A 57,671-nucleotide genomic window follows, 5' to 3' on the forward strand; every position below is an offset into this window, starting at 1 on the left:
GCCGCCGTCGAAGCTGTGATTGCCCGTGCCAAAGCACGTAAGCTGGAACAGCAACAGGCTAATGCCGAACCAGACGAAACGGTCGATCCGCGCAAAGCCGCCGTCGAAGCCGCTATTGCCCGCGTCAAAGCACGCAAGCTGGAACAGCAACAGGCTAATGCGGAACCAGAACAACAGGTCGATCCGCGCAAAGCTGCCGTCGAAGCCGCTATTGCCCGTGCCAAAGCGCGCAAACTGGAACAGCAACAGGCTAATGCGGAGCCAGAAGAACAGGTTGATCCGCGCAAAGCTGCCGTCGAAGCGGCTATTGCCCGCGCCAAAGCGCGCAAGCGGGAACAGCAGCAGGCTAATGCGGAGGCAGAAGAACCTGTCGATCCGCGCAAAGCGGCAGTTGCCGCGGCTATTGCCCGCGTTCAGGCCAAAAAAGCCGCCCAGCAAAAGGTTGTAAACGAGGACTAAATGGTATTCAGAATAGCTAGCTCCCCTTATACCCATAACCAGCGCCAAACATCGCGCATTATGCTGTTGGTGTTGCTCGCAGCCGTGCCAGGAATCGCAGCGCAACTGTGGTTTTTTGGTTGGGGTACTCTCGTTCAGATCCTGTTGGCGTCGGTCAGTGCTCTGTTAGCCGAAGCTCTCGTACTCAAACTACGCAAGCAATCAGTAGCCGCAACGTTGAAAGACAACTCAGCAATGCTGACAGGCTTATTGCTGGCGGTAAGTATTCCCCCCCTCGCGCCGTGGTGGATGGTCGTGCTGGGTACGGTGTTTGCGGTGATCATCGCTAAACAGTTGTATGGCGGTCTGGGGCAAAACCCGTTTAATCCGGCAATGATTGGTTATGTGGTCTTACTGATCTCCTTCCCGGTGCAGATGACCAGCTGGTTACCGCCGCATGAAATTGCGGTCAACATCCCTGGTTTTATCGACGCCATACAGGTTATTTTCAGCGGACATACCGCCAGTGGTGGTGATATGAACACGCTACGCTTAGGTATTGATGGCATTAGTCAGGCGACACCGCTGGATACATTTAAAACCTCTGTCCATGCCGGTCATTCGGTTGAACAGATTATGCAATATCCGATCTACAGCGGTATGCTGGCGGGCGTTGGTTGGCAATGGGTAAATCTCGCCTGGCTGGCTGGCGGCGTGTGGTTGCTATGGCAGAAAGCGATTCGCTGGCATATTCCCCTCAGCTTCTTAGTAACGCTGGCGTTATGCGCAACGTTGGGCTGGTTGTTCTCACCAGAAACACTGGCATCACCGCAAATTCATCTGTTGTCTGGTGCGACTATGCTCGGCGCATTCTTTATTTTGACTGACCCGGTTACTGCTTCTACGACCAATCGTGGTCGTCTTATTTTCGGCGCGCTGGCGGGTTTATTAGTCTGGTTGATCCGCAGTTTCGGCGGCTATCCTGACGGCGTGGCTTTTGCCGTCCTGCTGGCGAACATCACGGTTCCTCTGATCGATTACTACACGCGTCCGCGCGTCTACGGCCATCGCAAAGGGTAAACCATGCTGAAAACTATCCGAAAACACGGCATTACGTTGGCGCTATTTGCAGCGGGTTCAACAGGGTTAACTGCGGCCATCAACCAGATGACCAAAACGACGATTGCTGAACAGGCCAGTCTGCAACAAAAGGCGTTATTTGATCAGGTGCTGCCAGCCGAACGCTATAACAATGCGTTGGCACAGAGTTGCTATCTGGTAACTGCGCCAGAGTTAGGTAAAGGTGAGCATCGGGTTTACATCGCCAAACAGGATGACAAACCGGTAGCCGCCGTTCTGGAAACAACCGCGCCAGATGGCTATTCCGGTGCGATTCAGCTGCTGGTGGGAGCCGATTTTAACGGCACGGTACTTGGCACGCGCGTGACAGAGCACCACGAAACGCCAGGGCTTGGCGATAAAATCGAACTGCGCCTTTCTGACTGGATCACCCATTTTGCGGGTAAAAAAATCAGTGGTGCGGATGATGCGCACTGGGCGGTGAAGAAAGATGGTGGTGATTTCGACCAGTTCACCGGCGCGACGATTACTCCCCGCGCGGTGGTTAATGCGGTAAAACGCGCCGGATTGTACGCTCAGACGTTACCGTCACAACTTTCTCAACTTCCTGCCTGTGGAGAATAAAGCGTGAGCGAAATTAAAGACGTTATTGTTCAGGGGTTGTGGAAAAACAACTCTGCGCTGGTCCAGTTGCTCGGCCTTTGTCCGCTGCTGGCGGTCACGTCCACTGCCACTAACGCCCTGGGGTTAGGACTTGCGACAACGCTGGTGCTGACGCTGACCAATCTGACCATTTCGACGCTGCGCCACTGGACCCCAGCCGAGATCCGCATTCCCATTTACGTGATGATCATCGCCTCGGTGGTCAGCGCTGTACAGATGCTGATCAACGCCTACGCCTTTGGTCTGTATCAATCGTTAGGGATTTTTATTCCGCTGATTGTCACTAACTGTATTGTTGTGGGGCGCGCTGAAGCCTTCGCTGCTAAAAAAGGTCCGGCACTTTCGGCACTGGATGGTTTTTCGATTGGTATGGGCGCAACCTGTGCCATGTTCGTGCTGGGTTCACTACGCGAAATTATCGGCAATGGCACATTGTTTGACGGTGCAGATGCGCTGTTAGGTAGCTGGGCAAAAGTATTACGCGTGGAGATATTCCACACCGACTCCCCTTTCCTGCTGGCGATGCTGCCACCAGGTGCATTTATTGGCCTGGGACTGATGCTGGCAGGGAAATACCTGATTGATGAAAGAATGAAAAAGCGCCGTGCTGAAGCAGCTGCCGAACGTGCATTGCCAAACGGTGAAACAGGGAATGTCTGATGAACAAAGCAAAACGCCTGGAGATCCTCGCTCGCCTGCGTGAGAACAATCCTCATCCCACCACCGAGCTTAATTTCAGTTCGCCTTTTGAATTGCTGATTGCCGTGCTGCTTTCCGCTCAGGCGACCGATGTCAGTGTTAATAAGGCGACGGCGAAACTCTACCCGGTGGCTAATACGCCTGCAGCGATGCTTGAGCTGGGCGTCGAAGGGGTGAAAAGCTATATTAAAACTATTGGCCTTTATAACAGCAAAGCAGAAAATATCATCAAAACCTGCCGTATCTTACTGGAACAGCATAATGGCGAGGTGCCTGAAGATCGTGCTGCGCTTGAAGCCCTGCCTGGTGTAGGTCGTAAAACAGCCAACGTCGTATTAAACACCGCATTCGGCTGGCCGACTATTGCTGTCGACACGCACATTTTCCGCGTTTGTAATCGTACTCAATTTGCGCCGGGGAAAAACGTCGAACAGGTAGAAGAAAAGCTACTGAAAGTGGTTCCGGCAGAGTTTAAAGTCGACTGCCACCATTGGTTGATCCTGCACGGGCGTTATACCTGTATTGCCCGCAAGCCTCGCTGTGGCTCTTGTATTATTGAAGATCTTTGTGAATACAAAGAGAAAGTTGACATCTGAAGAAAAGGGGTAACACCGATTACCCCATTGATAACCTTTCTTTATCCTCTTTTAAAACATCTTTTTAACGTCAATGATGCCATTGCTTAGCGTTATCATCAGGTAATCCGTTTGCGGATAACCAAAAATGCAGGTTAATTGTTTTTTTAATAGCGAAATTTTCTATTCATTCGTGATCAAGATCACGATGCTATGGCAATGTAAAAACATTGCAAGAACTAGGTTAAAATCATTTAAATTTACACACGCAACAAATATTGACCTACAAAACATTACACTGGCTATTTTTCAGAAACTGGACTATCTCACTAGGAAAAACGCTAAATAGCAGAACATATCGCCGTTAAGCCATCATCCCCCTCTCAGGGTAGTGAAAAAATCTGCCGTTACGTTTTTTGAAAAATTTAACGCTGGATAACATTTCCCGGAATGGTTGAATTCCCCGCCTTAGTTATATGTAACAGATTATTACAAAGGACTTGTCTGAAAGTGCAAGATAGTGAACATTACCTGCCGTTTCCCCTCCCACTATAACAATTGCGCGTATGTTTTTTAGGCATAACGCGAGAAAGCACCCCCGTTAATATGGGATGTAAAAAAAGAGGTAAAAGTGTCCACTGCAAACCAAAAACCAACTGAAAGCGTCAGTTTGAACGCTTTCAAACAACCGAAGGCGTTCTATCTCATCTTCTCGATTGAGTTATGGGAACGTTTTGGTTATTACGGCCTACAAGGAATTATGGCTGTTTACCTGGTTAAACAACTGGGTATGTCTGAAGCGGATTCAATCACCCTTTTCTCTTCCTTTAGTGCCCTAGTTTATGGTCTGGTCGCTATCGGCGGCTGGTTAGGTGACAAAGTACTGGGTACTAAACGCGTAATTATGCTTGGCGCTATTGTGCTGGCGATTGGTTATGCTCTGGTTGCCTGGTCTGGTCACGACGCCGGTATCGTTTATATGGGTATGGCGGCTATTGCGGTCGGTAACGGCCTGTTTAAAGCTAACCCGTCTTCTCTGCTTTCTACATGCTATGAGAAAAACGACCCGCGTCTGGACGGTGCATTCACCATGTACTACATGTCCGTCAACATCGGCTCTTTCTTCTCTATGATCGCCACCCCGTGGCTGGCCGCGAAATACGGCTGGAGTGTTGCGTTTGCGTTGAGCGTAGTCGGTCTGCTGATCACTATCGTTAACTTCGCCTTCTGCCAACGCTGGGTTAAACAGTACGGTTCAAAACCAGACTTCGAGCCTATCAACTACCGTAACCTGCTGCTGACCATTATTGGTGTTGTGGCGCTGATCGCTATCGCCACCTGGCTGCTGCACAATCAGGAAGTTGCGCGTATGGCGCTGGGCGTTGTTGCCTTTGGTATCGTGGTTATCTTCGGTAAAGAAGCCTTCGCGATGAAAGGTGCTGCGCGTCGTAAAATGATCGTTGCCTTCATCCTGATGCTCGAAGCCATTATCTTCTTCGTGCTGTACAGCCAGATGCCAACGTCACTGAACTTCTTTGCGATTCGTAACGTTGAACACACCATTCTGGGCCTGGCCGTAGAACCTGAGCAGTATCAGGCACTGAACCCGTTCTGGATCATCATTGGTAGCCCGATTCTGGCCGCTATCTATAACAAGATGGGCGATACCCTGCCGATGCCAACTAAGTTTGCAATCGGTATGGTGATGTGTTCTGGTGCGTTCCTGATTCTGCCGCTGGGTGCGAAATTCGCGTCTGACGCAGGTATCGTGTCTGTAAGCTGGCTGGTCGCAAGCTATGGCCTGCAGAGTATCGGGGAACTTATGATCTCTGGTCTGGGTCTGGCAATGGTTGCACAACTCGTTCCGCAGCGTCTGATGGGCTTCATTATGGGTAGCTGGTTCCTGACCACTGCCGGTGCAAACCTGATTGGTGGTTATGTTGCGGGTATGATGGCTGTGCCGGATAACGTTACCGATCCGCTGATGTCACTGGAAGTCTATGGTCGCGTATTCTTGCAGATTGGTGTCGCTACTGCCGTTATTGCAGTACTGATGCTGCTGACTGCGCCGAAACTGCACCGCATGACGCAGGATGACGCTGCAGACAAAGCGGCGAAAGCTGCTGTAGCGTAAAATTCAGGGAAACTCTTTTACAAGCCGCTAACTTTTCGTTAGCGGCTTTTTTTTTGTTCAGCAACGCACTACCATACTTTAAACCACAGACAAAAGGAGTTACCGATGAAATTGTTCTACAAACCGGGCGCCTGCTCTCTCGCTTCCCATATCACCCTGCGTGAGAGCGGAAAGGATTTTACGCTCGTCAGTGTGGATTTAATGAAAAAACGTCTCGAAAACGGTGACGATTACTTTGCCGTTAACCCTAAGGGACAGGTGCCTGCATTGCTGCTGGACGATGGTACTTTGCTGACGGAAGGCGTAGCAATTATGCAGTATCTTGCCGACAGCGTCCCCGACCGCCAGTTGCTGGCACCGGTAAACAGTATTTCCCGCTATAAAACCATCGAATGGCTGAATTACATCGCCACCGAGCTGCATAAAGGCTTCACACCTCTGTTTCGCCCTGATACACCGGAAGAGTACAAACCGACAGTTCGCGCGCAGCTGGAGAAGAAGCTGCAATATGTGAACGATGCACTGAAGGATGAGCACTGGATCTGCGGGCAACGATTTACAATTGCTGATGCCTATCTGTTTACGGTTCTGCGCTGGGCATACGCGGTGAAACTGAATCTGGAAGGGTTAGAGCACATCGCGGCATTTATGCAACGTATGGCTGAACGTCCGGAAGTACAAGACGCGCTGTCAGCGGAAGGCTTAAAGTAATAGCCATCGGCCCACAGGTTGTTGTGGGCCGAAATGAGATATTTCAGAGCTTTGTTGCGCTGAAATAATGTTCTGGTTTGGCAATACGATCCTGAGCAGCAACCACTTGCAGCTCATATTCCTGCATTGCTTTGGTGGTCACCATGATTTCGTATACTGCAGCGGTCACATGTTCCAGGGCCTCCTGCAGCGTTGCCCCCTGAAGCAGTTTCACCAGCAGTAAACCGCTCGTCACATCACCGACACCTACCGGTTGGCGCATACCAAAATCCACCAGCGGACGGCTGATATGCCAGGCTTCATCGGCGGTAACCAGCAGCATTTCAAAACGGTCACGGCTGTAGCCAGCCCGCGCCAGGTGTTTAACCAACACAATTTGTGGCCCTTGCGCAATGAGTTCACGCGCTGCCAGAACCGCTTCTTCGACGTTATTTACCGGATGCTCACAGAGTATCTCCAGCTCAACCAGATTCGGCGCAATGATATCGCTGGCAGGCAAACCGTGACGCACATGAAACTCTGCGACACCCGGTGCAACGATACAGCCTTTTTCCGGATGACCCATTACCGGATCGCAAAAATATTTCGCCTGCGGATTCGCTGCTTTCACCTGACGAACGATACCGAGGATATGTTCACCCTGCTCCGCCGAACCCAGATAGCCACTTAATACGGCATCACAGGTGTGTAATTTATCAATGGCGGCAATGCCTTGCACAATTTCGGTTAAATGGCTGGGCGGCATCACGCAGCCAGTCCATTTGCCGTATTGGGTGTGATTAGAAAATTGAACGGTGTTCAGCGGCCAGACGTTCGCGCCCAGGCGGCGCATCGGAAACTCTGCCGCACTGTTACCCGCATGACCATAAACAACGTGAGACTGGATAGCGAGAATATTTTTCATCATGTTCCCTGTATAAAAACCAGGGGGAGTGATTTCTCACTCCCCCTTTCCACTTAATGCATTATTTCCAGCAAATCAGACAGTAATTCTTTTTGCCGCGACGCAGTAAGGTAAAACGACCAAACAGACGATCTTCTTCTTTAAAGAAGTATTCAGGATCGGACTGTTTTTCACCGTTAATGGTGATGGCATTGGAGGCGATAGTTTTACGCGCCTGACCACGGGAAGGTTGCAGTTCGGAATCGACCAGCGCCTGCATCAGGTCTGCACCTTTTTCCATCTCAACCATCGGTACGCCGTCCTGCGCCAGCTGTTCGAAGTCCGCTTCACTCAGCGCACTCAAGGAACCACTGAACAGACATTCGGTAATACGTTTTGCTGCCTGCAAACCTTCTTCACCGTGCACCAAACGTGTCACCTGCTCCGCCAGAACATACTGAGCGCGCGGAGCTTTACCGCTGTTTTTATCTTCTTCTTCGAGGGCATTGATCTCTTCAATGCTCATGAAGGTGAAGAACTTCAGGAAGCGGTAAACGTCGGCATCCGCAGTGTTGATCCAGAACTGGTAGAATTTGTACGGGCTGGTTTTCTTCGGATCTAACCAGACTGCGCCGCCTTCAGTTTTACCAAATTTGGTGCCGTCTGCTTTGGTGATCAGCGGAACGGTCAGGCCAAACACCTGATTCTGATGCAGACGACGGGTCAGGTCGATACCAGAAGTGATGTTACCCCACTGGTCAGAACCACCAATTTGCAGCACCACACCGTACTGTTTGTTCAGACAGGCGAAGTCATAACCCTGCAACAGGTTGTAGGAAAACTCAGTGAACGAAATCCCCTGATCTTCACGGTTGAGACGCTGCTTAACCGCTTCTTTGTTGATCATCTGGTTAACGGAGAAGTGTTTGCCAATATCGCGCAGGAAGGTCAGCACATTCATATTGCCGAACCAGTCATAGTTGTTCGCCGCGATAGCAGAGTTTTCTCCACAGTCGAAATCGAGGAACGGGGCAACCTGCTTGCGGATTTTGTCCACCCATTCCTGAACAGTTTCTTCAGTGTTCAGCTTACGCTCGGCAGCTTTGAAGCTCGGGTCGCCAATCAGACCCGTCGCGCCGCCTACCAGCGCAACCGGCTTGTGGCCCGCCTGCTGGAAGCGTTTCAGGCATAACAATGGAACAAGATGCCCCAAATGCAAGCTGTCAGCGGTAGGATCGAAGCCGCAATAGAGCGCGATCGGGCCTTGCGCCAGTCGCTCTGCTAACGCTTCCTCGTCCGTCACCTGGGCTACCAGCCCCCGCTCTTGCAATTGTTTAATCAAGTTACTGCTTGCCATCAAAATCTCCATGTATATAACGACTGCACCTTTGCCGGTACACGACTTTTCGCCAGATGCGAAAGAGACATAGAATAAAGTGCCAGAATCAGGAGTACCAGCGATTAAAGCAAGATTTTTGCATCTTTTCAGGGGGCAAGACGATCAATCTTCCACGCATCATTTTCACGCTGGTACAAAAAGCGGTCATGCAGGCGATGCTCACCGCCCTGCCAGAACTCAATCTGTTCAAGGCTGACGCGAAAACCGCCCCAAAAACTCGGCAATGGCACTTCGCCCTGTTGAAACTTCTGCTTCAGCTCCAGGAATTTACTTTCAAGGATACCGCGGGCAGAAATGCGACTGGACTGCTTCGAAACCCATGCACCAATCTGGCTATCACGTGGGCGACTATGAAAATATTTCATCACTTCGAGAGTCGAAAGTCGTTCCGCTTTACCGATCACCATCACCTGGCGCTCAAGGGTATGCCACGGGAACAGCAGGCTAACGCGCGGATTATTTTCGATTTGATGTGCTTTACGGCTGCCGAGGTTGGTGTAAAACACCATGCCTTTTTCGTCGTAATGTTTGAGTAAAACGATGCGCTGATAAGGCTGACCATGTTCATCCACGGTAGCGACCACCATCGCGGTAGGGTCCGCCAGTTTGGCTTCACACGCCTGAGAGAGCCAGCATTCAAAAAGGGTTAATGGATCGGCGGGAAGATCGCGGCGGCGTAATCCGCCTTTGGTGTATTCACGGCGCAGATGCGCGATTTGCTGCAATTCGTCGTTATCAGACATGGTTTTCTTTACGGATTGTCAGTGGGTGACGCTATTGTGCGCCGCCCCTGGAAAAATCTCAACGCTGTGGATTTTGTAACTGACAGTTATTCAAGACGATGCGGTCGCGTTTATAGACAGTCGCTTCCTCGCCTTTCGACCAGAAAACATAGATCCCGTCGGTGTAACGTGCACCAGACGCAGAAATGCCCTGTTTGAGATGCAGTAGTTGATTATCGTAAACAAAACTGACTTCCTGGCGCGGATTATTCAGTTTGACCGTCAACGGTTTTTCATCACACTGGTATTCCAGCGTATCGGTTTGCATGCGCTCAACCAGTTGATTGAACGCGCTACAGCCGGTGAGAAGGACCGGCAAACAGATCAGTAACAGTTTTTTCATAGACATATCCCGAAGACTTTCCTGGTCTGGAGGGCAATACGCCCTCCCTAACGTTCCAAGTGTAACGGCAGACGCGGTAAGAAAAATTCAGTTAACTCTGATATCACAGGTTAGCGGGGAAAATAGCCCCCAGTACCGTCTCCTGGCTTGCGCCAGTGACGGAAGGCAGATTTCCTGGTAATCCCGCCAGCGTCCGCCAGGCAAGCCAGGCGAAAGCCAATGCTTCCATGTCATCGCCACTAATACCAACGGCATCGGTGGTGGTGACTTCTATGCCTGGCAGTAATGCCGCCAGACGCGCCATGAGTAGCGGATTACGACTTCCTCCACCACATACCATCAATCGTTCGCAGCCACCGCTCAACAAAACTTGTTCAGAAATGGTCACGGCGGTGAGTTCTGCCAGTGTCGCCTGTACATCACGGGGATCAACACCCGGAAAATGGCGCAAATGGCGCTCCAGCCAGCCGTAGTTAAAGTATTCGCGTCCGGTGCTTTTCGGTGCAGGTTGCGAGAAATACGGGTCGCTGAGCATATTTTGCAGCAGTGGGAGAATGACTTTACCCGCCCGTGCCCACTCGGCATCTTTATCGTAAGGTTTACCTGCCTGACGCCAGATCCAGGCATCCATCAGCATGTTACCAGGGCCGGTATCGTAGCCCCCTACCGGCTGCCCAGGAATGAGCAGTGACAGATTGGCGATGCCACCAATATTGAGCACCATTCGTCGCTCGGTTGGGTGAGCCAGCAGCGCATGATGGAACGCAGGTACCAGCGGTGCGCCTTGTCCTCCCAAGGCAATATCGCGACGGCGAAAATCACCGACAACCGTAATTCCGGTGCGTGCCACAATTTGATTGTTATCGCCAATCTGTAAAGTGTGTGGTGCCACGCCCGTCGGTTCATGCCAGACGGTTTGGCCGTGACAGCCGATCGCAACGATATCTTTCGCCTGCAGGTTTTGTTCCTTAAGCAAGGCATTGACCGCATCAGCAAAAAGTCGCCCGAGTTGAGTATCAAGCTGTCCAAACTGCGAAAGTGTAAGCTGCTGGCCCTGGCAAATATCCAGTACAGCCTGTTTCAGAGACACCGGGATCGGCCAGCTCAAACTTGCCAGCTGTGCGACCCGGTGTTCATCAATTGTCGCCAACACAACATCAACACCATCAAGGCTGGTGCCTGACATAACGCCAATAAAGCGGCCCGATTTCATAGTTCATCCTTTTTCAATCTGACGTTTGCGCACCACTCAAACATAAACTTTTCGTGAATACTATGCGGAATGACCGATTTTTACCGTTGGTAGTAAAACATTATCTTCAAATCAATAATCATCATGAATGTTTTGTTTATAATTGGTTGATCCTACTTTCATTATGATTTGCTCATATTTGGTAGAACATGTAACCATGGATTCACATATGCCATATACTTTGACCATGAGGGATGCTTGCGTGGCGTTTCATGGTGAACAGGAGATTTTTCAATGATTAAACGCGTATTGGTTGTTTCAATGGTAGGTCTGTCTCTTGTCGGTTGTGTTAATAACGACACCCTGTCAGGGGATGTTTATACCGCTTCTGAAGCGAAACAAGTACAGAATGTCAGCTATGGCACCATCGTTAACGTACGTCCGGTACAGATTCAGGGCGGTGATGATTCCAACGTTATCGGCGCAATTGGCGGTGCTGTTCTTGGTGGTTTCCTGGGGAATACTGTTGGTGGCGGAACCGGGCGTTCTCTGGCTACTGCTGCAGGCGCTGTTGCAGGTGGCGTAGCCGGTCAGGGCGTACAGAGTGCAATGAACAAAACGCAGGGTGTCGAGCTGGAAATTCGTAAAGACGATGGTAATACCATCATGGTGGTACAGAAACAAGGCAACACTCGTTTCTCTCCGGGCCAACGTGTCGTACTGGCCAGCAATGGCAGTCAGGTGACCGTTTCCCCGCGCTAAATAAGTTTGCGTGTGGTCAGGTTACTGACCACACGCCCCCTTTATTTCACCCTTTGGCCTGTAACTCAATGATATTATGCTCAAGTTTTGCGATGAGCTTAATCAGTTGTTCCAGTTCCTCTGCGGAGATGCCATGTAAAATTTCCGCGCGGGTTTTGTTAATAACAGCTTCCATTTCGCTGATCAGCGGCTCTGCCTTTTCCGTCAGTTTAATACGTTTAGCCCGACGATCGCTGGCACAAGTTTGACGCGAAATTAACCCTTTTTCTTCCAGTTGGTCCAGAGTACGGACCAGTGATGGCTGCTCGATGCCAATCGCTTTTGCCAGTTGAATTTGCGACTGGTCTGGAGGTAACTGATGGATATTGTGTAACGTAACCCAATGGGTTTGTGTTAACTCCAGCGGTTTCAGGCGATGGTCTATCAGAGCACGCCATATGCGCACCAACCGTGCCAGATCAGAACCTAGTGGCGATTCCAATTTCATCTCCTTATAATTAGCTTGCTAAGATATTATGCGGCTTTTAGAATAGTGTGCAGCAATTGTATTGCTAAAACAAATGTATTGCTGCATTTGGTTACCGTCAGACATATTTTTCAGAAATTGCGCGTAAATTTTTCGCACTTAAAGAATATTTATTAATCTAACGCAATATATTCGGTCGTAAAGGAATCTACTTTGTGAAGTTTATGCTCAATGCAACAGGATTGCCCTTACAAGATCTGGTGTTCGGTGCGTCCGTCTACTTTCCTCCGTTTTTCAAAGCCTTCGCGTTTGGATTCGTCATCTGGCTTGTCGTACACCGCCTGCTTCGTGGCTGGATCTACGCCGGTGACATCTGGCATCCCTTGTTAATGGATTTATCGCTGTTTGCGATTTGCGTTTGCCTTGCCCTGGCAATACTGATTGCGTGGTAACTATGTCAATTAAAACAATTAAGTATTTCTCAACAATCATTGTAGCGGTAGTTGCGGTTCTTGCCGGATGGTGGCTGTGGAATTATTACATGCAATCTCCGTGGACACGCGACGGGAAAATACGCGCAGAACAGGTTTCTATCACCCCTCAGGTGTCGGGACGTATTGTTGAGCTGAATATAAAAGACAACCAACTGGTTAACGCGGGGGATCTTCTGCTCACGATCGATAAAACGCCCTTTCAGATCGCCGAGCTGAACGCACAGGCTCAGCTGGCGAAAGCGCAATCTGACCTCGCAAAAGCCAATAACGAAGCGAATCGTCGTCGTCATCTCTCACAAAATTTTATTTCTGCCGAAGAACTCGATACCGCTAACCTCAATGTTAAAGCGATGCAGGCCAGTGTTGATGCCGCACAGGCGACGTTGAAACAGGCACAATGGCAACTGGCGCAAACGGAAATTCGCGCCCCGGTGAGCGGATGGGTGACTAATCTTACTACCCGCATCGGCGATTACGCTGACACCGGGAAACCACTGTTTGCTCTTGTCGATAGCCACTCGTTTTACGTCATTGGTTATTTTGAAGAAACCAAGTTGCGCCATATCCGCGAAGGTGCACCAGCACAAATTACCCTCTATAGTGATAACAAAACGTTACAGGGTCACGTTTCCAGTATCGGTCGGGCGATTTATGATCAGAGCGTTGAAAGTGACTCAAGCCTTATTCCGGATGTGAAACCTAACGTCCCCTGGGTTCGCCTCGCCCAACGTGTTCCGGTCCGCTTTGCGCTGGATAAAGTCCCAGGCGATGTCACGCTGGTGTCGGGCACCACCTGTAGCATTGCCGTAGGTCAATAATGAGTGCATCGTCATGGTCCTTGCGCAATTTGCCCTGGTTCAGGGCCACGCTGGCGCAATGGCGTTATGCGTTACGCAATACCATTGCCATGTGTCTGGCGCTGACGATTGCCTATTATTTAAATCTCGATGAGCCCTATTGGGCGATGACCTCGGCTGCCGTGGTTAGCTTTCCCACCGTTGGCGGTGTCATCAGCAAAAGCCTCGGACGCATCGCTGGCAGTTTGCTGGGAGCCATTGCAGCACTGATTCTTGCCGGACATACGCTCAACGAACCTTGGTTTTTTCTATTGAGTATGTCGGCGTGGCTTGGCTTTTGTACCTGGGCCTGTGCGCACTTCACGAATAACGTCGCCTATGCATTTCAACTGGCGGGCTATACGGCTGCCATCATCGCCTTTCCGATGGTTAATATTACTGAGGCCAGCCAGCTGTGGGATATCGCTCAGGCGCGCGTTTGCGAGGTGATAGTCGGTATTTTGTGCGGCGGCATGATGATGATGATCCTGCCGAGCAGTTCCGATGCTACGGCCCTTTTAACCGCATTGAAAAACATGCATGCCCGATTACTGGAACATGCCAGTTTGCTCTGGCAACCTGAAACAACCGATGCCATTCGTGCAGCACATGAGGGGGTGATTGGGCAGATACTGACCATGAATTTGCTGCGTATCCAGGCTTTCTGGAGCCACTATCGTTTTCGCCAGCAAAACGCACGCCTTAATGCGCTGCTCCACCAGCAATTACGTATGACCAGTGTCATCTCCAGCCTGCGACGTATGTTGCTCAACTGGCCCTCACCGCCAGGTGCCACACGAGAAATTCTCGACCAGTTGCTGACCGCGCTCGCCAGTTCGCAAACAGATTTTTACACCGTCGCACGTATTATTGCCCCGCTACGCCCGACCAACGTCGCCGACTACCGGCACGTCGCCTTCTGGCAGCGACTACGCTATTTTTGCCATCTTTATCTGCAAAGCAGTCAGGAATTACATCGTCTGCAAAGCGGCGTAGATGATCATGCCAGACTCCCACGGACATCCGGCCTGGCACGTCATACCGATAACGCCGAAGCTATGTGGAGCGGACTACGAACATTTTGTACATTGATGATAATTGGCGCATGGAGTATCGCTTCACAATGGGATGCCGGTGCCAATGCATTAACGCTGGCCGCAATTAGCTGCGTACTCTACTCCGCCGTCGCGGCACCGTTTAAGTCCTTGTCACTGCTAATGCGCACGCTAGTGTTACTTTCGCTATTTAGCTTTGTGGTCAAATTTGGCCTGATGGTGCAGATTAGCGATCTGTGGCAATTTTTACTGTTTCTCTTTCCACTGCTGGCGACGATGCAGCTTCTTAAATTGCAGATGCCCAAATTTGCCGCACTGTGGGGGCAACTGATTGTATTTATGGGGTCGTTTATCGCTGTCACTAATCCTCCAGTGTATGATTTTGCTGATTTTCTTAACGATAATTTGGCAAAAATCGTTGGCGTAGCGCTGGCGTGGCTAGCGTTCGCCATTCTGCGACCTGGGTCTGACGCTCGTAAAAGCCGTCGTCATATTCGCGCACTGCGCCGGGATTTTGTCGACCAACTAAGCCGCCATCCAACACTGAGTGAAAGCGATTTTGAATCACTCACTTATCATCACGTCAGTCAGTTAAGTAACAGCCAGGATGCGCTGGCTCGCCGTTGGTTATTACGCTGGGGTGTAGTGCTGCTGAACTGTTCTCATGTTGTCTGGCAATTGCGCGACTGGGAATCGCGTTCCGATCCGTTATCGCGAGTACGAGATAACTGTATTTCACTGTTGCGCGGAGTGATGAGTGAGCGTGGCGTTCAGCAAAAATCACTGGCGGCCACACTTGCAGAATTACAGCGAATTTGCGACAGCCTTGCCCGTCATCATCAACCTGCCGCCCGTGAGCTGGCGGCAATTGTCTGGCGGCTGTACTGCTCGCTTTCGCAACTTGAGCAAGCACCGCCGCAAGGTACGCTGGCCTCTTAATTACTTAATTACACCGCAGGCATAGCGTTCACCGCCACCGCCCATCGGTTTAGGTTGATCGGACATATTATCGCCACCAACGTGGATCATCAGCGCTTTATCTTTGACTTGATCCAGTGATTTCAGACGAGGCGCGATGACGGCATCGGTTGCTTTGCCGTCATTATTGACAACCAGCGCATGCAGATCGCCTAAATGCCCGGCACCTTCTGGCCCTTCATGTTTACCGGTATTTTGTGGATCAAGATGCCCGCCTGCGGATTCTGCCGCTGTGGCTTTGCCATCTTTGGTGGCTGGCTGGCAGCTTCCTTTGGCATGAATATGGAAGCCATGTTCACCGGGGGGTAATGCTTTCAGATCGGGCGAAAACTCCAGACCTTTATCGGTTTCAGTAATGGTGACGCTACCAATTGACTGCCCAACCCCTTGCGACGTGACGAGGTTCATCTCGACTTTTTCACTGGCAGCTTGCGCGCCGGTAGCAACAACCAGCGCCAGAATAGCCAGACTAAAACGTTTCATAGGACCTCCGTTCATTGTGCATTCCTGAATAAGTGTAAACCAGTGACACATTTTTGAACGGCGGCTATTCCTAAAAGTGCTTACGGTACGTCGTAACCCAGTGCCGCTTTACGGATACGGAACCATTGTTGGCGAGTCATTTTCAGGGTTTCTGCTTCAACAGCTGCTCGCACGCGCTCAATTTTACCGGAGCCGATTATCGGCAGCGGCTGCGACGGTAAACGTAAAACCCAGGCGTAAACCACCTGTTCAATAGAGCCCGCGTTTAACTCCTCCGCCACCACAGCCAGTTCATCACGCAGAGGCTGGAAATAATCATCATTAAACAGACGACCACCACCAAGGCAAGACCACGCCATCGGACGAACACGCAGTTGTTGCAGTTGGTCGAGCGTGCCATCCAGCAGTAACGGCTGATGCACCGGGGATATTTCCACCTGATTAGTGGCAAGGGTAAACGGCAGGCGTGATTGCAACAGCGCAAATTGCGCAGGCGTAAAGTTCGATACGCCAAAATGGCGCACTTTGCCGCTCTGATGCAGATGTTTAAAGGCGTCCGCCACTTCATCGGCATCCATTAACGGGTCTGGTCGGTGGATTAACAGTAGATCCAGATAATCGGTCGCAAGATTAATTAGCGACTGTTCGGCGCTCTTAATGATGTGATCGCGGTCAGTAATGTAATGACCAATGACGTTTTCTTCACGCGCGGTCGTCGCGATACCGCATTTGCTGACAATTTCCATCCGTTCACGCAGATGAGGTGCCAGTTTCAGCGCCTCGCCAAACGCTGCTTCGCACTGATAGCCACCATAAATATCAGCATGGTCCACGGTGGTCACGCCGAGATCCAGATGCTCTTCAATAAAACTGACCAGCTGGCGGGCGGACATATTCCAGTCCATCAATCGCCAGTAGCCCATCACAAAACGGGAAAACTCCGGGCCTTGCGGCGCAATAGTAATACGCTGAACCATAATCGCTTCCTCTTATCAGATATGAGAGGAGTATACGCAAGATTAGGCTCAAAAGAGTGATGGTTGCTCCGGTTCGTCTGATGACGCTGGCTTATTTGCACGTAATTTGCGCATTAACCGCTGCCGACAAAGGCGCAGTACCTCTTGTTTTTCGCCATCGCTCATTTTATTCCAGTTAAAACGCTCATCCCGACTGCGAAAGCAGCCGCGACAAAATCCGCGTTCGTCAGACTGGCAAATTCCCCGGCACGGGCTCTGGACGGGAAAGAACTCTAATTGCTCCGCCACTTCGCCCTCCTCAGATAAGATTATTACCACTATTGAAGCTGTTAATGCCCAAAGTAGCAACTTTGCTTGCACTAGACCGACTGGTCTACTACACTCCAACACATGAACAAACACACCGAACATGATACTCGCGAACATCTCCTGGCGACGGGCGAGCAACTTTGCCTGCAACGTGGATTCACCGGGATGGGGCTAAGCGAATTACTAAAAACGGCTGAAGTGCCGAAAGGGTCCTTCTATCACTACTTTCGCTCTAAAGAAGCGTTTGGCGTTGCCATGCTTGAGCGCCATTACGCCGCATATCACCAGCGACTGACGGAGTTGCTGCAATCCGGCGAAGGTAACTACCGCGACCGCATACTGGCTTATTACCAGCAAACACTGAACCAGTTTTGCCAACATGGAACCATCAGTGGTTGCCTGACAGTAAAACTCTCTGCCGAAGTGTGCGATCTGTCAGAAGATATGCGCAGCGCGATGGATAAAGGGGCTCGCGGCGTAATCGCCCTGCTCTCTCAGGCGCTGGAAAATGGCCGTGAGAACCATTGTTTAACCTTTTGTGGCGAACCGCTGCAACAGGCACAAGTGCTTTACGCACTGTGGCTTGGCGCGAATTTGCAGGCCAAAATTTCGCGCAGTTTCGAGCCACTGGAAAACGCGCTGGCCCATGTAAAAACCATTATTGCGACGCCTGCCGTTTAGCAGGCATTTTTTATCACCAGACCACCGGGAGCCTTTATGTCATCTGAAAAACTGTATTCCCCACTGAAAGTGGGCGCGATCACGGCGGCAAACCGTATTTTTATGGCACCGCTGACGCGTCTGCGCAGTATTGAACCGGGTGACATCCCTACCCCGTTGATGGCGGAATACTATCGCCAACGAGCCAGTGCCGGTTTGATTATTAGCGAAGCCACGCAAATTTCCGCCCAGGCAAAAGGATATGCAGGCGCGCCTGGCATCCATAGTCCGGAGCAAATTGCCGCATGGAAAAAAATCACCGCTGGCGTTCATGCTGAAAATGGTCATATGGCCGTGCAGCTGTGGCACACGGGGCGAATTTCTCACGCCAGCCTGCAGCCTGGCGGTCAGGCACCGGTAGCGCCTTCTGCACTTAGCGCGGGAACGCGTACTTCTCTGCGCGATGAAAAAGGTCAGGCGATCCGCGTTGAAACATCCATGCCACGAGCACTGGAACGGGAAGAGATTCCGGGCATCGTCAATGATTTCCGCCAGGCCATCGCTAACGCCCGTGAAGCTGGGTTTGATCTGGTGGAGCTACACTCTGCTCACGGTTATTTACTGCATCAGTTCCTTTCTCCTTCTTCAAACCATCGTACCGATCAGTACGGCGGCAGCGTGGAAAATCGCGCACGTCTGGTGCTGGAAGTGGTCGATGCCGGGATTGAAGAATGGGGTGCCGATCGCATTGGCATTCGTGTTTCGCCAATCGGTACTTTCCAGAACACGGATAATGGCCCAAATGAAGAAGCCGATGCACTATATCTGATTGAACAACTGGGCAAACGCGGCATTGCTTATCTGCATATGTCAGAACCAGATTGGGCGGGAGGTGAACCGTATACTGATGCGTTCCGCGAAAAAGTACGTGCCCGTTTCCACGGTCCGATTATCGGCGCAGGGGCATACACGGTAGAAAAAGCCGAAACGTTGATCGGCAAAGGATTGATTGATGCGGTGGCATTTGGTCGTGACTGGATTGCGAACCCGGATCTGGTTGCCCGCTTGCAGCGCAAAGCTGAGCTTAACCCACAGCGTGCCGAAAGTTTCTACGGTGGCGGCGCGGAAGGCTATACCGATTACCCGACGCTTTAATCCAACATTGCGAGCGGCGCAAAGCCGCCGCTATACTAAAACAACATTTTGAATCTGTTAGCCATTTTGAGGATATAAAGATGCGTCTTCTTCATACCATGCTGCGCGTTGGCGATCTGCAACGCTCCATCGATTTTTATACCAAAGTACTGGGCATGAAACTGCTGCGTACCAGCGAAAACCCGGAATACAAATACTCACTGGCGTTTGTTGGCTATGGCCCGGAAACCGAAGAAGCGGTGATTGAACTGACCTACAACTGGGGCGTGGATAAATACGAACTCGGCACTGCTTATGGTCACATCGCGCTTAGCGTAGATAACGCCGCTGAAGCGTGCGAAAAAATCCGTCAGAACGGCGGTAACGTCACCCGTGAAGCGGGTCCGGTAAAAGGCGGCACTACGGTTATCGCGTTTGTGGAAGATCCGGACGGTTACAAAATTGAATTAATCGAAGAGAAAGACGCCGGTCGCGGTCTGGGCAACTAATCTCCTGCCGGGCGTGAACTCATCGCGCCCGCATCTTTACTGCATCGACAAGTAATATTTGTCATAATGCGCGCTGCAATTTATCCGTATTAAGAGAATCAGATGTCCGATAACGCTCAACTTACCGGTCTGTGCGACCGTTTTCGTGGTTTTTATCCTGTTGTGATCGATGTTGAAACAGCTGGATTTAACGCCAAAACCGATGCGCTGCTTGAGATTGCCGCCATCACCCTGAAAATGGATGAACAAGGCTGGCTGATGCCGGACACCACATTACATTTCCACGTCGAACCATTTGTCGGCGCAAATTTGCAGCCAGAGGCCCTCGCCTTCAACGGCATTGACCCGAACGATCCCGATCGCGGCGCGGTCAGCGAATACGAGGCGCTGCACGAAATTTTTAAAGTTGTACGTAAAGGCATTAAAGCGAGCGGCTGTAACCGCGCCATTATGGTCGCGCACAACGCCAATTTCGATCACAGCTTTATGATGGCCGCCGCAGAACGCGCCTCACTGAAACGTAACCCGTTCCACCCTTTCGCCACTTTTGACACTGCAGCACTGGCCGGGCTGGCACTCGGACAAACCGTATTGTCTAAGGCTTGCCAGACCGCTGGCATGGACTTCGACAGCACCCAGGCGCACTCCGCGCTGTACGACACCGAACGCACTGCTGTGCTGTTTTGTGAAATCGTCAACCGCTGGAAACGTCTGGGAGGCTGGCCGCTACCTGCCGCCGAAGAGGTGTAATCGAGTCGATGCCTGATGACATGCAATGATTCAGGCATCTATAGTGAGGCTATTCCACGCATCATGCATGATATTCACGGGGAATAGCGTTAATGGCAGATAATCTAAACCCTTCATCGCCCCTGCCGGACGTGTTTTCACCGGCGACCCGCGACTGGTTTCTTCGCGCCTTTAAACAGCCGACCGCTGTCCAGTCGCAAACCTGGCATGTGGCGGCGCGAGGCGAACATGCGCTGGTGATTGCACCGACTGGCTCCGGGAAAACGCTGGCAGCATTTCTCTACGCCCTCGATCAGCTCTTCCGCGAAGGCGGCGAAGATACCCGCGAGGCGCATAAGCGTAAAACCTCACGCATTCTCTATATTTCACCGATCAAAGCTCTGGGCACCGACGTTCAGCGCAACTTGCAGATCCCGTTACAGGGTATTGCCGATGAACGGCGGCGGCGCGGCGAAACGGAAGTCAATCTTCGCGTGGGGATCCGTACTGGCGATACGCCTGCACAGGAACGCAGCAAACTCACCCGTAATCCGCCGGATATTCTGATCACCACACCCGAATCACTCTATCTGATGCTGACCTCCCGCGCGCGCGAAACGCTACGCGGCGTCGAAACGGTAATTATTGATGAAGTCCACGCGGTAGCGGGCAGTAAACGTGGTGCGCATCTGGCGTTAAGTCTGGAGCGGCTCGATGCGCTGCTCCACACCTCAGCACAGCGAATTGGCCTTTCTGCCACTGTACGCTCAGCCAGCGATGTGGCAGCATTTCTTGGTGGCGATCGCCCGGTTACGGTAGTCAACCCGCCCGCAATGCGCCATCCGCAGATACGGATTGTCGTACCGGTCGCCAATATGGATGATGTCTCATCGGTCGCCAGCGGCACCGGCGAAGACAGCCATGCCGGCCGAGAAGGCTCCATCTGGCCATATATTGAAACGGGTATCCTTGATGAAGTTTTGCGCCATCGCTCGACCATTGTCTTTACTAATTCACGCGGGCTGGCGGAAAAACTGACGGCACGATTGAATGAGCTTTACGCCGCACGCTTACAGCGTTCCCCGTCTATCGCCGTTGATGCGGCCCATTTCGAGTCGACCTCCGGCGCAACCTCTAACCGTGTACAAAGTAGCGACATTTTTATTGCCCGCTCACACCACGGCTCCGTGTCTAAAGAACAACGAGCCATCACCGAACAGGCGCTGAAATCGGGTGAATTACGCTGCGTGGTCGCAACCTCCAGTCTCGAACTGGGGATTGATATGGGCGCGGTGGATCTGGTAATTCAGGTGGCAACGCCGCTTTCTGTTGCCAGTGGGTTACAACGCATTGGACGTGCCGGACACCAGGTAGGTGGTATCTCCAAAGGGCTTTTTTTCCCCCGAACCCGACGTGACTTAGTCGATTCCGCAGTCATTGTTGAGTGTATGTTCGCAGGCAGGCTGGAAAACCTGACACCACCGCATAATCCACTCGACGTCCTTGCGCAGCAGACCGTTGCCGCCGCGGCGATGGATGCATTACAGGCAGACGAATGGTACTCCCGCGTACGCCGTGCCGCACCGTGGAAAGATCTGCCAAGACGTGTTTTTGACACCACGCTGGATATGCTTTCCGGGCGCTATCCCTCTGGCGATTTTTCTGCTTTTCGACCAAAACTGGTCTGGAACAGGGAGACCGGGATATTGACCGCCCGACCTGGCGCTCAGCTGTTGGCGGTTACCAGCGGTGGCACCATTCCGGATCGTGGCATGTATAGCGTGTTATTACCCGAAGGTGAAGAACAGGCCGGTTCGCGACGGGTGGGTGAACTGGATGAGGAGATGGTATATGAGTCGCGGGTGAACGACATTATCACTCTCGGCGCTACCTCATGGAGGATTCAGCAAATCACCCGCGATCAGGTGATTGTGACTCCTGCTCCAGGTCGTTCTGCCCGCCTTCCCTTCTGGCGTGGTGAAGGTAACGGACGTCCGGCAGAATTAGGCGAGATGATCGGCGATTTTCTCCATTTACTGGCGGATGGCGCGTTCTTTTCCGGGACTATTCCCCCGTGGTTGGCAGAAGAAAATACGATCGCCAATATTCAGGGGTTGATTGACGAGCAGCGCAACGCGACGGGCATCGTTCCGGGTAGTCGTCATCTGGTCCTCGAACGGTGCCGTGATGAAATTGGCGACTGGCGTATTATTTTGCACTCTCCCTATGGAAGACGGGTGCATGAACCCTGGGCGCTGGCGATTGCCGGGCGAATACATGCACTATGGGGCGCTGACGCGTCTGTGGTTGCCAGTGATGACGGCATTGTTGCGCGCATTCCTGACACCGATGGTAAATTGCCCGATGCCGCGATTTTTTTGTTTGAACCAGAAAAGTTGCTGCAAATTGTCCGCGAGGCGGTAGGCAGCTCGGCACTTTTCGCCGCCCGTTTTCGCGAATGCGCCGCGCGGGCATTATTAATGCCGGGCCGCACGCCGGGCCATCGCACCCCGCTCTGGCAACAACGGCTGCGCGCCAGTCAGTTGCTGGAAATCGCTCAGGGATATCCGGATTTTCCGGTCATTCTCGAAACCCTACGCGAATGTCTGCAAGATGTTTATGATCTTCCCGCGCTGGAACGTTTGATGCGTCGCCTGAACGGTGGCGAAATTCAAATATCCGATGTAACGACCACTACGCCCTCGCCTTTCGCCGCCAGTTTATTGTTCGGCTATGTCGCGGAATTTATGTACCAGAGCGACGCCCCGCTGGCAGAGCGCCGGGCATCCGTACTGTCGCTGGACAGCGAATTGCTGCGCAATCTACTCGGTCAGGTTGATCCGGGGGAATTACTCGACCCGCAGGTCATTCGCCAGGTGGAAGAAGAGTTGCAACGACTGGCTCCTGGCAGAAGAGCGAAAGGTGAAGAAGGATTGTTCGACCTGCTGCGCGAACTGGGGCCAATGACCGTTGAAGACCTGGCGCAACGGCATACAGGCAGCAGTGAAGAGATTGCGTCGTATCTGGAAAATCTTCTTGCAGTAAAACGAATCTTCCCGACGATGATTAGCGGGCAGGAGCGTCTTGCCTGTATGGATGATGCCGCCAGGCTGCGCGATGCCCTCGGCGTACGACTACCAGAGTCACTGCCAGAGATTTATTTGCACCGAGTCAGTTACCCGCTTCGCGACCTCTTTCTGCGCTATCTCCGGGCTCATGCTCTGGTCACGTCTGAACAACTGGCTCATGAGTTTAGTCTCGGTATTGCCATTGTCGAAGAGCAACTTCAGCAACTGCGCGAACAGGGGCTGGTGATGAATCTGCAACAAGACATCTGGGTGAGCGATGAAGTATTTCGTCGTCTGCGTTTGCGCTCGCTGCAAGCCGCCAGAGAAGCGACACGTCCCGTTGCGGCCACGACCTATGCGCGATTGCTGCTGGAACGTCAGGGCGTATTACCCGCCACCGATGGTAGCCCGGCACTCTTTGCCTCAACATCGCCAGGCGTTTATGAGGGCGTGGATGGCGTCATGCGGGTGATCGAACAGCTTGCCGGAGTCGGTTTACCCGCCTCACTCTGGGAAAGCCAGATCCTGCCTGCCCGCGTACGCGACTATTCGCCAGAAATGCTCGATGAATTACTGGCAACCGGTGCGGTTATCTGGTCGGGGCAAAAAAAACTGGGTGAAGATGACGGTCTGGTGGCACTGCATCTACAGGAATATGCCGCAGAATCGTTCACTCCCGCCGAAGCAGATCAGGCGAATCGTTCGGCGCTGCAGCAAGCGATAATCGCTGTTCTGGCTGACGGAGGAGCCTGGTTTGCACAACAAATCAGCCAACGGATACGCGATAAAATCGACGAATCGGTTGATCCCTCAGCCCTGCAAGAGGCGTTATGGGCGCTGGTCTGGCAAGGCGTCATCACCAGCGACATTTGGGCACCGTTACGCGCCCTCACCCGCAGCAGTACCAACACACGCACCTCAACTCGTCGCAGCCACCGGGCTCGTCGTGGACGTCCTGTCTATGCGCAACCCGTCTCGCCGCTGCTATCTTACAACACACCAAATCTGGCTGGACGCTGGTCGTTATTGCAGGTGGAGCCACTAAACGATACCGAAAGGATGCTGGCGCTGGCGGAAAATATGCTCGACCGCTACGGCATCATCAGTCGTCAGGCGGTGATAGCCGAAAATATCCCTGGCGGGTTTCCATCGATGCAAACGCTTTGTCGAAGTATGGAAGACTCCGGGCGAATTATGCGAGGTCGTTTTGTAGAAGGTCTGGGTGGCGCGCAATTCGCTGAACGTCTGACTATTGACCGATTGCGCGATCTGGCGACACAAGCCACGCAAACGCGCCACTATACACCAGTGGCGCTCTCTGCCAACGATCCGGCTAATGCATGGGGAAATCTTCTGCCCTGGCCTGCACATCCGGCAACGCTGATACCAACGCGTCGGGCGGGTGCGCTGGTGGTCGTTTCTGGCGGCAAATTGTTACTCTATCTGGCTCAAGGTGGCAAAAAAATGCTGGTCTGGCAGGAAAAAGAGGAATTACTCGCCCCAGAGATTTTCCACGCGCTGACTACCGCACTGCGTCGCGAACCACGGCTGCGCTTTACGCTAACAGAAGTGAATGACCTACCGGTCCGGCAAACGCCGATGTTTACGCTGCTGCGTGAGGCGGGATTTTCAAGTTCGCCACAAGGGCTGGATTGGGGATAGAGAAAGGACTGACGGATGCCCGTTCGCATCCGTCAGTATTGCAGGACGGATTATTCAGCGTCCGGCTCTTCAGACTTGTATTTAGCGGCAGTTTCTTTGATCAGCTGCTGCAGTTCGCCACGCTGATACATTTCGATCACGATATCACAACCGCCGACCAGCTCGCCGTCAACCCACAGTTGCGGGAAGGTCGGCCAGTTAGCATATTTCGGCAGTTCCGCACGAATGTCCGGATTCTGCAGGATATCAACATAGGCAAAACGTTCGCCACATGCGGCAAGCGCCTGGACTGCCTGGGCAGAGAAACCGCAGCTCGGCAGTTTCGGTGAACCTTTCATGTACAGCAGGATCGGGTTTTCAGCAATCTGGCGTTGGATTTTTTCGATAGTGGTGCTCATTGTCTTGCTTCCTCAAACTTCTTTACGGCAGTAATCTGACATTGTAGCGGGTCAGTGCGGCATCGGAAAATAACATTTTCATCACGCTTTTGCTATTTTATCCCTTTGTTCTATTTGTTGCATTTCAAATATTCGTTTCTTCCCTGACGCACGGCAAACTGGCGTATTTATAACCATTTTTAGCTTCCACTGCTGCATTTTTTTGCGCTCGCCGACGAAACGTATTTTTTAACAATAAAAGCTATTAACTTTCTCTTCTTCTATGCATTAGAATCATCAAGTTTTGTAAATCAGACGCAGGCATGATAGACCTGCCTTAACAGAGGGACGCTCAGTGGCGCGGATAAACCGTATTTCGATCACGCTCTGTGCTTTACTTTTTACCACCCTGCCTTTAACGCCTATGGCCCATGCTTCAAAGCAAGCCAGGGAGAGTTCTGCTACCACTCATATCACCAAAAAAGCAGATAAAAAGAAAAGCACGGCAACCACCAAAAAGACCCAGAAAGCCAGCCAGAAAACAGCGAAAAAAGCCGCCAGTAAAAGTACGACCAAAAGCAAAACCGCTTCTTCCGTTAAAAAATCTTCCATTACCGCTTCTAAAAACGCCAAAACTCGCAGCAAACACGTCGTCAATAAAACGGCCTCAGCCAGCTTTACCGAAAAGTGTACCAAACGTAAGGGCTATAAATCGCATTGTGTGAAAGTCAAAAATGCCGCGTCAGGAACCCTTGCCGACGCACACAAAGCGAAGGTGCAAAAAGCCACAAAAGTGGCAATGAATAAACTGATGCAGCAAATTGGTAAGCCATATCGTTGGGGTGGCAGCTCACCGCGTACCGGTTTTGATTGCAGCGGCCTGGTTTATTACGCTTATAAAGATTTGGTGAAAATTCGTATTCCGCGTACGGCGAATGAAATGTATCACCTGCGTGATGCAGCACCTATCGAACGTAGTGAACTGAAAAACGGCGACCTGGTCTTCTTCCGTACTCAGGGACGCGGTACAGCCGATCATGTCGGCGTGTATGTCGGCAACGGCAAATTTATTCAGTCACCGCGTACGGGTCAGGAAATTCAAATCACTTCTCTCAGTGAAGACTACTGGCAGCGCCACTATGTTGGCGCTCGCCGGGTAATGACCCCAAAAACACTTCGCTAAAACTTTACCCTGTTGTTACGGCAACAGGGTAAGTTCATCTTTTGTCTCACCTTTTAATTTGCTACCCTATCCATACGCACAATAAGGCTATTGTACGTATGCAAATTAATAATAAAGGAGAGTAGCAATGTCATTCGAATTACCTGCACTACCATATGCTAAAGATGCTCTGGCACCGCACATTTCTGCGGAAACCATCGAGTATCACTACGGCAAGCATCATCAGACTTATGTCACTAACCTGAACAACCTGATTAAAGGTACCGCGTTTGAAGGTAAATCACTGGAAGAGATTATTCGCAGCTCTGAAGGTGGCGTATTCAACAACGCAGCTCAGGTCTGGAACCATACTTTCTACTGGAACTGCCTGGCACCGAACGCGGGTGGCGAACCGACTGGAAAAGTCGCTGAAGCTATCGCCGCATCTTTTGGCAGCTTTGCCGATTTCAAAGCACAGTTTACTGATGCAGCAATCAAAAACTTTGGTTCTGGCTGGACCTGGCTGGTGAAAAACAGCGATGGCAAACTGGCTATCGTTTCAACCTCTAACGCGGGTACTCCGCTGACCACCGATGCGACTCCACTGCTGACCGTTGATGTCTGGGAACACGCTTATTACATCGACTATCGCAATGCACGTCCTGGCTATCTGGAGCACTTCTGGGCGCTGGTGAACTGGGAATTCGTAGCAAAAAATCTCGCTGCATAATAACTGATGGCAAATGCAACATTGTCTGATGCGCTTCGCTTACCATGCCAACTCGGATGAAGCGTTAACACCGCATCCGGCAAGATAAATCGCACGTTGCCAGCAACTGTAACGCAGAAGGTTATCCTTCTGCGTTTTTGTTTAATTAGCTGTTGGCAACGCAAACTGCCTCAGGTTGTTTTCTGGCTGACATAAACACCAGCAATAATGCCAGTCCCGCGACAATCGCCCCCATCACCGGCACAAAACTGTATCCCAGCCCAGCGGAAATTACCGCACCACCAGCCGCTGCTCCCAGCGCATTTCCAAGATTAAAGGCACCAATATTGACTGATGAAGACAGACCAGGCGCTTCACTGGCGACACGCATCACGCGCATCTGTAACGGCGGTACGACCGCAAAGGTTGCAGCTCCCCACACCACCATGCTAATAGCTGCGCCGAACTCATTGCGGGCCAGGAACGGGATTGCCAGCATAATCACCATCAGCAGCAACAAAAAGCCTTTCAACGTGCCGTTAACTGAACGATCTGCCAGTTTGCCGCCGAGATAGTTCCCAATAGAGAACCCGACACCAATCAGCACCAGCATTGCCGTGACGAACACCGGTGTTGCGTGGGTAATACTTTGCAGTACCGGAGAGATATAGGTGTAGAGGGTAAACATGGCGCCAGCTCCCAGCACCGTCGTCAGCAATGCAGACAGCACCTGCGGACGCATTAATACCGCCAGCTCTTTTTTCACTTCAGGTCGTGCCCCTGCACCACCTTTAGGTAATGAGAAGAACAGACTTACCATTGAAATCACTCCCAGCCCCGCCGTTGCCAGAAATGACATCCGCCAGCCGATGGTTTCACCCAACCAGGTCGCCGCCGGCACGCCACCGATATTTGCCAGGGTTAACCCCATAAACATAGTGGCAACTGCGCTGGCCTGTTTATGTTTTGGCACCACGCTTGCGGCCACGACTGAACCCAAACCAAAAAATGCTCCGTGATTCAGGCTGGTCAAAATGCGTGAAAGCATCAGGGTCATATAATCCGGCGCGATGGCGGAAAGTACGTTGCCGAGCGTGAAAATTGCCATCAGGAAAATCAACGCACTGCGGCGGGCACGATGAGAAAGTAGAAGCGTCATCAGCGGCGCGCCAACCATTACGCCAACTGCATAGGCACTGATTAACATTCCGGCAGCGGGAATCGAGACATCCACACCGCGCGCAATGACGGGCAACAAGCCCATTGGCGAGAACTCCGTTGTCCCGATACCAAACGCGCCAATCGCCAGCGCCAGCAACGGATAGTTAATTTTCATGCCTTATCTCCACCTCTTCGCGTCATTACGCGATATTCATTAAAGTGGCGAAAGCATGACAGCAATCACAAAAAAATGAAAATAACAAAAAGAGAAAACACTTTTGCCATTTTGCTAACAAACAGGAAGGAGATGCGAGGGAGAACGCGCTCCCTCGAGAGGAAATCAGTGCAGCGCGGCAGTCAAACCCACGGCTACGATCAAACCGAGGACGATAATCGTTGTTACCAGTGAAAATTTAAGGTCGGTGCTCATCAAGTTTTCTCCTTTTTTATTACCACACAAAAAGTGATATTACGCATTTTTACACACTGTGATGAAAAAATCTCCCGTCATTTATAATGATAAGTGTTTTTACCACTTCCCCTTTTCGTCAAGATCGGCCAAAATTCCACGCTTACACTATTTGCGTACTGGCCATTGACCCCTTCCTGACGCTCCGTGTCGTTTTTCCGGCGTACCGCAACACTTTTGTTGTGCGTAAGGTGTGTAAAGGCAAACGTTTACCTTGCGATTTTGCAGGAGCTGAAGTTAGGGTCTGGAGTGAAATGGAATGGCAACAATAAAAGATGTAGCGAAACGAGCAAACGTTTCCACTACAACTGTGTCACACGTAATCAACAAAACACGTTTCGTCGCTGAAGAAACGCGCAACGCCGTGTGGGCAGCGATTAAAGAATTACACTACTCCCCTAGCGCGGTGGCGCGTAGCCTGAAGGTTAACCACACCAAGTCTATCGGTTTGCTGGCGACCAGCAGCGAAGCGGCCTATTTTGCCGAGATCATTGAAGCGGTTGAAAAAAATTGCTTCCAGAAAGGTTACACCCTGATTCTGGGTAATGCGTGGAACAATCTTGAGAAACAGCGGGCTTATCTGTCGATGATGGCGCAAAAACGCGTCGATGGTCTGCTGGTGATGTGTTCTGAGTACCCAGAGCCGTTGCTGGCGATGCTGGAAGAGTATCGCCATATCCCAATGGTGGTAATGGACTGGGGTGAAGCAAAAGCTGACTTCACCGATGCGGTCATTGATAACGCGTTCGAAGGCGGCTACATGGCCGGGCGTTATCTGATTGAACGCGGTCACCGCGAAATCGGCGTTATCCCCGGCCCGCTGGAACGTAACACTGGCGCAGGCCGCCTTGCCGGTTTTATGAAGGCGATGGAAGAAGCGATGATCAAGGTGCCGGAAAGCTGGATTGTACAGGGTGACTTTGAACCTGAATCCGGTTATCGCGCCATGCAGCAAATACTGTCGCAGCCGCATCGCCCTACTGCCGTCTTCTGTGGTGGCGATATCATGGCAATGGGCGCACTTTGTGCTGCTGATGAAATGGGTCTGCGCGTCCCGCAGGATGTTTCGCTGATCGGTTATGATAACGTGCGCAACGCCCGCTATTTTACGCCGGCGCTGACCACGATCCATCAGCCAAAAGATTCGCTGGGTGAAACAGCGTTCAACATGCTGTTGGATCGTATCGTCAACAAACGTGAAGAACCGCAGTCCATTGAAGTGCATCCGCGCTTGATTGAACGCCGCTCCGTGGCTGACGGCCCGTTCCGAGACTATCGTCGTTAATCACCCGTTGCGGGAGTCTCTTCCGGCTCCCGCAGCCACTCCTTATTCAGCGTCTCACTATCGCCGAGATACTCAAGCAACCAGGTTAACGCAGGCGACATATCATTTTGCTGCCATGTCAGACAACATGCCGAATCCGGAAAGGGGTTTTCCAGTTCTAATGCTACCCACTTCCCCTCATTAAGCCACGGTTTGGCGAAATGTGTTGGCACCATCCCTATGCATAATCCTGCCGAGATACAGGTTGCCGATGATTCCCAGTCAGGCACGACAAGTCTTTTTTGGTTATCCAGCAACCAGGTAATACGTTTAGGTAGCGTTCGCGAGGTGTCTTCGCGCACCAATGACGGCCAGTTGCGCAACGTATCATCGCTGAACGGGCCATCCATCAACGCCAGCGGGTGGTGGCTGGCAACAACGCAACTCCAGCTTAGCATCCCCATATCCCGGAAGGCATAACGACCGCCTACCGGAATCGCGCGTGTTGCGCCAATCGCCAGTTCCACGCGCCCGTCGGAAAGCGCATCCCAGACACCGTTGAACACTTCCTGAAAGACAAGAAGTTCGACATCATCAAAATGGCGATAAAAATCAACGATCATCTGCCGTGTACGTTCTGGCCTGACAATATTATCCACTGCGATAGCTAACTGACCGCGCCAGCCGTTCGCTATCTGCTGACATTGCTGCCGGGTGATCTGCATTTTTTTGACAACAGAGCGCCCTTCTTTGAGAAACCACGCCCCGGCAGCGGTCAGTTCCACATCACGGTGACGTCGTTCAAACAGCGGCACCGCCAGCCACTCTTCCAGCTGACGCACGGTATAGCTGACCGCAGAAGGAACGCGATGCAACTCCTGGGCTGCAGCGCTAAAACTACCATTACGCGCTACCGCATCAACAACTTCGAGTGAATATTCTGACCACATAGTCTGCCTGCAAAATTTTTGAAACCAGTCATCAAATATTACCGTTTCACAACACTAATTTCACTCCCTACACTTTGCGGCGGTGTTTAATTGAGAGATTTAGAGAATATACATGCAACCTGGGAAAAGATTTTTAGTCTGGCTGGCAGGTTTGAGCGTACTCGGTTTTCTGGCAACCGATATGTATCTGCCTGCTTTCGCCGCCATACAGGCCGACCTGCAAACGCCTGCGTCTGCTGTCAGTGCCAGCCTTAGTCTGTTCCTTGCCGGATTTGCCGCAGCCCAGCTTCTGTGGGGGCCGCTCTCCGACCGTTATGGTCGTAAACCGGTGTTATTCATCGGCCTGACAATTTTTGCGTTAGGTAGTCTGGGGATGCTGTGGGTTGAAAACGCCGCCACGCTCCTGGTATTGCGTTTTGTACAGGCTGTAGGTGTCTGCGCCGCGGCGGTTATCTGGCAAGCGTTAGTGACGGATTATTATCCTTCACAGAAAGTTAACCGTATTTTTGCGACCATCATGCCGCTGGTGGGTCTATCTCCGGCACTGGCTCCTCTGTTAGGAAGCTGGCTGCTGGTCCATTTTTCCTGGCAGGCGATATTCGCCACCCTGTTTGCCATTACCGTGGTGCTGATTCTGCCTATTTTCTGGCTCAAACCCACGACGAAGGCCCGTAACAATAGTCAGGATGGTCTGACCTTTACCGATCTGCTACGTTCTAAAACCTATCGCGGCAACGTGCTGGTATACGCGGCCTGTTCAGCCAGTTTTTTTGCATGGCTGACCGGTTCACCGTTCATCCTTAGCGAAATGGGTTACAGCCCGGCAGTGATTGGTTTAAGCTATGTCCCGCAAACTATCGCGTTTCTGATTGGTGGCTATGGCTGTCGCGCCGCACTACAAAAATGGCAAGGCAAGCAGTTATTACCGTGGTTGCTGGTGCTGTTTGCTGTCAGCGTCATTGCGACCTGGGCTGCGGGCTTCATTAGCCATGTGTCGCTGGCCGAAATCCTGATCCCATTCTGTGTGATGGCGATTGCCAACGGCGCGATCTACCCGATTGTTGTCGCCCAGGCACTGCGTCCTTTCCCACATGCAACTGGTCGCGCCGCAGCGTTGCAGAACACTCTACAACTGGGTCTGTGCTTCCTCGCAAGTCTGGTAGTTTCCTGGCTTATCAGTATCAGCACGCCATTGCTCACCACCACCAGCGTGATGTTATCAACAGTAGTGCTGGTCGCTCTGGGTTACATGATGCAACGTTGTGAAGAAGTAGACTGCCAGAATCATGGCAATGCCGAAGTCGCTCATAGCGAATCACACTGATCTATATCGATATGCTTATACTTAGGCTGCTAACAAAATTTTGTTGTATGATTGAAATTAGCGGCCTATACTAATTTCGAGTTGTTAAAGCTACGATAAATATTATGTTTTTACGGGGACAGGATCGTTCCCGACTCACTATGGATGGTCATTTCGGCAAGGGTTCCTCCTTTCCCTCTGTTCTACGTCGGATTATAGACTCGCGGTTTTTTCTGCGAGATTTCTCACAAAGCCCAAAAAGCGTCTACGCTGTTTTAAGGTTCTGATCACCGACCAGTGATGGAGAAACTATGAGTTCATCGTGTATAGAAGAAGTCAGTGTACCGGATGACAACTGGTACCGTATCGCCAACGAATTACTTAGCCGTGCCGGTATAGCCATTAACGGTTCTGCCCCGGCGGATATTCGTGTCAAAAACCCCGATTTTTTTAAACGCGTTCTGCAGGAAGGCTCTTTGGGGTTAGGCGAAAGTTATATGGATGGCTGGTGGGAATGTGACCGACTGGATATGTTTTTTAGCAAAGTCTTACGCGCAGGTCTCGAGAACCAACTCCCCCATCATTTCAAAGACACGCTGCGTATTGCCAGCGCTCGTCTCTTCAATCTGCAGAGTAAAAAACGGGCCTGGATAGTCGGTAAAGAGCATTACGATTTGGGTAATGACTTGTTCAGCCGCATGCTTGATCCCTTCATGCAATATTCCTGCGCTTACTGGAAAGATGCCGATAATCTGGAATCTGCCCAGCAGGCGAAGCTCAAAATGATTTGTGAAAAATTGCAGTTAAAACCAGGGATGCGCGTACTGGATATTGGCTGTGGTTGGGGCGGACTGGCGCATTACATGGCGTCTAACTATGACGTAAGCGTGGTGGGCGTCACCATTTCTGCTGAACAGCAAAAAATGGCTCAGGAACGCTGTGAAGGCCTGGATGTCACCATTTTGCTGCAAGATTATCGTGACCTGAACGACCAGTTTGATCGTATTGTTTCTGTGGGGATGTTCGAGCACGTCGGACCGAAAAATTACGATACCTATTTTGCGGTGGTGGATCGTAATTTGAAACCGGAAGGTATATTCCTGCTCCATACTATCGGTTCGAAAAAAACCGATCTGAATGTTGATCCCTGGATTAATAAATATATTTTCCCGAACGGTTGCCTGCCCTCTGTACGCCAGATTGCTCAGTCCAGCGAACCCCACTTTGTGATGGAAGACTGGCATAACTTCGGTGCTGATTACGATACTACGTTGATGGCGTGGTATGAACGATTCCTCGCCGCATGGCCAGAAATTGCGGATAACTACAGTGAACGCTTTAAACGGATGTTTACCTATTATCTGAATGCCTGTGCAGGAGCTTTCCGCGCCCGTGATATTCAGCTCTGGCAGGTGGTGTTCTCTCGCGGAGTCGAAAACGGCCTTCGAGTCGCTCGCTAGAGGCTATTCTATCGCCCCCGCTCCGGGGGCGATTTCAGATCAGGCTTCTGTACCTGGTTGATTCATGGCATTTTCTCGTGCCGCCAGCACACGTTCTACCGTATCTACCACTGCCTGAGTTTGTGGATCGATCTCAATATTGACGCGTGCGCCGAGTTTTTTCTTCCCAAGGGTAGTGCGTTCCAGTGTTTCCGGAATTAAATGGACGCAAAAACGCGTTGGCGTTACTTCGCCGACTGTCAGGCTAATACCATCGATGCCAATAAATCCTTTGTACAGGATATATTTCATCAGCTGACTATCCTGGACTTTAAACCAGATCTGGCGATTATTTTCCGAGGTTAATATTTTAGCCACTTCAGCGGTGGTCATAATATGACCTGACATTAAGTGTCCGCCAATTTCATCGCTAAATTTCGCCGCCCGCTCAACATTTACCCAATCCCCCACGTTTAAATCGCCAAGATTGGTAATACGTAACGTTTCTTTCATCAGGTCAAAACTGACATGGTTGCCGTTAATCTCCGTCACGGTCAGGCAGCAACCGTTATGCGCCACGGACGCACCGGTTTCCAGACCGTCCAGCATGTAGTCAGGTAACTCAACCACATGTGTGCGAAAATTTGGTTTCTCGTCAATCGACACCAGTTTTGCGGTGCCCTGTACAATCCCCGTAAACATACTCACAACTCCTGAAATCAGTTAAGACATTCTGTTCAGCACAATAGCAGGTGGAAAACGCCCTTACCAGTGAAGGGGTAAGAATGGCTATTTTTTCACTGGAGAATTAATAAATCCTCGCTACAATAGACTGAATTTCCCCTGCTTCTTCTTTTTGCTGCCCATTCAGGCGGCTTTTTAGTCTCTCATATAACTACAAATAAAAGGTGTTCACGTGCAGAAGTATATCAGTGAAGCGCGTCTGTTATTAGCATTAGCAATCCCGGTGATTCTCGCGCAAATCGCCCAAACTGCGATGGGTTTTGTCGATACCGTGATGGCGGGCGGCTATAGTGCCACCGACATGGCGGCGGTCGCTATCGGTACTTCTATCTGGCTTCCGGCGATCCTCTTTGGTCACGGGCTGCTGCTGGCATTAACGCCGGTTATCGCGCAATTAAATGGTTCCGGTCGACGTGAGCGCATTGCGCATCAGGTGCGACAAGGGTTCTGGCTGGCAGGTTTTGTTTCCGTTCTTATTATGCTGGTGCTGTGGAATGCGGGTTACATTATCCGATCTATGGAAAATATCGACCCGGCTCTGGCGGACAAAGCCGTGGGTTATTTGCGTGCATTGCTGTGGGGCGCACCGGGCTATCTGTTCTTCCAGGTTGCCCGTAACCAGTGTGAAGGTCTGGCAAAAACCAAGCCGGGTATGGTGATGGGCTTTATCGGCCTGCTGGTGAACATTCCGGTGAACTATATCTTTATTTATGGTCATTTCGGTATGCCAGAGCTCGGTGGCGTTGGTTGTGGCGTAGCTACAGCGGCGGTGTATTGGGTCATGTTCCTTGCCATGGTTTCTTACATTAAACGCGCCCGCTCGATGCGCGATATCCGTAACGAAAAAGGCACCGCGAAACCCGATCCTGCGGTTATGAAACGACTGATTCAACTCGGTTTGCCGATTGCACTGGCACTGTTCTTTGAAGTAACGCTGTTTGCCGTCGTGGCTCTGTTAGTGTCTCCGCTCGGTATTGTTGATGTCGCAGGACATCAGATTGCCCTGAACTTTAGTTCACTGATGTTCGTGCTTCCCATGTCGCTGGCGGCAGCGGTAACTATCCGCGTAGGTTATCGTCTGGGTCAGGGTTCAACGCTGGATGCACAAACAGCAGCGCGGACCGGCCTTATGGTGGGTGTCTGTATGGCGACTCTGACGGCCATATTCACAGTTTCACTGCGGGAGCAAATCGCCCTCTTGTATAACGACAATCCCGAGGTTGTAACGCTGGCTGCGCATTTGATGTTGCTGGCGGCGGTATATCAGATTTCTGACTCAATCCAGGTGATTGGCAGTGGGATTTTGCGTGGTTATAAAGATACGCGTTCCATTTTCTATATCACCTTTACGGCTTACTGGGTGCTGGGCTTGCCAAGCGGCTATATTCTGGCACTGACCGATCTGGTTGTTGAGCCTATGGGGCCAGCAGGCTTCTGGATAGGGTTTATTATCGGCCTGACATCGGCAGCTATTATGATGATGCTGCGAATGCGTTTCCTGCAACGTCTGCCATCAACCATCATTCTGCAACGAGCAGCTCGCTAGTAAAGATAAGGCGCAACCTTCACGGGTTGCGCCTGTGTTTTTACGCAGGCTGGAGCGTTGCGCCAATCCCGTCTTCGTCTGGCTGTAATTTCAGTGCGTTACACAAAGTTTGCCGACTGGCATCGGTTATCTCAACGTGTATATCACCGTTAACATCCCCTTTAACATTGATGAAGTCAGGTGAAATCTCTTTCGCACTGGTTTGCAGGCAAATCGCTCCCTCTCCGCGCAGGTGTTTCACTTTCAGTTGCACATGCGTTGCCGCATCAGTGATCAGCCACAGTTTTCCACCATTCAGATTGATGTTACCAATATTGAAAGTGACACTGTCACCTTTTACCGTACTGCCATCGAAAATCAACACACCGCCCTGCTGTACAGTAATCGATGATTGTTGCAGATCTGCGCCATAGCCAATAATCATTGAAGCGCCGTCCAGTAATGCAACACTCCCGGTCAGTTCAACCGGTGCGCGATCTTCCTCTACGACAAAATTTTCGTCCGCGCTGGTGGGTGACAACAAGATCACTGTCCCACCTTGTATTACCGCGTTTTCCAGCGTACCAGCATGCACTTCAGCCCGACCACCTACATTAACGGACAAGTTTTGCGTCTTACCGGAACTATAGAGCTGAAGGCCATCCGTCCCCAGACGATAAATGGCTCCATTCTCAACAATAGTGTTAGAGTCTTCACCACCGAGATTATTCATTGTGCCACCAGCAAGCAACGTATCACTGGCTTTCCCCGCCAGCATAAAAACGCCGCCCTGATTGATCTCACAATTACTGGCTTCTCCACCTGGATACACCAACAATTCACCACCTTCATCTACCACAACCTCAGAGGTCGTCCCGTTGACCAACAGGCCGCCCTCTTGATCGAGAATGATTTTTTCCGCGCGATGGCCTTCCAGTACACGCAGGTTACCGCCATTTTCCAGCAACAAACCGCAGGCATAACCTTGATCAACGCTAAATTTACCTTCTGGATGGCGGCCATTAACCGTAGCGAGCGTAGAGAGACTAATTGCGCCTCCCTCGGACTGAACAATGTCTGTGGCAATGGCACCGTCACTGACCGATAGCGTGCCATTGTTGCCGTACTGTGTGCATTTGGCGATCCCACCGGTTGCCACTTTCAACCAACCGGCCCCCGTGACCACGGTATTTTCGGCTCTTGCGCCAGCTTCAACAATTAACTCACCTTCAGTAAGTTGCGTCGCGCCAATGACCTCGCCGGTCTTAACAATTTGCACGTTCCCGTCGCTCATCAAGTTTTTCGCATCAGATCCCATGATTTATTCCTTTGCTGCATCTGTGTGCCTTTATTGCTACCTAAGTGTAAAGGCTACGGAGGATTTATCCACGACAGATTTTGAGATAGTGGCAAACAACTCTGTTTAAACTCTGATACACAGATTATTGGGTTGTGTCAGATGTAAATGCGATCCTGAATAAAAATCGCCCTTGCAAATCAACAAAATATAGCCAATTTGCTTAAAAGCTCTGCAAACGGTCGAAATACCGCAGAAAAATACGTTTTGCCTCTTGCCACCTTCCCACTCTGCCGCTAATATTCGTCCCCGTTGTCACCTACAACGTTGCGTTCATAGCTCAGTTGGTTAGAGCACCACCTTGACATGGTGGGGGTCGTTGGTTCGAGTCCAATTGAACGCACCATCCTGCGTCCGTAGCTCAGTTGGTTAGAGCACCACCTTGACATGGTGGGGGTCGGTGGTTCGAGTCCACTCGGACGCACCAGATTTTCTTAATCTGGTCTTCTCCTTTTTCCCTCTGTTTCTTCTCTGTATCCAATACGTTAAAAGATTTACACTGTCTTCGTATGCGTTATCAGAAGGAGAATCGCTATGGCAACTTTGTTACAACTTCATTTTGCTTTTAATGGCCCATTTGGCGACGCAATGGCTGAGCAGCTTAAACCGCTTGCTGAGTCAATTAATCAGGAACCTGGTTTTCTGTGGAAGGTATGGACAGAAAGTGAAAAGAACCACGAAGCCGGTGGGATCTACCTTTTCACTGATGAAAAAAGCGCCCTTGCCTATCTGGAAAAACATACTGCCCGACTGAAAAATCTCGGCGTTGAGGAAGTTGTCGCCAAAGTTTTCGATGTCAATGAGCCACTGAGTCAAATCAATCAGGCAAAACTCGCCTGACAGATTTTAACCAAGGGCGGTTAGCGCCCTTTTCATCCCTGTCTGAAATTTCTCAAATTCTAAAAATTTCAACCAAACTTATCTGATAACACTAAATTCGAAAGAATGCGTACAGGTAAGTAACAATGAAAAAAATTGCTATTGTGGGTGCCGGGCCTACGGGGATCTACACCTTATTCTCGCTTCTACAGCAACAAACTCCACTTTCTATTTCTATCTTCGAGCAGGCTGACGAAGCCGGTGTCGGGATGCCATACAGTGATGAGGAAAACTCAAAACTGATGCTGGCAAATATTGCCAGTATTGAAATACCGCCGATTTATTGTACGTATCTCGAATGGCTACAAAAGCAAGAAGCCAGCCATCTCCAGCGTTATGGCGTTAAAAAAGAAACCTTGCACGATCGCCAGTTTTTACCGCGTATTCTGCTGGGCGAATATTTCCGCGATCAATTTTTACGATTAGTAGACCAGGCACGACAGCAAAAATTTGCAGTGGCTGTTTATGAATCATGCCAGGTTACCGATCTGCAAATTATAAATGCTGGCGTCATGCTCGCTACAAATCAGGATTTACCCAGCGAGACGTTTGATTTAGCAGTGATCGCGACGGGTCACGTCTGGCCTGATGAAGAAGAAGCAACCAGAACGTATTTTCCCAGCCCGTGGTCAGGCCTGATGGAAGCAAAGGTCGATGCGTGTAAGGTGGGTATTATGGGAACATCCTTGAGCGGACTGGATGCGGCAATGGCAGTGGCTATTCAACATGGTTCATTTATTGAAGATGATAAACAACATGTTATTTATCAACTCAATAACACAAGTGAAAAGCTAAGTATTACGCTAATGTCACGCACGGGTATTTTACCGGAAGCCGATTTCTATTGCCCTATTCCCTACGAGCCCTTACACATCGTCACTGAACAGGCATTAAATGCGGAGATTCAAAAAGGCGAAGAGGGCCTTTTGGATCGAGTATTCGAATTAATAGTAGAGGAAATCAAATTTGCTGATCCAGACTGGAGCCAACGCATAGCCTTAGAGAGCCTGAATGTCGATTCCTTTGCTCAAGCCTGGTTTGCCGAGCGCAAACAACGCGACCCATTCGACTGGGCAGAAAAAAATCTCCAGGAAGTCGAACGCAATAAACGAGAAAAACATACTGTTCCCTGGCGTTATGTCATTCTGCGCCTGCATGAAGCCGTACAGGAAATTGTTCCTCATCTGAATGAACACGACCATAAACGGTTCAGTAAAGGCCTTGCCCGGGTTTTCATCGATAATTATGCGGCAATCCCTTCAGAGTCTATTCGTCGACTACTGGCCTTACGTGAAGCGGGAATCATTCATATTCTCGCCCTCGGTGAAGACTACGAAATGGAAATTAATGAGTCGCGCACCGTCCTGAAAACGGAAGACGATAGCTACTCGTTTGACGTTTTTATTGATGCCCGCGGGCAGCGTCCGCTTAAAGTGAAAGATATTCCTTTCCCTGGACTACGCGAACAATTACAGAAAACAGGGGATGAAATCCCTGATGTTGGCGAAGATTATACGCTACAGCAACCCGAAGAAATTCGTGGGCGCGTAGCGTTCGGCGCGTTGCCCTGGTTGATGCACGACCGGCCATTCGTACAGGGACTTACGGCATGTGCAGAAATTGGTGAGGCGATGGCTCAGGCGGTCGTAAAGCCTGCATCCCGTGCTCGTCGGCGTCTTTCGTTTGATCAAATGTAAAGCTATCAGCACTCAACAAACTGATGCTGTTCATTAAGGCGATAGCGGACTCCGGCTCGAATATTGTTTTCACCTTCAATGGCGACGGCGAAGCGAACTCTTTCGCCGTCATGATATGCCAGTGCGGCGCTTCCCCCTGGCCCGAGAATAATTGAGTCGACCACGCCCGTGCTCACTATTGTTGAATCTTCACCGCTGGCAATGATGTGTACATTGTCGCCGCTGTTGGCAATTCTGGCGTTTGCGCCAAAGCTGGCGATTTGCACCAGGTCACCATTACTGGCGACATGACACCGTTCACCCAATGTGCAAACGCGTACTCGCATTCCGGTATTCGCAATCCGACTACTATCTCCAGCGCTGCTTATCCGCGAAGAATTACCGGTTACAGCAACCCGTGCGCGTTCACCGGAGCTGCCAATGTGACTGTTAAAGCCGACACTTCCAATCCGCACGCTATAACCCATACTGGCAATTTGCGCGGCATACCCAGCAGTTGCGATTCTGGCATTATCCTCACAACAGCCGATGCGAGCATGATCGTCGCTGCGGGCAAACTGACTGCAAAATGGTCTCTCTCCGGGATCTATGGCCAGTTTTTGCATAGAAGAAACTTCCTGATGCGCGAAGTTTTCATCCGCCAGCCATTTTTTCCACGCATACTCAACCAGACTCTCCGCCCAGTCCGTATATCCTTCCTCAATAAGTGCATGATGAATATCGGCATAACTACCGCCGCGTGGGAAATGGCGCAGGAACCAGCGATACATCACCGCTCCGATACGCCATTCTCGCAGGTCTGCTCGTGTAATGATCATTCGTTAGTGCCGGTGATAGCCATCGACCATGCTTTTAAAGGTTTCGTGTGGCGTACGCCCCGTGGTGCAAAGATAAAGATGACCGAAGATAAAAAAGAGGCTTATAAATGCCAGAGCAAAATGCGCCTGCAATAACCAGTATCTTACGCCAGGAAACACATCTCCCACGGCTTGCGGATAGAGACACAGCAGCCCCGTCAATAGTAACAACGGCAGCAATCCATACATGACACCAATATAGGCAACCTGCTGTAAGGGATTAAATTTAGACTGGGTTGTTGCCGGGAAAGGATGTTCTTCCCCCTGCATAATGCCAAACAAATAGAATCGCGTTTGTTTTGCCGCTCGCTCCAGCCAACCCTGACGACGAATGCGATAGTGGTGACCATTACCCCCAACGGCATTGATCAGAACAAAGCCGAGCCAGCATGCCAGTAACAAAAATCCGCAAACTTCATGCACCGCAACCAGACTTTTAACCGCAGTTGCTCCCACCAGCGCAAAGTGATTTATCAGCCCACTTGCCAGCAACAATACAAAGAGTAACGCATTCGACCAGTGCCATAATCTGACCGCTTTGCTGTAAAGATAAATCTTCTCACCATGATCGGTGGCTGATTTCTTCACGCCACGAGCACGAAGCAAGGCATGCAGCCCCAGCACCAACCACATCCCTACCAGCAATAGTCCGGCAATGATCAACCACACCGGCCAAAATTCGGGAGTGAACTGTGGCACATAGTTCGCCAACTGGCTCTGAAACTGTTCAGCATGTTGCGACGGGTTCATACATTTTCCTTTTTAATCAAATGTTGACCGAATCGGCGATACAGATGCGGTTTCCCGGCACCAGGTAGCTGATATTGATAATATTTATTTTCTTGCAACCACGCTTGAATTTCTGGGCTATCTTCGCGACCAAAGATCAATGCATGTTCCGGGCAGGCGCTAACGCAAATGGGCGGAAAGCCTTTTGCTAGTCGGGACTCAGCGCAGAAATCACATTTATCTGCCACTTTAGTGACAGGGTTAAGGTAGCGAACCTGATACGGGCAAGCGCCAATGCAATAACTGCAGCCGATGCACTGCGATTTTTCTACCCGCACGATCCCCTGCATATCACGCCATGACGCTCCTGTTGGGCAAACGTCGATGCAAGGAGCATCTTCACAGTGCTGGCATGACTGGCGAAAAAAGTGATACTGCGTTTCGTTGTCGTTATCGGTGACTGGAATGTGTGCTATCGATAAACGGCTTCCCTGAGCGGGGACGTGGTTAGTTTTACGGCATGCGCGGGCGCAAATATTACAGCCATTGCACCGTGACTCGTCATGAATCATGGCATACCGAACTTCCTTTTCTTGCCTCGTGTTCGCTAACAGAGAAGACGCAGAACCAGTAAAAAAGATTACTGTTCCCATCCCCAGAACAAATTTGCGTCGAGTGAAGGACATCTGATTATCCCCTAATGCAGTGGCTGCAACTGTCCACCCTATCCATGACATCTCCCTGAAATTTCAGGGGTTCTGAAACTGCTCTACCTCGAACCATTCGCATAAGCCATAAGCTTTGCCATAGGTCATAAATCGCTCGCTAAACAAGTACAACACCGCCGTCGATGGCTCCACCTGCCGTATATCGGCATATTCAGGTGCAACATCCATCGCGGCGATCGCGGCTTCAATCTGCGCTTCCTGGAAGTAATATGGCGCTTGCATCAGCATGGCGACTTTGTAAGGACGAGGATACGTCTGGCACTCAAAACGAACGGCGTGTGCAATAGCGCGACAAATGTCCTGCTCCACAACTTGCAAAGACATCGCCGCGTAGTTTTCACTCATGGCCTGCGTTGAGTAATAGTAATCATCCTGGCTTCCCGTCATACACGCGATATCCGCGTAGTCTCCGTTCTGCTTAATGTTTTCCAGCAAAACTGACAGTTCCTCTTCTGCAACCGAATAGGGTGGCGAGAGAAACACGGCGCGCGCCACCAGCTGCCCAGCCGCAGAATGCTGGCGAATGAACTCTGCCAGGATTTCAGCAGGTTCTGGTTCTGTGATGTCTTCACTTACCGTATCAACGGGGTGGCGCATCCCCTGCAACCATTGCCGCTTCGCCTCGTCAATTTCGCTGACTTCCGCTAACGGCAAGACATCCTGATGGTTCATCTCACCCATTCCTTACGCAGGCAGTAGATTGTGTGCTGCCAGATCGGCGGCAATATCTTCCAGCCCCAGACGCTGCAATGTTTCGCGGGTCGGACAACCAAGCTGTGGGTCCCAGCCCATTTCTTTGTAGAACATCGTGAGCGAAGCATGCATATCGTCACGATCCATTTTGTCAGTACCTTCAGTAAAGACCGGGATCTGCGGATCCTTGTCGAATACCCAGGAACAGATAAGATCGTGTTCATTACGCATATCTTTGGTTTGCATCAGTTTTACCGTGTAGGCGCGATGCAACGTAAAGATACGCTCTGCAGCTAAATCTAATTTTTCCTGAGTCATATCTTCGCCAGTGATCGCTTTGAAGAATTTGGCTTCAAGCGCCAGATCGCCCCGATAATTACGGCTTTTCAGCGGCGAAACGGTCATTGGCCAGACCCAGTTGCACAGGGTGACGGCGTTATGCAAACAGACCCGCAACAGCGACCACTTAGCATATTTAATTTTTGCGTCATTGATTGGCGTGTAGTTTTTGGTTTCATCGTAAGCATCTTCAGAACCAAAAAGCTCTTTCGCCACTTCACGTTGCAGTTTCAATGGCAAACCGGAACCAATGAAGTTGATATGGGTATGCGTCATGCAGTCACGGTTGAACATACAGTTAACAATGGAGCCGACCTGCGCTGACGCTTCATTGGCGTGGTGAACTGGATAGCCAAACGGCGACCAGAGTTTATTTTTCGCGTAGCCCCAGTACTCTTCACCCAAATTCCAGCGTTCTGCGATAGCATATGAACCATCAGCCAGGTGACTCAGCTCACCCACACGATGCGCCAGACGGTAGTAAAAATCTTTAATGAAGTTAACGTCACCCGCTTCCAGTTGATCCCAGCGAATTTCCGCATACTCTTCAGCAGGCAGAACACGCTTGAACACCCCTTTGCTGTAACAATAGGTAAAGTCGCGATGCAGCTGACCGTAGTTACACCATAGGCCGTAGTCATCGAACAGATTCAAACCAACCAGGTTACCAATCACACGACCATCGTCTTTATCTTCAAAATCTTTCGGACCGTTCGGGAAGATGGTGGTATGGACAAAGTTTGCAACACAAGTGTTACCACCTGTGCTGGGCACGCCAAACTCTTTCACCCGAGGAATATTCATTTGGGTCATACAACGGATCGGGCAAGAGTGGCAGCCGCTCATTTTTACTGTGTATTTCTCTGCCGCCGGACCTAAGTCAAAAACGGATTTATAGGTACGAAAGCCGACCGTGTTCTGATTGCCTGGCGGAATTTCCCCCGTTTCAATCGGACCACCTTCAGCCGCGCCCCAAAACAGCCCTTTACGTGCTGTCCAACGTGATTTGGGATCTGAATACTCTGCCCACGATTGCGGCGTACTTGGCACGACATGGTTGTTATTCGCACCGATAAGTTCAGTCATCATGTAATCGTTGAGACGCTTCATCTCCTGATGATCGGCAATGTTGACCCCTTTCGTCCCTTCAACCGCAATCGCTTTCAGGTTTTTCGAACCCATTATTGCGCCAGTTCCCGCACCACCGCTGTGGTTACGGCTATTCAACATGCCAGAGAGAGGAACAAGGTTTTCCCCAGCCTGACCAATAGCCGCCACACAGGTTTCAGGGCTGGTCAATCGACAAATCTCTTCCGTAGTTGCGCGCGTCCCTTTTCCCCATAAGAAATCGGCTTTTTCCAGGCTAACTTTGTCATCTTTAATATTCAGCCATACCGGTGCTTTCGCTTTCCCTTCGATAATAATGACGTCGTATCCAGCGAATTTCATTTGCGCTGCAAAAAAGCCCCCCATATGGGCATCGACGACTAAATTTCCTTTGGTAAAAGTAGAAAGTGAGGTGATATTTACGCGAGAACTGCAGGGGGCACCAGATCCAGTTAATGGGCCGGTAGCAAAGACTAATTTATTAGCTTCATCGAAAGGTTTCGTGCCTGGCGGTACTTCGTCATACATAATTTTGTAGCCGAAGCCCATACCACCGACAAAACTTTTAAACTTACTGGAATCTTCGAGGGTAATATTTCCTGTCGTGAGATTGACTCTTAATATATTACCTGTCCAACCGTTAGCCATGATTTTTTCCTTTGCAAGATTCACACAGTAATATCTTTCCACTCGATAATTTTTAACGCCCCTGTTGGGCAGGCGTTTGCGCATTCACCGCATAACACACATTTCGAGGATTTTTTACTTTCGGTATTTACGGTGGCCATCATCCACGGGCATGCCGTCGTACAGGCGCTACAACCAATACAACGTTTATGATCGACGGTAATACAGCCTTCTTCCTGTTGCCAGGTAATCGCACCAATCGGGCAGACATTCATGCATTGCGGTTCTTTGCATTGACGGCAGGTGTCCGCGGTATAGTTGAGATCGCCATACAGGCCGCCACCAGAGCCAACCCCGTTATCGCCAAAGAAATAATTGCGATGGATTTTGATACGGGAGAAGAATGTCCCTACTGAGCCATCGTTGAAGTTGGTACAAGAGATTTCACAGCGGTGGCAACCCGTGCATCGCGCACGTTGGGTCACCAGCACCCCTTTGGGTGTATTTATCAACCCTACTGTGCCGCTATCAATATCTTCCTGTTTGCAACCCAAAAGTGAAAGTAACGCAGGGGCAATTGTTAGACCAGCAAGGCCTTTTCCTGATATACGCAAGAATTCTAATCGCGTTAAGCCAATATCTAATAGTGGACGATCAACCGGGTTCATTTATTTCGCATCCTCTTCGCAAACACAGTGCTGACAATTCAGCAGCCTGATATTAAGCATTCAACTAATACGCTGCTGACTCTGTCCCCAACACCAGATATTTTCCCTAACCCGATAGTGTATGAGAAAAGATTTAACGCTGATAAACTAATCCTTTATGGTTAGGAGGAAAAATAATGTGATTATTCTGAGCTCTTAACATTGATCGTTATCAATTAAAATCACAAAGCAAGAAATTATAAGTGAACTGATATTTATTATCATTTGAAATAAATTTAACTTAAGCGACAATTATTTGTGACGTTCACTACAGAAAATAAAAATAACATTAGCGCTATAAATTAAAATACATACCGACATTTGTATAATTTCAGCAGTTGTTATTTAGAATGATTAACTGGACTGCAACTGAACTCAAAATATCAGGATGAAGCTTACCGCCTCATCCTGAATGGTCATTTAACCAGTGCGTTAATGACGGTTTCCATCGCCTGCTTTTCCAGCTCACTGCGCTGAATGCGTTTATTGGCTAATGCTGTACGTAATACGCCTGCGATAACAATATGCTTTGGTTCCTGCCCCAGATCGCGCATTTCCAGCACAACTTTACCGACAACTCTGCACATCTCTCGGTACAGTTCATCCTCTTTTGTCCGATTTCCCATTATTTATACCTATTTATCATGCCAGCTATCAGCATATATCAATCTAATCAATTAAACAAAAACCAAAGAAAATCAGACAAATAACGCGATAAATTATTTTCACTGTAGCAATTGAGCGATGATGTATTTATGCACCGGATGAACTCTCACTTATCCTCACACTGACAACCCAGGCACCAGACGTTGCGCAAACAACGAGGTTTTTGCGTAACCCTTTCCCTGTAACGTTAAATCTTTGATAACAATTTATTGTCTTACAAGTTGTATATTTTTTGAAACGCTGTTTTTGTTTTCCTTTTGGATTAATTTCAGCGTATAATGCGCGCCAATTGACTCTTGAATGGTTTCAGCACTTTGGACTGTAGAACTCAACGACTCAAAAACAGGCACTCACGTTGGGCTGAGACACAAGCACACATTCCTCTGCACGCTTTTTCGATGTCACCTATCCTTAGAGCGAGGCACCACCACTTTCGTAATACCGGATTCGCTTTCCGGCAGTGCGCCCAGAAAGCAAGTTTCTCCCATCCTTCTCAACTTAAAGACTAAGACTGTCATGAAAAAGACCAAAATTGTTTGCACCATCGGACCGAAAACCGAATCTGAAGAGATGTTAGCTAAAATGCTGGACGCTGGCATGAACGTTATGCGTCTGAACTTCTCTCATGGTGACTATGCAGAACACGGTCAGCGCATTCAGAATCTGCGCAACGTGATGAGCAAAACCGGTAAAACCGCCGCTATCCTGCTTGATACCAAAGGTCCGGAAATCCGCACCATGAAACTGGAAGGCGGTAACGACGTTTCTCTGAAAGCGGGTCAGACCTTTACTTTCACCACTGATAAATCTGTTATCGGCAACAGCGAAATGGTTGCGGTAACGTATGAAGGTTTCACTACTGACCTGTCTGTTGGCAACACCGTACTGGTTGACGATGGTCTGATCGGTATGGAAGTTACCGCCATTGAAGGTAACAAAGTTATCTGTAAAGTGCTGAACAACGGCGACCTGGGCGAAAACAAAGGTGTGAACCTGCCAGGCGTTTCCATTGCCCTGCCAGCACTGGCTGAAAAAGACAAACAGGACCTGATCTTTGGTTGCGAACAAGGCGTAGACTTTGTTGCTGCTTCCTTTATTCGTAAGCGTTCTGACGTTATCGAAATCCGTGAGCACCTGAAAGCGCACGGCGGCGAAAACATCCAAATCATCTCCAAAATCGAAAACCAGGAAGGCCTCAACAACTTCGACGAAATCCTCGAAGCCTCTGACGGCATCATGGTTGCGCGTGGCGACCTGGGTGTAGAAATCCCGGTAGAAGAAGTTATCTTCGCCCAGAAGATGATGATCGAAAAATGTATCCGTGCACGTAAAGTCGTTATCACTGCGACCCAGATGCTGGATTCCATGATCAAAAACCCACGCCCGACTCGCGCAGAAGCAGGTGACGTTGCAAACGCCATCCTCGACGGTACTGACGCAGTGATGCTGTCTGGTGAATCCGCAAAAGGTAAATACCCGCTGGAAGCGGTTTCTATCATGGCGACCATCTGCGAACGTACCGACCGCGTGATGAACAGCCGTCTCGAGTTCAACAATGACAACCGTAAACTGCGCATTACCGAAGCGGTATGCCGTGGTGCCGTTGAAACTGCTGAAAAACTGGATGCCCCGCTGATCGTGGTTGCTACCCAGGGCGGTAAATCTGCTCGCGCAGTACGTAAATACTTCCCGGATGCCACCATCCTGGCACTCACCACCAACGAAAAAACGGCTCATCAATTGGTACTGAGCAAAGGCGTTGTGCCGCAGCTGGTTAAAGAGATCACTTCTACTGATGATTTCTACCGTCTGGGTAAAGAACTGGCTCTGCAGAGCGGTCTGGCACACAAAGGTGACGTCGTAGTTATGGTTTCTGGTGCACTGGTACCGAGCGGCACTACTAACACCGCATCTGTTCACGTCCTGTAATATTGCTTTTGTGAATTAATTTGTATATCGAAGCGCCCTGATGGGCGCTTTTTTTATTTAATCGATAACCAGAAGCAATAAAAAATCAAATCGGATTTCACTATATAATCCCACTTTATCTAAGATGAATCCGATGGAAGCATCCTGTTTTCTCTCAATTTTTTTATCTAAAACCCAGCGTTCGATGCTTCTTTGAGCGAACGATCAAAAATAAGTGCCTTCCCATCAAAAAAATATTCTCAACATAAAAAACTTTGTGTAATACTTGTAACGCTACATGGAGATTAACTCAATCTAGAGGGTATTAATAATGAAAGCTACTAAACTGGTACTGGGCGCGGTAATCCTGGGTTCTACTCTGCTGGCAGGTTGCTCCAGCAACGCTAAAATCGATCAGCTGTCTTCTGACGTTCAGACTCTGAACGCTAAAGTTGACCAGCTGAGCAACGACGTGAACGCAATGCGTTCCGACGTTCAGGCTGCTAAAGATGACGCAGCTCGTGCTAACCAGCGTCTGGACAACATGGCTACTAAATACCGCAAGTAATAGTACCTGTGAAGTGAAAAATGGCGCACATTGTGCGCCATTTTTTTTGCCTGCCATTTACCGCTACTGCGTCGCGCGTAACATATTCCCTTGTTCTGGTTCACCATTCTGCGCTGACTCTACTGAAGGCGCATTGCTGGCTGCGGGAGTTGCTCCACTGCTCACCGCAACCGGATACCCTGCCCGACGATACAACGCTTTATCGACTAATTTCTGATCTACACCCTTATTGTCTTTAAATTGCGTAAAGCCTGCTGGTAGTGTGTATGGCATTGTCTGAACGTTCTGCTGTTCTTCTGCTGATAGTGGTCGATGTACTTCAACATAACGCATCCCGTTCGGTTCCACGGAATATTTCACCGGTTCGTTGATCACTTTCACCGGCGTTCCCGTCCGCACGCTGGAGAACAAGGCTTTAATATCCGGTGCATTCATGCGAATACACCCTGAACTGACGCGCAAACCGACGCTGTCCGGCGCACTGGTGCCATGAATGAGGTATTCGCCATTACCATGCGCGAGGCGCAGTGCGTAACGTCCTAGCGGGTTATTTGGCCCGGCAGGAACGACGGGCGGTAATTTAATGCCACGCTCCAGCGAACGCTGACGAATGCCCGCCGTAGGCGTCCAGGTTGGGTTAGGGATTTTCTGCCCCACACGCGTTTCCATCACTGGCGTTTCCAGCCCCTGCAATCCAATACCTATCGGATAGACCTGCACGATATTTTCTCCCGGCGGATAATAATAAAGGCGCAGCTCTGCAAGGTTAACGATAATCCCCTGACGCGGCGCATCAGGCAATAACAGTTGCGAAGGAATCGTTATCGTCGTACCGGGTTTTGGCACCGGAGCGATAGTGTTATTGGCTTCAAGTATCAACATTGCCGCAGTATCAAAACGTCGGGCGATGGCCTGAAGGTTTTTATCCCCTTCTTGCACCGTATACGTTTGATTTTGCCCAACCAGTCGGCTTCCGGTTGGTGGTAGCGGATAATCAACCGCCCAGGCAGCCTGAATGGTGCTAAAAGCGCCGATAAGCGTGAGTGTAAGCAAAGACGCGCGTTTCATTGTAAACCTCCTGTATTTGCCGGAGACTCACGCTGAAACGTCGGATGGCGCTTATGTTCACCTGAAACCAAAACACTCCTGTGCAGGCCAGTGTAAACATTGACCACCCGGCAATGTGAGTCAACCGGATGAAAGCTGTCCCTTTAGTTTAGCTAAGTGCAGCGGCTTTGGCGCGAATTGCGCGAATCATCGCTTCCAGACCTTGTGAGCGTGATGGGGTGAGATGTTGGGTGAGCGCCATTTTTTCAAACCACGGGCGCACATCGAAATTGACAATATCCTGCGGTGTCATTTGATCGTAAAGAATAAAGACAACCGCAATAAGCCCTTTCACAATGGCCGCATCGCTGTCGCCCTGTAATTCAATAATTCCCTGCGCATTTTGACGCATCACAATCCATACCTGACTCTGGCAGCCCTGGATGCTATTTTGCGGGCTTCTGTCTTCGTCGTGTAATTCTGGCAGACGCTGGCCCAGCTCAATAATGTAGAGATATTTCTCTTCCCAATTGGCGCAGCGTAAAAAATTACGCAGCAATTTTTCTTTATCCGGCAATACAGCCATAGTGCCTCCCTGTTATCCCAGCAAACGGTGAATACGTTGCAATCCGGTCACCAGACGATCAACTTCTTCATGGGTGTTATACATGGCCAGCGACGCCCGACACATAGCAGGGACGTTGTAATAGGCCATTAATGGCATTGCGCAGTGATGTCCGGTACGTACTGCAATACCGTAGTTATCAAGAAAACTGCCGACGTCATAGGCGTGGTGTTTGCCGAGATTAAAGGCAATAACGCCAAGCCTGTTCTGTGGACCATAGAGAGTGAGATCCGGTACAGACTCCAGCTGTGATAGCGCGTAGTGCATCAGATTCTGTTCATACTCGGCTATATTATTAAGCCCCAGCCCCGAAACATACTCGAGTGCCGCGCCAAGACCAATGATGCCTCCGGTATTGGGTGTGCCGGCTTCAAACCGCCACGGTGCTTTAGTCCAGGTAGTCCCTTCACTCAGGCTGACGGTGGCGATCATAGAACCGCCCCCTTCCCACGGCGGCATCTCCTGCAACAAGGCTTCTTTGACATAAAGAATGCCAATTCCAGTGGGGCCATACAGTTTATGCCCGGAGAACACGTAAAAATCGCAATCCAGCGCCTGAACGTCCACCGGATGATGCATCACCGCCTGAGCGCCATCCACCAGTACTTTTGCGCCATGTTGGTGTGCAAGGGTGATCATCTCGGCCAGCGGATTTTCTGTCCCAAGCACGTTGGAGACATGGGTAATTGCCAGCAGGCGAGTTTTCTCATCGAACAGATTAGGCAGTATCTCCAGCTGCAACGTACCGTCGGGGTTGAGAGGAATCACACGCAGCTCTGCACCCACTCGCGCGCAAAGCATTTGCCAGGGAACAATGTTAGCGTGGTGCTCCATCTGGCTGATGATGATGTTATCGCCCGCTCGCACGTTGCTGTTGCCCCAGCTATTGGCGACCAGGTTAATGCCTTCCGTGGTACCGCGGACAAACACCAATTCTTCCGCGGAACGGGCATTGATAAACAGCGAAGCACGCTTGCGCACGTTCTCCATTTTCTCGGTCGCCTGGGCGCTTAAGGTATGAATACCGCGATGCACCGCCGCGTAACCATGACGATAAAACTCAGCCTCGGCATCAATCACCTGGCTCGGTTTCTGCGCACTGGCAGCGCTGTCGAGATAAGCCAGCGGCAAACCGTTTACCTCACGAGAAAGCACCGGAAAGTCGGCCCGCACTTTGTCGACGGAAAAAGTCATCTTGCACCTCCTGGCAGTCGTTGACCGATTCGGGCCAGCACCTGCTGTTTAAGCCCCTCATCACGCAGTGCTTCCGTCAGTTCGGCAGCAAAGGCGTAAATGATCATCTGCTGGGCATCTTGCCGATTGATCCCGCGCGAGCGCAGATAGAACATCTGTTCATCATCAATACGCCCCACCGTCGCGCCGTGGCTGCATTTCACATCATCTGCATAGATTTCCAGCTGCGGTTTCGTATCCACTTCTGCCAGTTTGCCCATCAGCAGATTATTGTTGGTCATCTGACCATCCGTTTTGATGGCGTGCTGCGCGACGTTGATCAAACCGTTAAATACCGCGCGGCCTTTGTCGCTGACGATAGTTTTGTGCAACTGTCGGCTGTTACAAAAACCTTTATTGTGTTCCAGCCAGGTACGGGTATCACACACCTCGTTTTTCACCGGCATCACCAGACTATTGATCCGCAGCGTGCTGTTTTCGCCATTGAGTTGCGTACTGGTGTTGTGTCGTAACACTGCGCCACCAAGCAGGAAACTGTGGCTAAATGCGGTAGCATCGTCAGCCAGCAATAAATCGTTATGGGCAAAGTGGTGACTGACCGGGTTTTCAAACGCCAGCTTGATATGCTGCAAGTGCGCGTTCGCTGCGACATTGATGGTAAAGCGCGCTCCGGTGAAATGACGAGCATCATTAAGGCTGACAAAATGTTCGATCACCGTCGCTTCGGCACCTTCCGCCAGATCCAGATGATGTCGGTAATGGGCAGTGTTCACCTCTTCACCTGCCACGCCCTGGGTAATATGCATTAACAGCAATGGCTTTGCCGGTCGTTGACCGCGCTTCACGGCGATATGCGTCACGCTTTGCGCCAGGCTTTCCGTCAGATGGAGAAATACTTCCGCCTGAATAGCATCGGGCAATCCCTGACGGTCGTCGTTAATGCTCACTTCATACCCGCTGCCTTCAGTTGTATCGCTAAGTTCTGGCACGTAGCGTCCATCAACATAAACCAGCCGCACAGCGTCTAATGTTAACGCTAAGGCATCACGCTGCTGTGGGGATATCTCTCCCGCAATGCTGACAAACTGGCTATTGGTCAGCCCTTCCAGCGGCGTATATTTCCAGTTTTCATGTTTACGTGTCGGCAGTCCGGTACGCAGCAATTGTTGTAAATGCTGCTGTGCTTGCGGGGAGCGTTTTGCACCCTCGGCTTCAAACAAATGATGCCACTGTTGCAGCACGTTACTGCTGTTCGGTAAGCCAGCCATAACCCTGCTCCTCCAGTTGTTTGACCAATGTGAAATCGCCGGATTTCACAATTCGTCCCTGATACAGCACATGGACGTAATCAGGCTTGATGTAGTCGAGAATGCGTTGGTAGTGCGTAACAATGATGAATGAACGCTTGCCGTCACGCAGCGAGTTCACGCCATCGGCAACCACTTTTAATGCGTCAATATCCAGCCCGGAGTCCGACTCATCAAGAATGCATAACTCCGGTTCCAGCACCGCCATTTGCAAAATATCGTTGCGCTTTTTCTCGCCGCCGGAAAAACCAACGTTTACCGAACGCGTTAATAAATCTTCCGGCATTTTCAGAAGAGCGATTTTCTCTTCCATCAAATCCTGAAAATCAAAGCGGTCGAGCGTTTCCTGGCCGCGATAGCTGCGTACCGCATTAAGTGCCGTTTGCAGGAAAAACTGGTTACTGACGCCGGGTATTTCCACCGGATACTGGAAGGCCATAAAGATGCCTTCGCCTGCACGTTCTTCCGGCGACAGCGCAAGCAAATCTTTGCCTTTAAACTCAACCGTGCCGCCCGTCACCTCATAATCTTCTCGCCCAGCAAGCGTTGCCGATAAGGTACTTTTGCCAGAACCGTTTGGCCCCATAATGGCGTGAACTTCGCCGGGACGAACGTCGAGGCTTAACCCACGCAGGATAGCTTTATCTTCCACGCTGACGTGTAAATCTTTAATACTTAACATGTTTATTCCTTATCCGACGCTGTGTTCAAGACTGATGGCGAGGAGTTTTTGTGCTTCAACGGCAAATTCCAGCGGCAGTTCTGAGAACACGTCTTTGCAGAAACCGTTAACAATCATCGAGATGGCGTCTTCTTCGCTGATCCCGCGTTGCAGGCAGTAAAACAGTTGATCTTCACCAATACGTGATGTCGTTGCCTCGTGCTCCAGTTGCGCGCTGTTATTGCGACATTCGACATACGGGAAAGTATGCGCCCCACAATTAGCGCCTATCAGCATTGAGTCGCACTGGGTGAAGTTACGTGCATTGGTTGCCGTCGGCATGATTTTCACTAAGCCGCGATAACTGTTCTGGCTGTGTCCGGCTGAGATCCCTTTAGAGATGATGGTCGATTTGGTGTTTTTACCAATATGGATCATCTTGGTGCCGGTATCCGCCTGCTGATGACCGCTGGTCAGTGCCACTGAGTAAAACTCACCGATGGAGTTATCGCCGCGCAAAATGCAACTGGGATATTTCCACGTAATCGCTGACCCGGTTTCTGATTGCGTCCATGACATTTTGCTGTTTTCGCCTTCGCACAAAGCACGCTTGGTGACGAAGTTGAGAATACCGCCAGTGTTGTTATCGCCAGGGAACCAGTTTTGTACCGTGGAATATTTCACCTCGGCGTTTTTATGGATGATGACTTCCACCACCGCCGCGTGTAACTGATAGCTGTCACGCACCGGAGCGGAACAGCCTTCAATGTAGCTGACGTAGCTGTCTTCGTCGGCCACCAGAATGGTGCGCTCAAACTGCCCGGTTTTTTCCGCGTTAATGCGAAAATAGGTGGAAAGTTCCATCGGGCAGCGCACGCCTTTAGGCACATAAATAAACGTACCGTCAGAGGCTACCGCCGCATTAAGCGCGGCAAAGAAGTTGTCATTCCCCGGCACCACGGTGCCGAGATATTTACGCACCAGTTCCGGGTGATCGTGGATCGCCTCGCCAAAGGAGCAAAAAATAATTCCCTGCTCCGCCAGTTTTTCGCGATAAGTGGTGGCAACCGAAACAGAGTCGAAAATGGCATCCACCGCCACCTCTTTGCCTTCCCGCACGGGAACGCCCAACTGCTCAAACGCCGCCTCCACCTCTTTACTTAAAAAGGCGTTCGCGCCAGTTTGCTGCACCGCGCCGGGTTCAGACGCGCAGTTGTCGTCACAATTACCGCACGATGGTGCTGAGTAGTAGCTGTAATCCTGATAATTCAGCTTGTCGTAGTGCGCTTTCAGCCAGTGCGGCTCTTCCATCTCCAGCCATGCGCGATAGGCATTGAGACGAAACTCCAGCATCCACTCCGGCTCATTACGCTTCGCCGATATTGCGCGCACCACCTCTTCGTTTATCCCCTTTGCCAGCTCATCAGTGGCTAACTGGGTGAAGAATCCTTCTTTATAATTCAGCGGGCCGCCGGTCCAGGTTTTGACATCGTCAGTTGCTTCAGTATTACGAGACATAGTACCGCCTATACCCCAAAGCTTTCGCCACAGCCACATTCATTCTGGGCTTTAGGGTTGTGAAATTTGAATATCTGATTAAGTCCTTCACGAACGAAATCGACTTCCGTGCCATCAATAAACGGCATCGCTTGCAGCGGGACAAACAGCTTCGCGCCGTCGTGTTCAAACAGCAGATCGTCTTTGTCTGGCTCGCTAACACTGTCGAGCACATAGCCAAAGCCCGCGCAGCCCGTTTGCTTCACGCCTAAGCGCACGCCGACCATACCCGGCTGCTTTGCCACCAGCTCACGGATGTGGACCGCGGCAGCAGGTGTCAGCGTTAAGCCCTGCCAGGCGAAATCCTGTGGATTAAAGGTTCCTGAATGCATGTCCATCGATTTACCTCACTTCATCGCTTTCAGCGTATAACAGCATGTTAGTGATAATGATTATCAGTTCAACCCAGCAAACGCAGGGGCTTTACCGTAAAACATGCTTTTTGCCTGCTTTTAATAAGCATAGACCCTGATGTGTGGGTTAACAGGCACGCTAAGAATTAGGTATCTCATTGTTAGATAATGATTATTATCTAAGGAGCATTAAGGCTGTGATGAAAAAGAAAAAGTTGTATTGAAAATGACTATTTAAGAGATAGGTAAAAAATTGCAGCGTTCAGAAATAAGAAAACCCTTAAGTCTGTGCATCACAGGCTTAAGGGTTTCTACCCCATCCGGCGCTTATCTCCGGCACTCACAGTGGCTTAGCTCTTGAAGGGGCGATAAGAATAGTCTCATAAAGCTAAGCCGCTGTTTTAGCACAAACTGCGATTTGTATTATTTTTGAACGTTATCAGGCGGGTAGATAAGCAGTATTAAGAAGGCCCTCGAACCTGGACGAAGATTAATCCAGGCCGATTTGGCGAACTCGCGGCATTACGTCAGGATCAATGCACGCCCAAACGCCAGGCAAAGTAGATTTCTTCTTTTAATTCAGCAGAAGAGAGAGTAAGCAGGTCAGCAAATTCAAGTTCTAGTTGTTTCAGACGTTTGAGATATTGGGCAGGTGAAAGATTGCTCTGGTCACGGCGTAAAAATTCAATGGCCAGCTGGGTGGGATCAAGTTGAGTAGACATAGCATCCTCGCTTTTAGACAAGACCTGCACAGTATACCACCGTTTACTGTGCAGATAATGACCAAAAGCAATATGCGTCACACTTTTCTGGTGACAACGTCACAAAATAGCGGTTGTCAATCGTGACGAACAGCACAAACGCCCTTTCTCATCGAAGATTTCAATCTGCCAGACCTGGTGACGCGAACCGAGATGCAACGGTTTGCATACGCCGCGCACCCGCCCTTCTCGTGCCGAGCGGACGTGGTTAGCATTGATTTCCAGACCAACCACTTTTTGCTCACCTTCGGTACATAAATAACCGGCAACGGAACCGATACTTTCGGCCAATACCACGGATGCCCCTCCATGCAGCAACCCGAAAGGCTGCTTTGTCCGCGAGTCTACTGGCATTGTCGCTTCAAGGGTGTCATCACCAATATGTTCAAAGCGAATATCCAGCAACCCCACCATGTTTCCTTCACCCATTGCATTCAGTGCTTCCAGGGTGATTTTTCGTTTCCATATCATTTAATAATCTCCAGTAAAGCCTGCACAGGATGGCGTACCCCCGTGCCTTCAACCCGTTTTACCTGGCTGCGACAGGAATATCCGGTCGCCAGACAGCGGTTACGCGGCAGTCGCTGCATCGCCTGATGCCAGGATAACTCATAGATCCCGAGCGAGTTTTTATGATTTTTCGCTTCATGTCCGTAAGTCCCTGCCATGCCGCAGCAACCCACGCTGACATTTTCCAGTTTCGCGCCAAAACGGGCAAATATTGCCGCCCATTGTGCTGGAGCGCCCGGCAAGGCGGTAACTTCGGTACAGTGACCAAAGAAATACCATGATTCACCGCTGACTGTAGCCACTGGCTGTGACTCAAGTATGCTTGCCAACCATTCATTCGCCAGTAAGACCTTAAACTCGCCACGCTCCTCGCCCAGAGCCAGTTTATATTCATCGCGATAACAAAGTACCAGCGCTGGATCGACGCCCACCATTGGCATTCCCAATTTCGCCATTCGGTTGAGAAAATCCGCCGTTTTTTTCGCCGTCTTCGCAAAACGATTAAGAAAGCCTTTGATATGCTGGGCTTTGCCATTCGGCGAAAATGGCAGTAACACGGGCTGGAAACCTAATTTTTCGACCAGACGGACAAAATCCGCCACCACTTGCGCATCGTAATAGCTGGTAAAGGGGTCCTGCACCACCAACACCGTGCGCGCTTTCTGCTCTG

The 57,671-nt window shown here is 50.5% G+C and carries 59 protein-coding genes and 2 tRNA genes (2 of these 61 cut by a window edge); 29 read left to right on the plus strand and 32 right to left on the minus strand.

All coding sequences use genetic code 11. The annotated features are described in order from the left end of the window. The 7 genes from rsxC to gstA form a co-directional block, all read left to right on the plus strand. Positions 1-459: the final stretch of an electron transport complex subunit RsxC gene (rsxC, locus tag BEB54_RS02445; RefSeq protein WP_105276986.1), read on the plus strand. It extends 1,860 nt beyond the left edge of the window; 459 of the gene's 2,319 nt are visible here — the last part of the coding sequence; its start codon lies beyond the left edge, outside the window; the stop codon is at positions 457-459. Beyond that, positions 460-1,518, plus strand: coding sequence for an electron transport complex subunit RsxD (gene rsxD / locus BEB54_RS02450; protein ID WP_105276985.1), 1,059 nt, complete (start codon positions 460-462; stop codon positions 1,516-1,518). Positions 1,519-1,521: 3 nt separating this feature from the next. Beyond that, the gene (gene rsxG, locus BEB54_RS02455; protein ID WP_000920799.1) at positions 1,522-2,142 is read left to right on the plus strand and encodes an electron transport complex subunit RsxG; all 621 of its coding nucleotides are present in this window, start codon (positions 1,522-1,524) and stop codon (positions 2,140-2,142) included. A 3-nt stretch (positions 2,143-2,145) separates the two neighbouring features. Then, positions 2,146-2,841 (plus strand): electron transport complex subunit RsxE, encoded by a 696-nt coding sequence (gene rsxE / locus BEB54_RS02460; RefSeq protein ID WP_001289652.1) that lies wholly within the window; start codon positions 2,146-2,148, stop codon positions 2,839-2,841. Continuing rightward, entirely contained in the window at positions 2,841-3,476 is a 636-nt protein-coding gene (gene nth / locus BEB54_RS02465) for an endonuclease III (RefSeq protein WP_105276984.1), read from the plus strand. The genes rsxE and nth overlap by 1 nt, the downstream gene beginning before the upstream one ends. 610 nt (positions 3,477-4,086) lie before the next feature. After that, positions 4,087-5,589, plus strand: a complete 1,503-nt coding sequence (gene dtpA, locus BEB54_RS02475) for a dipeptide/tripeptide permease DtpA (RefSeq protein WP_000100942.1) — start codon at positions 4,087-4,089, stop codon at positions 5,587-5,589. 105 nt (positions 5,590-5,694) lie between these two features. Continuing rightward, entirely contained in the window at positions 5,695-6,300 is a 606-nt protein-coding gene (gene gstA, locus BEB54_RS02480; RefSeq protein WP_000765742.1) for a glutathione transferase GstA, read from the plus strand. A gap of 43 nt (positions 6,301-6,343) precedes the next feature. Here the strand turns inward: gstA and pdxY are convergent, their stop codons facing one another. From pdxY to anmK, 5 genes are all read right to left on the minus strand, one after another. Beyond that, a complete protein-coding gene (pdxY, locus tag BEB54_RS02485) occupies positions 6,344-7,204 on the minus strand; it encodes a pyridoxal kinase PdxY (RefSeq protein WP_001302086.1) in 861 nt (286 codons plus the stop codon). Between the two features lie 61 nt (positions 7,205-7,265). Continuing rightward, complete coding sequence (tyrS, locus tag BEB54_RS02490) at positions 7,266-8,540, minus strand: tyrosine--tRNA ligase (RefSeq protein ID WP_001295400.1); 1,275 nt, start codon at positions 8,538-8,540, stop codon at positions 7,266-7,268. Positions 8,541-8,668: 128 nt separating this feature from the next. Beyond that, complete coding sequence (gene pdxH, locus BEB54_RS02495) at positions 8,669-9,325, minus strand: pyridoxamine 5'-phosphate oxidase (RefSeq protein WP_105276983.1); 657 nt, start codon at positions 9,323-9,325, stop codon at positions 8,669-8,671. A 58-nt stretch (positions 9,326-9,383) separates the two neighbouring features. Next, a complete protein-coding gene (gene mliC / locus BEB54_RS02500; protein ID WP_000061974.1) occupies positions 9,384-9,713 on the minus strand; it encodes a C-type lysozyme inhibitor in 330 nt (109 codons plus the stop codon). A gap of 97 nt (positions 9,714-9,810) precedes the next feature. Next, positions 9,811-10,920 (minus strand): anhydro-N-acetylmuramic acid kinase, encoded by a 1,110-nt coding sequence (anmK, locus tag BEB54_RS02505; protein WP_105276982.1) that lies wholly within the window; start codon positions 10,918-10,920, stop codon positions 9,811-9,813. 273 nt (positions 10,921-11,193) lie between these two features. Between anmK and slyB the strand changes: the two genes are divergently transcribed. Then, on the plus strand, positions 11,194-11,661 hold the full coding sequence (gene slyB, locus BEB54_RS02510; RefSeq protein ID WP_000597196.1) for an outer membrane lipoprotein SlyB: 468 nt from the start codon (positions 11,194-11,196) through the stop codon (positions 11,659-11,661). Between the two features lie 46 nt (positions 11,662-11,707). Here slyB and slyA read toward each other — a convergent pair whose 3' ends face one another. Beyond that, positions 11,708-12,142, minus strand: coding sequence for a transcriptional regulator SlyA (gene slyA, locus BEB54_RS02515; protein ID WP_000445640.1), 435 nt, complete (start codon positions 12,140-12,142; stop codon positions 11,708-11,710). A gap of 200 nt (positions 12,143-12,342) precedes the next feature. On the opposite strand from slyA, the gene BEB54_RS02520 reads away from it, so the two are divergent. From BEB54_RS02520 to BEB54_RS02530, 3 genes are read left to right on the plus strand one after another with little or no spacing between them, the layout of a single operon-like run. Beyond that, complete coding sequence (locus BEB54_RS02520) at positions 12,343-12,579, plus strand: DUF1656 domain-containing protein (RefSeq protein ID WP_000670998.1); 237 nt, start codon at positions 12,343-12,345, stop codon at positions 12,577-12,579. 2 nt (positions 12,580-12,581) lie between these two features. Next, positions 12,582-13,439: an efflux RND transporter periplasmic adaptor subunit gene (locus tag BEB54_RS02525; RefSeq protein WP_001300356.1), complete on the plus strand. Its 858-nt coding sequence runs from the start codon at positions 12,582-12,584 to the stop codon at positions 13,437-13,439. Further along, on the plus strand, positions 13,439-15,451 hold the full coding sequence (locus BEB54_RS02530; protein ID WP_105276981.1) for an FUSC family protein: 2,013 nt from the start codon (positions 13,439-13,441) through the stop codon (positions 15,449-15,451). The genes BEB54_RS02525 and BEB54_RS02530 overlap by 1 nt, the downstream gene beginning before the upstream one ends. On the opposite strand, the gene sodC is transcribed toward BEB54_RS02530, so the two are convergent. The 3 genes from sodC to BEB54_RS02545 all read right to left on the minus strand — a co-directional run bounded on the left by sodC (position 15,452) and on the right by BEB54_RS02545 (position 17,238). After that, positions 15,452-15,973: a superoxide dismutase [Cu-Zn] SodC gene (gene sodC / locus BEB54_RS02535; protein ID WP_105277028.1), complete on the minus strand. Its 522-nt coding sequence runs from the start codon at positions 15,971-15,973 to the stop codon at positions 15,452-15,454. 80 nt (positions 15,974-16,053) lie between these two features. Continuing rightward, a complete protein-coding gene (locus tag BEB54_RS02540) occupies positions 16,054-16,950 on the minus strand; it encodes an aldo/keto reductase (RefSeq protein ID WP_000250667.1) in 897 nt (298 codons plus the stop codon). A gap of 48 nt (positions 16,951-16,998) precedes the next feature. Beyond that, entirely contained in the window at positions 16,999-17,238 is a 240-nt protein-coding gene (locus BEB54_RS02545) for a DUF1289 domain-containing protein (protein ID WP_000840481.1), read from the minus strand. A 102-nt stretch (positions 17,239-17,340) separates the two neighbouring features. On the opposite strand from BEB54_RS02545, the gene nemR reads away from it, so the two are divergent. The 5 genes from nemR to BEB54_RS02570 all read left to right on the plus strand — a co-directional run bounded on the left by nemR (position 17,341) and on the right by BEB54_RS02570 (position 25,021). Then, positions 17,341-17,940, plus strand: a complete 600-nt coding sequence (gene nemR, locus BEB54_RS02550) for a DNA-binding transcriptional regulator NemR (RefSeq protein ID WP_001032937.1) — start codon at positions 17,341-17,343, stop codon at positions 17,938-17,940. 36 nt (positions 17,941-17,976) lie between these two features. Further along, positions 17,977-19,074, plus strand: coding sequence for an N-ethylmaleimide reductase (gene nemA, locus BEB54_RS02555; protein WP_000093576.1), 1,098 nt, complete (start codon positions 17,977-17,979; stop codon positions 19,072-19,074). 80 nt (positions 19,075-19,154) lie between these two features. Continuing rightward, positions 19,155-19,562, plus strand: a complete 408-nt coding sequence (gene gloA, locus BEB54_RS02560) for a lactoylglutathione lyase (protein ID WP_001237796.1) — start codon at positions 19,155-19,157, stop codon at positions 19,560-19,562. A gap of 102 nt (positions 19,563-19,664) precedes the next feature. Then, entirely contained in the window at positions 19,665-20,312 is a 648-nt protein-coding gene (rnt, locus tag BEB54_RS02565) for a ribonuclease T (protein WP_001282281.1), read from the plus strand. 92 nt (positions 20,313-20,404) lie between these two features. Beyond that, on the plus strand, positions 20,405-25,021 hold the full coding sequence (locus BEB54_RS02570) for an ATP-dependent helicase (RefSeq protein WP_105276980.1): 4,617 nt from the start codon (positions 20,405-20,407) through the stop codon (positions 25,019-25,021). A 50-nt stretch (positions 25,022-25,071) separates the two neighbouring features. Here the strand turns inward: BEB54_RS02570 and grxD are convergent, their stop codons facing one another. Further along, positions 25,072-25,419, minus strand: a complete 348-nt coding sequence (grxD, locus tag BEB54_RS02575; RefSeq protein WP_000108172.1) for a monothiol glutaredoxin 4 — start codon at positions 25,417-25,419, stop codon at positions 25,072-25,074. A gap of 334 nt (positions 25,420-25,753) precedes the next feature. On the opposite strand from grxD, the gene mepH reads away from it, so the two are divergent. Then, positions 25,754-26,581 (plus strand): peptidoglycan DD-endopeptidase MepH, encoded by an 828-nt coding sequence (gene mepH, locus BEB54_RS02580; RefSeq protein WP_000101187.1) that lies wholly within the window; start codon positions 25,754-25,756, stop codon positions 26,579-26,581. 127 nt (positions 26,582-26,708) lie between these two features. Then, positions 26,709-27,290 carry a superoxide dismutase [Fe] gene (gene sodB, locus BEB54_RS02585; RefSeq protein ID WP_000007283.1) on the plus strand — a complete coding sequence of 194 codons (582 nt, stop codon included), beginning with the start codon at positions 26,709-26,711 and terminating at the stop codon, positions 27,288-27,290. A 145-nt stretch (positions 27,291-27,435) separates the two neighbouring features. On the opposite strand, the gene BEB54_RS02590 is transcribed toward sodB, so the two are convergent. Together BEB54_RS02590 and cydH are read right to left on the minus strand one after the other, a co-directional pair. Beyond that, positions 27,436-28,605 (minus strand): MFS transporter, encoded by a 1,170-nt coding sequence (locus tag BEB54_RS02590; protein ID WP_000701039.1) that lies wholly within the window; start codon positions 28,603-28,605, stop codon positions 27,436-27,438. A 165-nt stretch (positions 28,606-28,770) separates the two neighbouring features. Next, entirely contained in the window at positions 28,771-28,860 is a 90-nt protein-coding gene (gene cydH / locus BEB54_RS02595) for a cytochrome bd-I accessory subunit CydH (RefSeq protein ID WP_000102278.1), read from the minus strand. A 298-nt stretch (positions 28,861-29,158) separates the two neighbouring features. Here cydH and purR point away from each other — a divergent pair, with 298 nt between their 5' ends. Then, positions 29,159-30,184 (plus strand): HTH-type transcriptional repressor PurR, encoded by a 1,026-nt coding sequence (gene purR, locus BEB54_RS02605; RefSeq protein WP_000190982.1) that lies wholly within the window; start codon positions 29,159-29,161, stop codon positions 30,182-30,184. Here the strand turns inward: purR and punR are convergent. After that, on the minus strand, positions 30,181-31,113 hold the full coding sequence (punR, locus tag BEB54_RS02610) for a DNA-binding transcriptional activator PunR (protein WP_000269493.1): 933 nt from the start codon (positions 31,111-31,113) through the stop codon (positions 30,181-30,183). The genes purR and punR overlap by 4 nt on opposite strands. A 112-nt stretch (positions 31,114-31,225) precedes the next feature. On the opposite strand from punR, the gene punC reads away from it, so the two are divergent. Both punC and cfa read left to right on the plus strand, forming a co-directional pair. After that, positions 31,226-32,437: a purine nucleoside transporter PunC gene (punC, locus tag BEB54_RS02615; RefSeq protein WP_001182340.1), complete on the plus strand. Its 1,212-nt coding sequence runs from the start codon at positions 31,226-31,228 to the stop codon at positions 32,435-32,437. 290 nt (positions 32,438-32,727) lie between these two features. Then, positions 32,728-33,876 carry a cyclopropane fatty acyl phospholipid synthase gene (gene cfa, locus BEB54_RS02620; protein ID WP_000098911.1) on the plus strand — a complete coding sequence of 383 codons (1,149 nt, stop codon included), beginning with the start codon at positions 32,728-32,730 and terminating at the stop codon, positions 33,874-33,876. Positions 33,877-33,915: 39 nt separating this feature from the next. On the opposite strand, the gene BEB54_RS02625 is transcribed toward cfa, so the two are convergent. Further along, positions 33,916-34,557 carry a riboflavin synthase gene (locus BEB54_RS02625; RefSeq protein ID WP_000493965.1) on the minus strand — a complete coding sequence of 214 codons (642 nt, stop codon included), beginning with the start codon at positions 34,555-34,557 and terminating at the stop codon, positions 33,916-33,918. 214 nt (positions 34,558-34,771) lie between these two features. Here BEB54_RS02625 and mdtK point away from each other — a divergent pair, with 214 nt between their 5' ends. Beyond that, entirely contained in the window at positions 34,772-36,145 is a 1,374-nt protein-coding gene (gene mdtK, locus BEB54_RS02630) for a multidrug efflux MATE transporter MdtK (RefSeq protein ID WP_001174941.1), read from the plus strand. Positions 36,146-36,185: 40 nt separating this feature from the next. Here the strand turns inward: mdtK and BEB54_RS02635 are convergent, their stop codons facing one another. Next, positions 36,186-37,442 carry an AIDA repeat-containing protein gene (locus BEB54_RS02635; RefSeq protein ID WP_105276979.1) on the minus strand — a complete coding sequence of 419 codons (1,257 nt, stop codon included), beginning with the start codon at positions 37,440-37,442 and terminating at the stop codon, positions 36,186-36,188. 308 nt (positions 37,443-37,750) lie between these two features. Here BEB54_RS02635 and BEB54_RS02640 point away from each other — a divergent pair. The 4 genes from BEB54_RS02640 (at position 37,751) to BEB54_RS02655 (ending at position 40,057) form a co-directional block, all read left to right on the plus strand. Next, positions 37,751-37,827, plus strand: a tRNA-Val gene (locus BEB54_RS02640). A 4-nt stretch (positions 37,828-37,831) separates the two neighbouring features. Next, a tRNA-Val gene (locus BEB54_RS02645) sits at positions 37,832-37,908 on the plus strand. A gap of 107 nt (positions 37,909-38,015) precedes the next feature. Then, complete coding sequence (locus BEB54_RS02650; protein WP_000212657.1) at positions 38,016-38,321, plus strand: monooxygenase; 306 nt, start codon at positions 38,016-38,018, stop codon at positions 38,319-38,321. A 125-nt stretch (positions 38,322-38,446) separates the two neighbouring features. After that, positions 38,447-40,057: an FAD-NAD(P)-binding protein gene (locus BEB54_RS02655; RefSeq protein WP_032184328.1), complete on the plus strand. Its 1,611-nt coding sequence runs from the start codon at positions 38,447-38,449 to the stop codon at positions 40,055-40,057. Positions 40,058-40,062: 5 nt separating this feature from the next. Here BEB54_RS02655 and ydhT read toward each other — a convergent pair whose 3' ends face one another. The 7 genes from ydhT to fumD all read right to left on the minus strand — a co-directional run bounded on the left by ydhT (position 40,063) and on the right by fumD (position 46,470). Beyond that, positions 40,063-40,875: a protein YdhT gene (gene ydhT, locus BEB54_RS02660; protein WP_032184329.1), complete on the minus strand. Its 813-nt coding sequence runs from the start codon at positions 40,873-40,875 to the stop codon at positions 40,063-40,065. A gap of 3 nt (positions 40,876-40,878) precedes the next feature. After that, complete coding sequence (gene phsC / locus BEB54_RS02665; protein ID WP_001069972.1) at positions 40,879-41,664, minus strand: thiosulfate reductase cytochrome B subunit; 786 nt, start codon at positions 41,662-41,664, stop codon at positions 40,879-40,881. After that, positions 41,661-42,329, minus strand: a complete 669-nt coding sequence (locus tag BEB54_RS02670) for a 4Fe-4S dicluster domain-containing protein (RefSeq protein ID WP_050486602.1) — start codon at positions 42,327-42,329, stop codon at positions 41,661-41,663. The genes phsC and BEB54_RS02670 overlap by 4 nt, the downstream gene beginning before the upstream one ends. A gap of 63 nt (positions 42,330-42,392) precedes the next feature. Then, positions 42,393-43,043: a YdhW family putative oxidoreductase system protein gene (locus BEB54_RS02675; protein ID WP_161398362.1), complete on the minus strand. Its 651-nt coding sequence runs from the start codon at positions 43,041-43,043 to the stop codon at positions 42,393-42,395. Positions 43,044-43,055: 12 nt separating this feature from the next. Further along, a complete protein-coding gene (locus BEB54_RS02680; RefSeq protein ID WP_105282126.1) occupies positions 43,056-45,158 on the minus strand; it encodes an aldehyde ferredoxin oxidoreductase in 2,103 nt (700 codons plus the stop codon). A 20-nt stretch (positions 45,159-45,178) separates the two neighbouring features. Then, positions 45,179-45,805 (minus strand): ferredoxin-like protein, encoded by a 627-nt coding sequence (locus BEB54_RS02685; protein ID WP_001070227.1) that lies wholly within the window; start codon positions 45,803-45,805, stop codon positions 45,179-45,181. A 455-nt stretch (positions 45,806-46,260) separates the two neighbouring features. Next, positions 46,261-46,470, minus strand: a complete 210-nt coding sequence (fumD, locus tag BEB54_RS02690; RefSeq protein WP_000528342.1) for a fumarate hydratase FumD — start codon at positions 46,468-46,470, stop codon at positions 46,261-46,263. Positions 46,471-46,824: 354 nt separating this feature from the next. Between fumD and ynhH the strand changes: the two genes are divergently transcribed. The 3 genes from ynhH (at position 46,825) to lpp (ending at position 48,986) form a co-directional block, all read left to right on the plus strand. Beyond that, positions 46,825-47,019: a protein YnhH gene (gene ynhH, locus BEB54_RS29670; protein WP_240806354.1), complete on the plus strand. Its 195-nt coding sequence runs from the start codon at positions 46,825-46,827 to the stop codon at positions 47,017-47,019. Positions 47,020-47,026: 7 nt separating this feature from the next. After that, complete coding sequence (pykF, locus tag BEB54_RS02695; protein WP_000751442.1) at positions 47,027-48,439, plus strand: pyruvate kinase PykF; 1,413 nt, start codon at positions 47,027-47,029, stop codon at positions 48,437-48,439. 310 nt (positions 48,440-48,749) lie between these two features. Beyond that, a complete protein-coding gene (gene lpp / locus BEB54_RS02700) occupies positions 48,750-48,986 on the plus strand; it encodes a murein lipoprotein Lpp (protein ID WP_000648420.1) in 237 nt (78 codons plus the stop codon). A 63-nt stretch (positions 48,987-49,049) separates the two neighbouring features. Here the strand turns inward: lpp and ldtE are convergent, their stop codons facing one another. The 10 genes from ldtE to ydiJ all read right to left on the minus strand — a co-directional run. After that, entirely contained in the window at positions 49,050-50,054 is a 1,005-nt protein-coding gene (ldtE, locus tag BEB54_RS02705; RefSeq protein WP_105276976.1) for a L,D-transpeptidase LdtE, read from the minus strand. 148 nt (positions 50,055-50,202) lie between these two features. Further along, a complete protein-coding gene (sufE, locus tag BEB54_RS02710) occupies positions 50,203-50,619 on the minus strand; it encodes a cysteine desulfuration protein SufE (RefSeq protein WP_000279727.1) in 417 nt (138 codons plus the stop codon). Between the two features lie 12 nt (positions 50,620-50,631). Beyond that, positions 50,632-51,852, minus strand: a complete 1,221-nt coding sequence (gene sufS, locus BEB54_RS02715; RefSeq protein WP_000144553.1) for a cysteine desulfurase SufS — start codon at positions 51,850-51,852, stop codon at positions 50,632-50,634. Continuing rightward, positions 51,849-53,120 carry a Fe-S cluster assembly protein SufD gene (sufD, locus tag BEB54_RS02720; protein ID WP_105276975.1) on the minus strand — a complete coding sequence of 424 codons (1,272 nt, stop codon included), beginning with the start codon at positions 53,118-53,120 and terminating at the stop codon, positions 51,849-51,851. The genes sufS and sufD overlap by 4 nt, the downstream gene beginning before the upstream one ends. Next, a complete protein-coding gene (gene sufC / locus BEB54_RS02725) occupies positions 53,095-53,841 on the minus strand; it encodes a Fe-S cluster assembly ATPase SufC (protein WP_046081440.1) in 747 nt (248 codons plus the stop codon). Before sufC ends, sufD begins: the two co-directional genes overlap by 26 nt. Before the next feature lie 9 nt (positions 53,842-53,850). Beyond that, positions 53,851-55,338: a Fe-S cluster assembly protein SufB gene (sufB, locus tag BEB54_RS02730; protein ID WP_001308677.1), complete on the minus strand. Its 1,488-nt coding sequence runs from the start codon at positions 55,336-55,338 to the stop codon at positions 53,851-53,853. An 8-nt stretch (positions 55,339-55,346) separates the two neighbouring features. After that, positions 55,347-55,715, minus strand: a complete 369-nt coding sequence (gene sufA, locus BEB54_RS02735) for a Fe-S cluster assembly scaffold SufA (RefSeq protein ID WP_000367171.1) — start codon at positions 55,713-55,715, stop codon at positions 55,347-55,349. 548 nt (positions 55,716-56,263) lie between these two features. Next, positions 56,264-56,452 carry a YdiH family protein gene (locus BEB54_RS02740; protein WP_001296104.1) on the minus strand — a complete coding sequence of 63 codons (189 nt, stop codon included), beginning with the start codon at positions 56,450-56,452 and terminating at the stop codon, positions 56,264-56,266. A gap of 99 nt (positions 56,453-56,551) precedes the next feature. After that, positions 56,552-56,962 (minus strand): 1,4-dihydroxy-2-naphthoyl-CoA hydrolase, encoded by a 411-nt coding sequence (gene menI / locus BEB54_RS02745; RefSeq protein WP_000637986.1) that lies wholly within the window; start codon positions 56,960-56,962, stop codon positions 56,552-56,554. After that, positions 56,959-57,671 carry the 3' end of a D-2-hydroxyglutarate dehydrogenase YdiJ gene (gene ydiJ, locus BEB54_RS02750; RefSeq protein WP_105276974.1) on the minus strand. Its footprint extends 2,344 nt past the window's final position, so 713 of the gene's 3,057 nt are visible here — the last part of the coding sequence; the start codon falls outside the window, past its right edge — the gene reads right to left on this strand; its stop codon occupies positions 56,959-56,961. Before ydiJ ends, menI begins: the two co-directional genes overlap by 4 nt.

Source organism: Escherichia sp. MOD1-EC6021 (genome assembly GCF_002965245.1).
Taxonomy (GTDB): Bacteria; Pseudomonadota; Gammaproteobacteria; order Enterobacterales; family Enterobacteriaceae; genus Escherichia; species Escherichia coli_F.

Bases quoted from the DNA above. Each gene is read 5' to 3' on its own strand.
- rsxD (WP_105276985.1), top strand. From the start codon at position 460: ATGGTATTCAGAATAGCTAGCTCCCCTTATACCCATAACCAGCGCCAA.
- rsxG (WP_000920799.1), top strand. From the start codon at position 1,522: ATGCTGAAAACTATCCGAAAACACGGCATTACGTTGGCGCTATTTGCA.
- nth (WP_105276984.1), top strand. From the start codon at position 2,841: ATGAACAAAGCAAAACGCCTGGAGATCCTCGCTCGCCTGCGTGAGAAC.
- gstA (WP_000765742.1), top strand. From the start codon at position 5,695: ATGAAATTGTTCTACAAACCGGGCGCCTGCTCTCTCGCTTCCCATATC.
- pdxY (WP_001302086.1), bottom strand. From the start codon at position 7,204: ATGAAAAATATTCTCGCTATCCAGTCTCACGTTGTTTATGGTCATGCG.
- tyrS (WP_001295400.1), bottom strand. From the start codon at position 8,540: ATGGCAAGCAGTAACTTGATTAAACAATTGCAAGAGCGGGGGCTGGTA.
- pdxH (WP_105276983.1), bottom strand. From the start codon at position 9,325: ATGTCTGATAACGACGAATTGCAGCAAATCGCGCATCTGCGCCGTGAA.
- mliC (WP_000061974.1), bottom strand. From the start codon at position 9,713: ATGTCTATGAAAAAACTGTTACTGATCTGTTTGCCGGTCCTTCTCACC.
- anmK (WP_105276982.1), bottom strand. From the start codon at position 10,920: ATGAAATCGGGCCGCTTTATTGGCGTTATGTCAGGCACCAGCCTTGAT.
- slyB (WP_000597196.1), top strand. From the start codon at position 11,194: ATGATTAAACGCGTATTGGTTGTTTCAATGGTAGGTCTGTCTCTTGTC.
- BEB54_RS02525 (WP_001300356.1), top strand. From the start codon at position 12,582: ATGTCAATTAAAACAATTAAGTATTTCTCAACAATCATTGTAGCGGTA.
- BEB54_RS02530 (WP_105276981.1), top strand. From the start codon at position 13,439: ATGAGTGCATCGTCATGGTCCTTGCGCAATTTGCCCTGGTTCAGGGCC.
- sodC (WP_105277028.1), bottom strand. From the start codon at position 15,973: ATGAAACGTTTTAGTCTGGCTATTCTGGCGCTGGTTGTTGCTACCGGC.
- BEB54_RS02540 (WP_000250667.1), bottom strand. From the start codon at position 16,950: ATGGTTCAGCGTATTACTATTGCGCCGCAAGGCCCGGAGTTTTCCCGT.
- nemR (WP_001032937.1), top strand. From the start codon at position 17,341: ATGAACAAACACACCGAACATGATACTCGCGAACATCTCCTGGCGACG.
- nemA (WP_000093576.1), top strand. From the start codon at position 17,977: ATGTCATCTGAAAAACTGTATTCCCCACTGAAAGTGGGCGCGATCACG.
- gloA (WP_001237796.1), top strand. From the start codon at position 19,155: ATGCGTCTTCTTCATACCATGCTGCGCGTTGGCGATCTGCAACGCTCC.
- rnt (WP_001282281.1), top strand. From the start codon at position 19,665: ATGTCCGATAACGCTCAACTTACCGGTCTGTGCGACCGTTTTCGTGGT.
- BEB54_RS02570 (WP_105276980.1), top strand. From the start codon at position 20,405: ATGGCAGATAATCTAAACCCTTCATCGCCCCTGCCGGACGTGTTTTCA.
- grxD (WP_000108172.1), bottom strand. From the start codon at position 25,419: ATGAGCACCACTATCGAAAAAATCCAACGCCAGATTGCTGAAAACCCG.
- sodB (WP_000007283.1), top strand. From the start codon at position 26,709: ATGTCATTCGAATTACCTGCACTACCATATGCTAAAGATGCTCTGGCA.
- BEB54_RS02590 (WP_000701039.1), bottom strand. From the start codon at position 28,605: ATGAAAATTAACTATCCGTTGCTGGCGCTGGCGATTGGCGCGTTTGGT.
- cydH (WP_000102278.1), bottom strand. From the start codon at position 28,860: ATGAGCACCGACCTTAAATTTTCACTGGTAACAACGATTATCGTCCTC.
- purR (WP_000190982.1), top strand. From the start codon at position 29,159: ATGGCAACAATAAAAGATGTAGCGAAACGAGCAAACGTTTCCACTACA.
- punR (WP_000269493.1), bottom strand. From the start codon at position 31,113: ATGTGGTCAGAATATTCACTCGAAGTTGTTGATGCGGTAGCGCGTAAT.
- punC (WP_001182340.1), top strand. From the start codon at position 31,226: ATGCAACCTGGGAAAAGATTTTTAGTCTGGCTGGCAGGTTTGAGCGTA.
- cfa (WP_000098911.1), top strand. From the start codon at position 32,728: ATGAGTTCATCGTGTATAGAAGAAGTCAGTGTACCGGATGACAACTGG.
- BEB54_RS02625 (WP_000493965.1), bottom strand. From the start codon at position 34,557: ATGTTTACGGGGATTGTACAGGGCACCGCAAAACTGGTGTCGATTGAC.
- BEB54_RS02635 (WP_105276979.1), bottom strand. From the start codon at position 37,442: ATGGGATCTGATGCGAAAAACTTGATGAGCGACGGGAACGTGCAAATT.
- BEB54_RS02650 (WP_000212657.1), top strand. From the start codon at position 38,016: ATGGCAACTTTGTTACAACTTCATTTTGCTTTTAATGGCCCATTTGGC.
- BEB54_RS02655 (WP_032184328.1), top strand. From the start codon at position 38,447: ATGAAAAAAATTGCTATTGTGGGTGCCGGGCCTACGGGGATCTACACC.
- ydhT (WP_032184329.1), bottom strand. From the start codon at position 40,875: ATGATCATTACACGAGCAGACCTGCGAGAATGGCGTATCGGAGCGGTG.
- phsC (WP_001069972.1), bottom strand. From the start codon at position 41,664: ATGAACCCGTCGCAACATGCTGAACAGTTTCAGAGCCAGTTGGCGAAC.
- BEB54_RS02670 (WP_050486602.1), bottom strand. From the start codon at position 42,329: ATGTCCTTCACTCGACGCAAATTTGTTCTGGGGATGGGAACAGTAATC.
- BEB54_RS02675 (WP_161398362.1), bottom strand. From the start codon at position 43,043: ATGAACCATCAGGATGTCTTGCCGTTAGCGGAAGTCAGCGAAATTGAC.
- BEB54_RS02680 (WP_105282126.1), bottom strand. From the start codon at position 45,158: ATGGCTAACGGTTGGACAGGTAATATATTAAGAGTCAATCTCACGACA.
- BEB54_RS02685 (WP_001070227.1), bottom strand. From the start codon at position 45,805: ATGAACCCGGTTGATCGTCCACTATTAGATATTGGCTTAACGCGATTA.
- fumD (WP_000528342.1), bottom strand. From the start codon at position 46,470: ATGGGAAATCGGACAAAAGAGGATGAACTGTACCGAGAGATGTGCAGA.
- pykF (WP_000751442.1), top strand. From the start codon at position 47,027: ATGAAAAAGACCAAAATTGTTTGCACCATCGGACCGAAAACCGAATCT.
- lpp (WP_000648420.1), top strand. From the start codon at position 48,750: ATGAAAGCTACTAAACTGGTACTGGGCGCGGTAATCCTGGGTTCTACT.
- ldtE (WP_105276976.1), bottom strand. From the start codon at position 50,054: ATGAAACGCGCGTCTTTGCTTACACTCACGCTTATCGGCGCTTTTAGC.
- sufE (WP_000279727.1), bottom strand. From the start codon at position 50,619: ATGGCTGTATTGCCGGATAAAGAAAAATTGCTGCGTAATTTTTTACGC.
- sufS (WP_000144553.1), bottom strand. From the start codon at position 51,852: ATGACTTTTTCCGTCGACAAAGTGCGGGCCGACTTTCCGGTGCTTTCT.
- sufD (WP_105276975.1), bottom strand. From the start codon at position 53,120: ATGGCTGGCTTACCGAACAGCAGTAACGTGCTGCAACAGTGGCATCAT.
- sufC (WP_046081440.1), bottom strand. From the start codon at position 53,841: ATGTTAAGTATTAAAGATTTACACGTCAGCGTGGAAGATAAAGCTATC.
- sufB (WP_001308677.1), bottom strand. From the start codon at position 55,338: ATGTCTCGTAATACTGAAGCAACTGACGATGTCAAAACCTGGACCGGC.
- sufA (WP_000367171.1), bottom strand. From the start codon at position 55,715: ATGGACATGCATTCAGGAACCTTTAATCCACAGGATTTCGCCTGGCAG.
- BEB54_RS02740 (WP_001296104.1), bottom strand. From the start codon at position 56,452: ATGTCTACTCAACTTGATCCCACCCAGCTGGCCATTGAATTTTTACGC.
- menI (WP_000637986.1), bottom strand. From the start codon at position 56,962: ATGATATGGAAACGAAAAATCACCCTGGAAGCACTGAATGCAATGGGT.